This is a genomic window from uncultured Cocleimonas sp. (genome assembly GCF_947495625.1).
Lineage (GTDB): Bacteria > Pseudomonadota > Gammaproteobacteria > Thiotrichales > Thiotrichaceae > Cocleimonas.
The window spans coordinates 57,672-112,337 of the sequence record NZ_CANLZW010000014.1 but is presented as its reverse complement, the minus strand read 5'-3'; the positions used below and the strand labels follow the sequence as shown (position 1 = coordinate 112,337).

Here is a 54,666-nt window from a genome sequence, read left to right as displayed (position 1 = left end):
CTATGATCGTAGATAAAGGCTGGAAATACCATACAAGTGTAACGAGACAACGTTGGAGCATCGCGACGACGACCCTTTAGGGTGAGACGCAGTCGAATCTAGAAATACTTTATCCTTTAAACCATTGCCAAGTTTGATTCAAACTTGGGTCATAACGGGGATACAAGGGAACTCGCTCCTTCTTTTGCAAAGAATCCGCTCAAACAACCTTGATCCTGAACCGTTATTCCTTGAGATACGTATTTGAACTACTTTAAAAGCCACCCCTACTTTTAGGCATATTTACCGAATATCTTAACGCTTATCATATCGTAGGTCGTATAAACGCAGTGCCATACGACATAACCAAGATAGCTAGAATTCAAATGTCGGATGGCGTTCCTTATCCGACCTACCGCGATGTATAACTATATGCATGGATTAGGTTACGTACAGCCCATGCAATTCTGGTTTGATGAAAAAACTAATCAAGAAGTTGGTGGTACTCGGGTAAAGCCGGACTTTATTGCGCAGGCGTTGGCGTAGGGATTTAATAACGACTGCTGACTGTTTAGATGGCACCCCCTACCTTTTAGGCACTTTTTATCCAACTTGTATTACATGTATATTATGCGCATAATATACATGTAATACACATGCAACCATGGGAGTCTAATTTATGAATATCACTTTAGGTAAAGAGTTCGAACGAAGAATCACTGAAAAAGTATCAGAAGGCTTATACACCTCTTCAAGTGAAGTAATCCGCGATGGATTGAGATTATTATTTGAAAAAGATGATATCAAAGATCAACAATATAAGATTTTAAGAGAAGAAGTCAGTAAGGGCTTTGATCAATTAGCTTCTGGTAAATTATTAGATAGTAATGTAATGGATATTTTTGAAAAAGCCTCACTCTCGTTGGCTAACAATTCATTAGCTAAAGGCAAAGACCATCAAATATAAGTTATCCCCTTTAGCTGAAGAAGATTTATTCAAAATAATCACCACGACTATAGAATTATGGGGTAATGAACAGGCGAAAATATACGCTCAAAGTATCGAAGCAGCACTATTAAAGCTTGCTCAATATCCTGATGTCGGCCGTGAAAGAAATGAAATCTATAAAGATGCTAAGAGCTTTCCTGTAGAAAAACATATCGTATTTTATCAAGCCAGTGAAAACGGAATCGAAGTTGCTAGAATTCTCCATCAAAGAATGGACCCATCAAAACATTTATAATTTTTTTTATAACACACCCCCACCTTTTAGCCGGTTTTTCATTTTTCGATTGGAAAAAATGAGTGTGAAAATCGTAGGCATAAAAAAGCCCCAACACTAAAGCGTTAGGGCTTGTTGTAACTTTTTTTTAACTAAATAATCAATCTGGAATTAATCTTCCTGAGAACGATCACTTAGCAATAAGCGATAAGCTAACGCACCAAGGATTGCACCAACCATAGGCGCTACCCAGAATACCCAGAGCTGAGAAATTGCCGTCATATCCATAGAGATCAATGCAGGACCCGTACTACGTGCAGGGTTAACTGACGTGTTTGATACAGGGATAGAAATCAGGTGAATAAGCGTTAAACACAAACCAATCGCTATAGGCGCAAAACCTGCAGGAGCACGACCCTTGATCGTACCGCCGCTTCTTGTTGTATCACCAGTATCAGTAGCCCCCATAATAACCATCAACAATGCAGCCGTCATCACAACTTCAGTAGCAATAACAGCCATCAAGTTAAAGCCACCTGGGGAAGCCTCACCATAACCATTAGACGCCAAATTACCAATTGCTGCTGTACCATCTGGCCCGTTGGCTAGGATAAACGCTAAAAGCGCAGAAGCAGCACATGCTCCAGCAACTTGCACAACAATGTAAGGTATCAGATCTGCTTTTCCAAAACGCCCACCAATCCATAAACCGATAGAGATAGCAGGATTAAAATGTCCGCCAGAAATGTGGCCTACCGCATAAGCCATTGTTAGCACAGTTAAACCAAATGCTAATGAAACACCCATAAAGCCAATTCCAAGCTCAGGAAAGGCTGCTGCAAACTTAGCACTACCAACACCTCCTAGAACCAACCAAAACGTACCGAAGAACTCAGCAAAAAGCCTATTATGTAAATGCATAAAATAAATCCCCATTAATTGAATATCAAATAATATTAAGAAGTGACAATGATCATTTTAGATATTGACCACCATGGTCTTAAGTATATTTAGCACTCAAGTTAGTTCATTTAATCAAAATACATTTCAATATAATTCAATAACTTAAACTATATTTTCACCCTCATATTTAATCAGACATTCATTCAAAAAAGGTGATATGCCATTCTATAACTCAGTTCAAGCTATCTTTGTAACTTGTGAAAATACTAAGTGAGCTTAAGAAACAAAGTCACAGCTGCGCTGCGGCTGACTATTTGGATTTGAGACTTGGTGGACTTCCTAACTTCAGCCCAACCTACGAGCTGACCCCTTTAATTTTCTTAAAGGGTACTGGTAATTTTAATGACGCTTAAACCGCTATTTTTAGTACTCAGGTGCTAATATGGAATTTTAAAGGCTGTTTTATAAATATGAGGATCAAATATCCTACTGCTTCTTACTGCGTATTCCACAAATAGTTATATTAATCTTAAAATAAGTAATGCAGCCTCAATTTCTAATTTGCCCAACAAATAACCTAAAAACATCGATAAAGCCTTGCACATCCTTTTACCAATTATCGTATAGAGAACCGCTATGAGCATCAGTATTCGAATTGAAAACCATATAGCATACGTAGCGTTAGATCGTGCTGACAAACGTAATGCAATTAGCTTTGATATGTTAAAACAACTACTAAAAGCCGCTAAATCTATACGTGCAAACCGTGATGTGCGTGCCATTATTATTCACGGTAATGGCAGCTCATTTAGTTCAGGTATTGACCTTTCTGACCTAAACAATACAAGCAACCGCTTGTTTGCAGCTTGGCAACTTATTAAGCCAGGGCAAAGCTTATTTCAAAAAGCATTTTTAACGTGGCAAAAAATACCCGTACCGGTAATAGCAGTAATGCACGGTCACTGCTTAGGTGCTGGTATGCAGCTGGCATTAGCTGCCGACATACGCATCAGTAGCGCTGACTGCCAATGCGCTATTATGGAAGCACGTTGGGGGCTGGTGCCCGACATGGGTATTACCCAAACCCTTAAAGGTTTAGTACCTATAGACATAGCAAAAGAACTAACATTTAGCGCCCGAGTTATATCCGGCGAAACCGCACACACATTGGGGCTAGTAACCCATATAAGCGACACACCTTTAGAGGCCGCCACAACACTGGCAAATGAATTTATAAACCGTTCACCCGACAGCCTAGCTGCTAGTAAAAGAGTATTAAATGCAATGGTATTTAATAGCAAACGTAGCGCCATACGCCTAGAAAAAATAAGTCAGCTAAAGTTAGTAATGGGCAAGAATAGTACGCTGGCACGTAAGAAAGATAAAAATCCAGATGTAGAGTTTATTAACCGTCAGCGCTAAATTTATGTGATATTACGTTTTTGCTATTTAAATGAAGCATTCTGTCCTGTAGCAAAAACAGGAATATCATCGTAGCATCGCTCAAATTTAATACCGCTTTCAGTTTCGGCTTTCAATATCACTTTCCACTCAATACCATTAGAAGATAAAGGCGGAGACGAAATTGATTTGTCATCAGGAATTTCGAAATAAAATCTAAGTTGCCAGCCATATTCGCCCATCTCCCAATCAAAATTTTCCGCCTGATACCATATATTTCTTTCACTGGAGTCACCGTCATCATGGTGTATCTTGCGCACGCTTTGCACTTCAATTTGGGTATTTTTAGGCGGTGCTGTGAAACGTTTATCGACATAAATCACACCACCAAGCTGACCTCCAATCGAGCCCGGAAAAGGGTCCAAAGACAATGGCATTAACCCCGTTTGACGATAACTTCTTATCATCTCAATAGATTTATAAAGAAGATAAATACCAACAGCTATAAAGGGCAATAAAACGATTACGTAAAACCAACTCTCTTTAATGGCGGCAAAGAAACTGCCTATAATAAGAAAATTCCAGATAAGTGCTAAACCTAAACCAGCAAAGTTAGCCGTTCTTTGGTTGTCCTTTTTGATTGGATCTAACCACTCTGCGTATTCAGTCCAAGGCTTCTCAGGGTCATTGTTAACTAACTTATTGCCAGCATTACGATACTTCCAAACAAAATACATCCCACAAAAACCAATGCCGCCGAAAACCACCACGAAAAAGAGGTAAAAAAACAAAACACCATAACGAAAGCTGCGATCAATTATTGCTTGACTAGGTTCGTTGGGGTTGACCCACACAGTCATCGGTTTATTGCCAACACGTGATAACTTTTGTCGCATGTCTTTATGGTAAGAACCAATATTATCACTGCCGCGATTGATCCCAACGCGCTTACCAATATACTTATGATTATTATAATGGTACTCATAGCTGGCTTTAACCTTGTAATTAAAGCTGCCCTCGCCGTTGTGACTATAGGCAATACTGTGATCGATCAAACTTGCTTGCACTGGCTGCCAAGACTGTATCTTTACCCAATCAACAATCATCGGCATGGAATTAAAAGCAAACATACGCACACCAACTGCGGCAAAAATTCCAAAAAAGATTAATCCAAAATATTTTCCCATGTACGAATTTCCGTTAATTTATTTTTATGTTTGTATTCTAAATCCAATTAGAGATGAATACCGAGTGTCATTTTGAAAACGATAAATTCATGGGTATCCTAGTTACTGTTAGACTGACTGTTGCTAATTTTTGTTATGTACAAAAAAGCCTCATACGATGATGAGGCTTTACGAAGACGAAAGCTTGGGTGCCCTTTTTATTTTGATATTTTCTTTCTTTTAAGGGTATTGAATTTAAGAGGCACTGCCCACCTTTCACCTTAAAGCGTAAACCTTTAACTAATGGCGCGTTCCAGGAAATCTAATCTATCTTGACCCCAATACAACTCATCTTCTAATTGGTAAGTGGGTGAACCGACAACGCCAGCTTCTAAGGCTTCTTTTGTGGTGTTTGCATAGGCATTTGCCCATTGCTCATCTCTCGCACTCTCTAGCAAGTTCGAACCTTCTAGCCCGACACTATCTGCGATAGCAATTAAGGTCGCTTCATCCGCTATATTCTTCTCTTGTTCCCACACTGCTTTAAGTATCGCATCAGATAATTTACCCGCATCTGGGTTTGCAGAAGCACCACCTGCTGCCAATACCATTTGAGCCGCTAATGTTTGGTCAACAGGGAAATGTGCAGGTGTAAAATTCATCGGCAAATCTAATAAACCAGACCAGCGTTTTAACTCATCCATACGCATTTTTTGTAGTGAAGGATGGCGTTTACCCGGTGGCAACACATCTAACTCGGAAAATACATCCATAACAGATATAGGTAAGTAATTAACAGTAAGATCATGCTTGGCTGCAAGCGCATTAAAACGCTCAATCGCTAAATAGCTAAAGGGTGAAATTAAAAAGTGGTAATAATTAACAGTTTTACTCATGTAAAAATCTCGTTTGAATGGATCGATTCGATGTAAGGGAAAAATGATCGTTTAGTGTAGTTTATTCTTATAACTTTAGTATAAATAACTACATTCTTAAAAGGAAATACCCCCCCCCTACTAATGAATGATATTTATGCGGCTGCGCCTACCCTGCGGGTAAGCATTAAACAACTATGCTTTTGTCTCGATAAATATCGGCTCGTTTTTGTGTTTTAAACACGTAAATAGAATTTATGCTTTGCGAGGCACTTTTTTAAGAATAAACAGCTATTTCTTATTGATATAATTATGGGTGCCCCATTTATTATGAGTGAATAAATGCAGGTTATGAAAAGTTTCTTTTGAAATATCGATACGGGGTTTCTAATCAATTAAAAAAGACACCTTTAGATCGTCCATTACCTAGTTGTTAATCACTCATCAAGAAAAATTCGCCCCGAATTTAAAATGCCTTTTGGATCCATTGTTTTTTTCAAAACACGCATAAGTTCTAATTCCTCGGAACTTCGACATAGTGGTAGATACTCACGTTTACTCATCCCAATCCCATGTTCTGCCGTGACTGTTCCATCAAACTGGTGCACCACTTCATATACCGTGTCATAAATAGGCTTCACATCTGCGGGATCGCCCGTCCAGGTAATAAAGTGCAGATTACCATCAGCAATATGCCCCAACGGCAAGTTATTAATGTTAGAAAAACGCGCCTGTAATGCGTTATCGGTCGCAGCCACAAAGTCTTCCATACTACTGATAGGCAAGCCTACATCAAAAGTGGCAAAACCATTCAGGCCAGCCATCAGATCAGCAACCCCATCACGGATAGCCCAAAAGGCATCGCTGTCTTTAAGGCTTGAAGCAACTAGCGCATCGCTGACTAGCCCATCTTCCATTTTGTCAAATAATGCTTGATGGAATTGATCTTGAGTACAACCTTCGGCTTCTAATAACACATAAATGGCATGTTGTTCATCAAAAGGTTGCCGCACCTGTTCATTGACTTCACAGATAGCATTGACGTAGTTCTGCCACATCACTTCAAAAGAAGTCACACCGGGTATTTCGGCCATAATTTCCCGTAAAAAAGTGGTAGTAGATGCAAAATCAGGTAAAGCACAAAGCGCTGTTTGCTGTGTTTTTTTAGCGGGATAGAGACGTAATACTAATTCCGTAATCACCCCTAAGGTGCCTTCAGAACCAATGAATAAGTGCTTTAGGTCGTATCCAGCATTATTCTTAATCATTTTGTTCATCGAGCGCATCACTGTGCCATTGGCTAACACAACTTCCATTCCTAGTACCAGCGCCCTTGCTGAACCAAAACGAACCACTTGGTTGCCTCCCGCATTGGTCGCGACATTACCACCGATCTGACAAGAACCACGTGCACCTAGGTCGAGAGGAAAGCGTAAACCGACATCCTCTGCTGCTTGTTGAATTACCTGTAGTGGCGTGCCGGCCTTAACTGTCATAGTCATACCTTCACAATCTAATTCGGTAATGCCATTTATTCGTTCTAGCGACAAGGCTATTTCACCTACCAACGGTGTAGCACCACTACTCAAGCCAGTCATACCTCCCTGAGTAACGACAGCAAGGCCTTGCTCATTACAATAATTTAATGCTTTGCTCAGTGCTGTACTATCTTCCGGACGTAGTACTAGCGACGGTGCACAGGGATTTACACCGCCCCAATCAACATGATAGCGAACGTCGATAGCATCGGTGTTAATAACACTGCGAGAATCCAAGATTTCTGTTAGAGCGACATAATGGTTTTGCATGCTTTATCTCCACATCATTTTTATGTAAAAGTTTTAGTTAACTTGGGATGTGCCAGTTAACAATTCTACTCAGTTTGGGTGCGATCCTGATCAGCGTCTACACTATCCCCCGCCCATCTTGCAGCAAGGTGCAACAAAATAATGATCATCGCCAATGGCACTGAGATCGAAATCCAAACCATTGGAATACCTAGTGTGTCGGCAGTCAGGCCATACTGTCTTGCCAGATAGCCTTTTGCAAACCCACCTTTCAGACCTACGAAACAGAAATACACCACAGGCAAAATAAAGGTCAGAATGGCAGCACTTTGGATGGCTTCGGCACAAACACCCAAGAAATGTGGGCGTTTTGGAAAAACACTCTGGACAAGAATTGCGTCCTCTCGTACTTTGAACGATAGTGTTGCACCGAGCAATCCGGCCCAAACCATTGCGTAACGAGCAACATCTTCAGTCCATACAGGTGGCGATGAAAATATATAACGCGCAACTATTTGAATCATCATAGTAATAAACATCAGGCAAACAGCCAATACAGCCATCCTGCGCGCAAATAAATGCACATTATTGCTGATAGTGATTAACATCTGTCTCATGACAGGCCTCTTTTGCTAAGTTGACGAATGGTATTCATCATTACTGATAGTGCGTAAGTCAAAAGCTTCACTACATTCAGAATAAATATCTGTATGTAGTGAATAAAACCACCAGCACTGGAGAAAAATGACGGATAGGCCATACACTGCAAAGATAATAGAAACAACTATTAGCGATTCTCTTCAGACAATTTCAACCAAAGCGCCATGTTTTCCTTTGTCATCAAGTCTGATTCGTACACAGGCTTAGATGCTTTACGAAAAACATCACGTTGCTCTGCACTGAGTCGCTGCACTGTCACTCCATTTTCTTCTAACGCAGCCAAACCTTTAACAGAGGCTTCAGCCAACCATTCGCGGGTAGCCTTATCTGCAGTTTTCACCGCTGCATCTACCGCACCACGGTCGGCATCTGACAAGCCGTCATACCAGCCTTTTGAAGCAATAACTGCTCTCAGCGGCCAGATCACACCTGCATCGGAAAAGTTTTTTACAAAATCTGTCTGACCAAACATAACTGGGATAAAAGGTGAGTTAAGATAGCCATCAATCACGCCAGTTTGAAGACCTGCAGGTACCTCACCCCATGGAACAACGGTGCCGCTAGAACCCCAAGCTTTGTACATGGCAATTTGTGCATCATCCAGGGCACGCATACGAAGTTTTGACATGTCAGCTGGTGAGCGCACCACAGCTTTAGTAGTGATGATGCCTGATGATGGCCCAAGTGGTGCCAATGCCAATAAAATCGCATCTTGTTTAGCAAGGTTAGCATTCACTTTTTCAAACACTTTGCCCTCAGCCAGGGTTCTATCCATGTGTGAGATATCGTTGAATATATAAGGGAGTCTTACACCATAAATGAATGGATCGACCTGCGCTACAGCTCGGACATCAGACAGTGAAACTTCGAGCAAGCCAGTAGACACCTGGTCAAACTTCTCGGCCTCTTTGCCAACAGACCCTCGTGGCATTTCACGTACTTCCATGCCTGCCTCTTTCAATGCATTACCAAACGAATGAGCCCAGTTGTATGAGCCAGATGTTTCCAAATCAGGCTTACTATCCAGTGCGATCTTGACCTCAGCACTCGCTGATGTTGCAATTACCATCAAGGTAGCCATTGTTAGTGATATTAATTTCATAAATTCCTCCTTAGGATATTTAATTGACGGAAAAACCGAACAGACTCGGTAAAGTAAGACTAATTGCTGGGAAATAAATCAAAGCCAACAGTAATAGCACCTGAACGGAAATAAAAGGCAGCGTGGCACGGGCCAAGCGCCAATAATTAAGAGATGATAGAGCCGAAACTACCACTAGGCACTTGCCCAATGGTGGAGTTATCAGTCCTATACACAAATTAAAGCAGAGAACGATACCTAGATGAATCGGGCTTATCCCTTGCTCCAACGCTTGCGGAGCAAACAACGGAATGAGTAAAGTAAGTGCGACCGGTGTATCCATGAACATACCAGCAATGAGAAAGATCAGTGACAAGAAGAACAAGTATTCTGTACCGACCAAGCCAAATTTAGCAACCCATGCCGCCAATGCACTTGACCAACCCATTTGCCCTGCAAGGTAGCCCAACACTGATATAGCTGCCAGAATAATAAAGATGGTTCCTGTCATTCGTGCTGTTGCTTCCAACGCATCAAAGACCATTTTAAAGCTCAAACCCTTGTAAAACTGACCTGCAATAAGCGCGAATAGCACTGCAATAGCAGAGCCTTCTGTGGGCGTAGCTAGCCCGAACAATAACGACCCCAGAATCACTACAGGCAAACACAGAGCGGGTAGCGCACGGAGTAGACTAGGCCAGAAACGTGGTAAATCATCAGATTTTCCACCCGGATGCCCCTTCCACACAGCAATCACCGCATTCAGTAGCATCAAGGCCACAGCCAACATTAATCCAGGGATAATGCCAGCTGCAAAAAGCGCTGCTACAGAAGCACCGGTGAGTCCCCCATATATAATCATAATAATCGATGGAGGAATAATCGGCCCTATCATTGACGAGGCTGCGGTAATGGCACCAGCATAATAGGGATCATAGCCTCGTGCTTTCATTTCAGGCACAAATATCCGTGACAAGGCAGCACTGTCGGCAATTGCAGACCCTGAAATACCAGCAAAGAACACACTGGTTAAGATATTTACATGGCCCAAGCCACCACGAAAACGTCCAACAATCGACATTGCAAATTCAATCAAGCTTCGTGTTACACCGGCACGACTCATAATTTCTGCAGTCAGAATAAACAATGGCATCGCCATAAAGGCAAAAACATCCAGTTGGGCAAATATACGTTGCGGTAATATTGATAAAAATTCAGACTTACCTAGCGCCACAAAGCTTACAACCGACACCGCACCCATCAGGTATGCAAACGCCGTTCCGCTGATCAATAAAACAATAAAAACAACAGGGATGAGCCACATATTTTTTTCCTGTTACACAACAGTTTGCATTGGCGACGAGGTCGAATGCGAAACACCATTAATAATCGGAGGATGCGTTACAATAGAACGCAAGTCTGGGTTTGATACGGCAATATTATCTAAATCGGGCGTCGGTCTGGCTGTCTCTGGCATCTGATTAAAGAAAGCCTCGACAGCACAAGCAGCTGACAATAATTGCTCATCACCACGTAAGGCGCCAAGCATTTGCAAACCGAACGGCATTCCATGTGCATCACATCCACTGGGCACAGTAATAGATGGCCCACCCATTAGTGATCCTCGATAGGCTAACGCCAACCAACGGTAATAATTATCCATCGCTTGCCCATCTATTTCTGTAGGATGTGATTGCGTCCAAGGAAAAGGCGACACCGGTGAAGTGGGTAACAGAATCACATCGAAATCTTGCATCAGTAGATTAAATTTACGTAGAATTCGTGTTTGTTCGCTATGTGCCCAGGCTCTATCGCTCAACGTCATTTGCTTTCCCATCTCAACGTTACTAATAATATGCGTCCCGAAGTTATCTGGGTTTTTCTCAACGGCTTTGCCAAAACCTGCGACAAAACTCTCTGCACGTAAGATGTCAAAAGTACGATCCATTTGCCCCAGGTTTAGGTCAGCAGGTAAACATGATTTGACGTGAGGTTTTAACAAATCCACCCGTGAGTGGAAAGTTCTGCGTATCTCAGCGTCTACCGGTGCACCTCCAAAGCTCTCGCTTACACCAACCCGAAGATCACTTAGTTTGGTCAAAGGTAAATTGTTAAACCGCTCAGGATTAGCAGGGCTAGACAAGGGATCATTAAGGTCATGTCCCTGGCAGACCCTCAACATCAGCAACAGATCATCCATCGTTCTAGCCATAGGACCTAATACCGAAATGCCGGACCAGCCCAATGGTCGAGTCGGATGAGCAATAACATCAACAGAAGGTCGATAACCAACAACGCCACATAAAGCAGCAGGAAGACGCAATGATCCACCTGTGTCAGAGCCGGTACACAATGGCAATAGATTAGCAGCCAGCGCAGCCGCCGAACCACCTGACGATCCTCCCGCGATTAGATTGGGATTAAACGGATTACCAGTCGCACCCCAAACCGGATTGCGACTGTTGCCACCAGCACCCAGTTCGGGCACATTGGTTTTTGCCAATATAATTGCGCCAGCTGCACGCAACCGCGCAACGAGTGGCAAATCCTGATCTGGAACTCGGGCGCGAGCTATAACACTACCGTGAGTGGTCAGTAGATCATGGGTATCCTGAATATCTTTCACACCAATAGGCAATCCATCGAGCGCTCCAGCCGGAGTCCCAGCTTGCCAGCGGCGGCTTGCCTGTGCAGCAAGGGGAACGGCACGTTCAGCATCAATGACTGTCAGGGCGTTTATAGAGGGATTAGTCTGTGAGATATGCGCAAGACAACTAGCCAGATAGTCACTAGGGGTCAATGAACGCTCTTTAAATGCCTTAAGCACGTCAGTTGCAGATAGCGTAAGAAGCGGCGACTTAATCATTGACGAGCCTGGTTGACGTTATAAAACCTATGCATGAATGCAGTTGTGTTTTTAGTTACCCACACGATCTTATTCTTAATTAAAAATAACACTTATCGCCTCCCAAACAATACTTTTAGTTATATTAGATGAAAAATATGTGCATTGATAATGAATATACGTACTAAAACATTAACCAAATGGAATGGTTTTTATTTCCTCCGTTGCCTGTTCCAAACACTTTAAAAAAAACGACAAAGCGCTATTAGTTGTTGTTTGTCTCTCTCTCCAGAAACAACGGGTTTCCGACAAAAATCCATGCGTATCAAGCGGCAACGAAACAATCTCACCCCGACTAGCATAGACTTGTGCAAGACTTTGCGGCAACAGTCCCACAGCAGGCATGACATTCATCATTTCCAGATTCAAGGTCAGCGACAATGATGCTATGGTATTGCAGGGAGGAGTCAGACTGTTTTCGGCAAACAAGGAATCTACCGCACGACGCGCGACGGAATTCGCTGGTGGTAAAATCCATGGAAATTTCACAACATCTGACCAGGCTAACTCATTCCTACGGGCAAGTGGGTTTTTCCTTCCCACCACCACAACCAAAGGTTCAGAATAAAGTTTTTTTTGTACAATTCCGGGCATTTCCTGAGGTTGCCAGATGCGGGCAATCAGTAAATCAAGCGCACCACTTTCAAGCTCTGGGTAGAGTCCAACAAAATGCCCCTGAGTGACAGAGACCGCAGCATAGGGGGTGTTTTTCTTGAACAGGGCAATCGTGCTAGGCAACAAAATCGGAGCCACTGAACTAACCACACCAAGTGACACAGATCCCGAAACGCCACTGGCCATAGCATCCACATCAAAAGCAGCCCGGTCTAGTTGATTTAAAACCTTTTTCGCGTGTTCTGCCAAACGTGCGCCGATGTCAGTCAGATAAAGCCGGTTACGATCGCGCGTTATCACAGGAACCCCGACAATACGTTCAAGTTCGGCTATTTGCTTGGATACAGCAGGTTGCGATACATTTAGCATTTCTGAGACTCGCGCAACCAATTTCAAGTCAGCCAAAGCGGCAATAACACGCAAATGGCGTATGGTTATAGCTCTATTGAATTCTTCGCCTTTAATAAACTTTCTCCTACTTTTCAGAATAACACCGGTTTTGCAATATCACGAACCTCAGCGTCATCAGCTCACTCAAACTATAGCAGTAAGCTAACTCTCGTGTCGGTAGCGAATAACTAGGGCAGAGTAATATTTAAATGACACCCCCCTACTTTTAGGCATATTTACCAGATTTCTTAACGCTAATCATATCGTAGGTCGTATAAAAACACTTCCACACGACATAACCATTATGGCTCGAATTTAAATTAAGAATTTGCTATACGAAAATTCAATTACCTATATATCGCTATTGGCAGAAGTAATTTAATAAACTTACAACAATTGAATAAATCCATACTTAAAAATCAACTGCTATAATAAAAACAGAGAAACTTCTTTATACGCTAGTTTTACACGCTAGTTTTACACGCTAGTAATTACACAGCTTTATTCAGTGATTCCTTACCTATTCGAAAATGAACAATGAGGTAGCATTATTATGAACAGATGGTTACTAACACTCTCGATATTTCTACTCAGCTTCACAACTGCATTGGCACATCATGGTTGGCGCTGGACATCAGACACCAATGTTGAAGTCATAGGCGTAATCGAATCTGCTACACTCGGCAACCCGCATGGAGTCCTCATATTAGATGTCGAAGGTCAAAAATGGACAGCTGAAGTCGGTCAGCCTTGGCGAAATCAACGCGCAGGTCTTACAGACGAAATGATGTCAAAAGGCACCGAAATAACCATTGACGGACAACGCTCTGCCGACCCGAAAGAATTACGAGTAAAAGCAGAACGTATCATCATCGATGGCAAACGCTATGTTCTATATCCCGAACGCAACTAACGCAACAAGCATTGATACTAGAAACAGCCGAGTTGATCCAGCAAAGTGAACTCGCACAACTATTACGCAATTCGCTATGGCTCTATCCCCTAGTCAATACCGGACATATATTAGGGATCATATTATTAGTCGGTTCAACCCTGGCAATCGACTGCCGCATATTAGGCTTGTGGACTAGAGTCAAATTACAATCGGTCGCAACCGTATTTCAAACACTCGCCATAACAGGGCTAATCCTGACAGCACTATTTGGACTGTTACTTTTTATAGCCCGCCCAGTCGATTATTTAGGCTCTGAGGTATTCTTAATTAAACTGACACTAATTGTTGTCGCCTTAACAAACGCACTTATATTAAGAAATTCACACACATGGAAAACCGTATTAAGCGACAATAAATGGGGATTTCAAGTTAAAGCCCAAGCGTTAATATCGTTAATGCTATGGCTTACAATATTATTTTTAGGACGGTTGATTGCGTATCGATAGGGTTTTTAAATTGTCGTCTAAATGTCACCCCCCTACTTATGAGCACTTTTTTAAATTTGTAATTGTTTGTTTCGCTGCTTTATGAAATGCAAACCCTCCTCTGATATTTGTTCACAGCACCGAGTAACTTTCTTTTCAGAAAAGCAAAAAGAAAGTAACCAGCCGAGTGGAACGAGACAACAGCTTTAGCTGGCCCGAAGGGTGAGACGTAGTCGAATCAAAAATGCTTTATCCTTTAAACCATTGCCAAGTTTGATTCATCGAGGGTCATAACGGGGATACAAGAAAACTCGCTACTTCTTTTGCAAAGAATCCGCTCAAACAACCTTGATCCTGATCCGTTATTCCTTGAAAGAATCGTTTAAACTATTTTAAAAGACACCCCCCTACTTTAAGGCACTTTTTTAAGAATATATGTCAGTTAATTAACTAGATAATTTTGGGTGTCCTATTTAATAAATTTCCACGTATAATCCGCAACCTATTACTTCCACCAAAGAATTAAGGTTACTGCATGTCTAAATCCTATGAAGCTCAAGGTACTGTTCACTCTATTGGTCAAACGACTGAATATGGGAACAATGGCTTTACTAAACGCGAATTCGTTATCCAGCTAACTGGACCAGATGAAAACAGCCAATACCCAAACTATGTGGCGCTAGAGTTGATCAAAGATAAGTGTGAGCTTATGGACAAACACAACATTGGCGATGAGATACAGGTAACGTTTAATTTGTCAGGGCGATTATGGTCAAGCGGCGATAAACCAGAGAAGTGCTTTACCAGTTTACAGGCCTGGAAAGTTTCCGCTGTTTCAGGAGCTGATAACCAGGAAGCACCACCAGAAAGCTGGGCTGATAATGGCGCACCTCCGTTTGATGATGAGTGTCCGTTTTAGCATTTAATATAAATAAATAAGACACACCCCAACTTTTTAGCTGTTGTTCTTTTTTTGTTTAGCAAAAATGAGCATAAGAATCTCAGGTATAAAAAAGCCTCATTCTGGGATGAGGCTTTTTTACGAAAGATTGAATGTCCTATTTATTTAATAGGTTTGAGAGTTGTTAGGATTCCTAACTTCATCCAAAGATACCGAGTTTTTTATAATCTATGATCAAAGTCTTAATTTATTCGGTTAATATTTTATATCTTGCTAAGTCTTTTTTATAATCATAATTAATATCAATAATTTTTTTATCAGTATCCCCTATCGCCTCTATATATTGTTTTATAGTCTTGTTTATATTAAAAATTTTCTTAGAATTTTTCATATAGGGTGCCTCATCTGTAATACTTTTAGACTTACTTTCTAAGCTTAAAATTTTCGTTTTAAGTACTGTCACTTGTTTATTAAGTATTTTTTTATTGCCTTTAAGCTCCTTTATTTTACTTTCGAAAAAACTGACCAGCTCATCTTCGTTTTCATAAGTTGATAGCAAGGTATCGTCTCTTTCTGATGTTTCTAGTGTCTTTATATAATCTAATTTCTTCTGTTTCGATTCTAAATTTACTTGTGTGCTTATATTGTTAGTTTCACTTGAAAATTTTTCAGTAAAAAGAGTCATATAATATTTGTCTTTCTTTTCGAGTGGAAAATCTAGAACTGTGATTTCACCTTTAGGAGAAACATATTTCTTTTCTATAATGGTCAGTTCAGAATCATCAATAGCAGCATCTTTACGTGGTACTGGCTCACCAGTTTCAACATAACCTAGATCAATCAATGCTTTATTTATTTCTTCAAAACTGAACAGTTCGATGTCATTGGGTGTGTGAATCATTACATCAATAGTACAGCCATCATCTACAGGGGATACAGCATAACTTATTTCATGTTTCTTAAATTCATAAACCCCTTTAAAGTCTTTTGCTAGTGATAATTCGGGTGAATTTTTTAAGAATTCATTTAGCGCTTCTTTATTATCAAACTCTTTTCTACAGTAATTATTATGTATTGATAAAAAATTATTCAGATAATCATTTGTATCATTTCGCTGTCTCAATTCTCCTGATGTTTGACTACTACTCGAACTCCCTACAGCACCACCGTTATGTTGGTGTTGCACACCTTGAACAGGTAAAGGGTGTGAATGAGATCGTCCAGAATGAGAATGATGGGTATCACCTGTTTGTTTATTAAGTTGTTTATTAAGTTGTTTATTAAGTTGTTTATTAAGTCCTTTCTTTAATAAAATTGCTGATGCTGGTATTTTGTCCGAAAAATGTACCTTCCCATTATCATCGACCCAACGGTATAAGCCAGCTAGTGCTTGAAATGAAATTGTAATTAAAAACACGATAGATGATAAATACAGACACAATTTTCTTATACGCATTTTTTCTCTCCTTGATTGTTTACCTTATTTAAATAACGGATAAACTGAAACCAACCTTTAGCACGCAGCTATTATTTTTGATGTTCTATATAATTTGCTTTATTTTTTCTTTAACTCTATTGTTCTTTCAATATATCCTAATTACTCTTTGACTCGTTTTAAATATTCTTTCACTCTAGCATCATATCTTTACTATCTCTAAGTTCTTTTGATTTGTGTTCTTGCAGCTCAAACTGTTCTTCATGAACTATATCTCCCTCACTTATATAACCAAGTGTTTGAATAATCTTGGAGTATCTTTTCTGAATTTTTTTATCTGACTCGTTTTCATTAAGAAGGTAATACTTGTAATGTGAACTTGCTTTCAAAAGATATTTTCGATAGGTTCTTACCTTAGAGCCAGCCATAGACGACAACTTTATAGGGAAAAGGCCACGTAAAGGCATCTCACTTAGATAATAGTAGTAATCGCCGATTATTTGATTTGAAACATATCCAAGTGAACGCGCTTTATCTAGATAATTTTTAACCTTTTTGAACTCTTCACGACCACAAAATGAAAATTCTCCATTACAATCTTCGATTAAAATGCTGGCCATCCTCGCAAACGCTATTGCTACCTTGTACTCAGTAGCTTTTAAAATATACCTCCTTTCAGAAGTTTCACTCTTTCTAACTCCTTCACCATATAAATAGTGAAGCCCAAGTGCATGGTAAGCATAAGGATAGAATAAATCAGCGGCATCCTTCGTATAACGGTAAGATTTATCGTAATCTTTTAATTTATTGTAAGCGCGCCCAAGGTTCAATAGATAACGTGCATTGCTAGGTTCTTTCACAAGTGCGCTTTTACAAGCCATAACGGCCTTACTGCCATTAATTTTATCAAATAATATTCCTTCCCCCACTTTGTGTGGATCATTTGGGTTACCTGCTAGTTCATCGCATAAATTTGCTAAGTTTGAATTACTCAGTCTCAAATTACTTGAGTTAACTATTTCAGGTTCGCCAAAAAACATCTTACCTCTTTTTAAGGAAGTATTGCCGCCACCATTTGGCTTACCGTTTAAAAACCATTTTTGGTCTCCGTCTCCTTCGGCATATCCTTTGATACACTTACCTGTCCATGTAAGTGATTCATTTGGCATTGGGTTCTCATTAAAATGAAAGCACCCTTTTTTATCAGCAATGTAATTAGCTGGTGCACTAGTAGTAACTCTATTACTAGCTGATTCACCAATAGCACTATTACCGTGCCTATGGCCAATACCTTGAGTAGGTAAAGCATGCGTATGAGAACGGCCACCATGAGAATGTGGTTGAGCATAGCTTTGTGACATTGATATGAACAACAGTAAAACTATTGGTGAATAAAGACACAACTTACTTATACGCATTTTTCTCTCCTTGTTTGTTTACCTCAGTTGAAGAACGGATAAACTGTAACCTATATTTAGCTCGCAACTAAAATCATAATAACACTCTCTTTAATAGGCTATTAATAAGATAACTGAAGATAGTGAATGCCCAAAGATCAAATTGTGGGTGTCATAAATATTGCTGAAACATCAAAAAGAAAGACTAAATGCTGGTATCGAATCACTCTAATAGTCGCACCAAAGGTGAGAGCAATATTTAACAAGTCATTGAATAGGCAAAGGGATTATGCGTAAAGCTTAATCCCTTTGCCTTTTATTGATTCTCCTTAATAAGTTTAGAGTTACTTGGTATTTTAAAAGCCAGTGGTTTTGAAAGTTTTTGTTCAAACCACATAGAATCATCTTCACCATTTTCACTACTATATAAAATTTTATCCCCCTTTTTTTCTATAGCGTAATACTTGAATTCATCAGTATCAAATATAAAGCCTTTACTTATTGAGTATTCACTATCAGATAAAAACTGCGAATGTGTATTGTTAGAGTGATTTACAATAATTCTTTTAAATTTTACTTGATTTCCAGTGTATTGAACTTCAACTTGAGTATCGGAATCATCTTTTTTATATGGTACAGTTTCCCATATACCTTCCAATTTTGTTTGAGTCAGGTATGGTACTTTTCTGATAACAAATGATTCACTATCATTAACCAATTTAATGCTTTGCAGATCATTACTCAAAGTCCCAGTACTTCCATCTTCAGGAAACTCGGGAGCTATTATTTTAAAAGAATTTTCAGAAAGAATAGAATACTTTATCTTATCTCGTACTGTGTGATCAGAAATTCTATAAGAAATCATATGATTTTTATCAAACGTAATATATGACTCCATGTATGGACCTAACCAGTAGCTATCTTTTAAGTTGTTATACAAACCACTTTTATCAGCAATAGCAGTAACATTAAATAAGAGTAATACACAAAAAATAGTAGGTAATTTCATGTTTTCCTTTTTCGTTTAATTAGTAAATCCGTCTCCGTGTTCAGTGAGTCGTTGATAGATACAATTAAATTTTCGAACATTCTACTGGCCGAGTTATTAATAATAAGTCTCACAAATAGCAAGACATTGACACCATAATATATTAATAATGACTTTGTGAAAAAATATCTAAATACACAATATGCTGTTGTTGGCGAGAGTCATACGTCAATTATCGAGTATATCGAAGCTCTAATTGATAAGAAACTTGAAACAAGTGACGATCTAAATAAAGGATTAATTTGGCGTCTAAATCTAGAAAATCCAGAGTTGCACGTTGAACTTAGTTCAAATATAGACCCAAGTATTAACCTTAAGGATGCGCCAGAAGAATACTACTACGTTGATTATAAATATAGAGACTGTAAGCTTCTACTCAATATAAGTGGACACTTTAAAACAGTCGAAATGCTTAATACTAATTTAGATAAAAAACCTAATTTTAGAATCGTTTCTCAGGAAAATTATTCCAAGTAAAATATAACTAGGTGGTTAAATATACGTGTACTTACCCTGCAAAGGTGAATATAAATATTGGAGTTTGTAACATATGCAGCAGTTAATACTAATATTTATGGCGTTCTTCTTAAGTTTCTCTATTCAAGCTGAAAGCAATAAATCAGAAACTAGTAATGAATTCTCATTTCTAGAGATGCAGAGATCACAAAAAGCACTACACAAGCTAAGGGTATTGGTTTGTAATGCCGCTTATAATAATGATTTTAAAACATTCATTCGGCATATAAATAAAATAGGTATTGAACTATCTAATGCAAATATTTATAAAGTTGCAACATGTAGAAAAGGTAACTTAATTCTACATAATACACTTCAGAACAAATCAGCCCTATTCGTAAGAGACTTTGTCCTGACCTTCTATAAAAAATTTGGTAAAGAAGAATTAATTAAAATCATCAATATGCCTGGTGGAGCTAATGGCTTAAATGTTCTCGAAGAAGCAATCCAGCGTAACAGCTGCAGAAATATACCTGACTCCGATCTAAGTAGAATTATTAAATACCTTCAAATAGCTGGTGGCAAAACAAGATCTAATTTTACTATTGCAAAACTCGATTGTGAATCTTATGGCAGGACTGTTAACGAGATGGTTGATGAGATACCTTGTGAAAACCCTGTTGATATATTCAATTCTGAAAAAAGGGAGATTGCTAAGGGCTATCTCATTAGTTTTACAAAAAATACAGATGTTGATCTTCTGTCACAGGAGTATCTAAAGAAGTATCAAGACCTGAAAATTCATACAATAATAAACTCAGATTTAAAAATAATTCGTGCTGAGTCTGGTGATATCACACTTCAAAAAATACAGTGTGAATCAAAGGTTACTTCAATTGAAAATAACCTTCCACTTACGATTAATTAGTAGATAACAAGTAATTACTTAGACTAATGATATTGGGTTAAATAATAAATTAGGACATTTAACTTTTAATTCTACAAATACAGCCGATAACTCATTTCTGTATTATTGATCATTAAAGTATAATTTTTTAATTATTTTGACACCCCACTTTTTGATGGTCGTAAATTTCTTTTAGTTAAAAATGAGCATGAGGGTCTCAAACATAAAAAAGCCTCATTATATTACGAGGCTTTTTAGTACGAAAGATTGGATGTCCTATTTATTGTGGGTCTTAATAATAGTAATGAATCAAATTAGAAAGGTTTCCTTATTTTTGATACCCATTATACAAAAGTTAAACTCTGTGTTAATTTAGCCATGAACTAAAAAAAGACTCTATATCGTCTCACACTTACAACTGGAGGCTCTAATGAAATACATCTTCTTACTTACTTTCATCCTAATGAACGCTCCAGCTTTTGCTAATTACACTCCAGAGTTTAAAAAAGCTTGTGAAGGCGTTGACCATTCGTCCAAGAAAGAAGGCTTTGCTGATGCTATCAGAACTTCATTTCTTGAGATTTCATGGAATGACGATCTCTTAAACAAAATCACATGCATTGAGTTTGGTGTTGTCGAAAACATTTCTGATCAAGATTTGAAAACTTTAGAGATTCAAATTAAAGAATCTTACTTAAAAGATCTTCAAAAAGTTAAAAAGGAGGAAAGTGAGTGGCAATCATTCCTTGATTCGGCTACTTATAAGCTAGACACTCTAAAGCTTAAATCTAACGTCGACAAAACGTCTGAGGAGTATGAACTTGCTGAAATGGACGTTCAATACCATAAAGATAAAGTCAGCCGCATGGCTGACGAATATGAGCATATAGAAAATGTATATAGCATTCTTGATTATTTTTAATTCATACAGCAACTTTAAGTTAGACTTAATTTTGGATGTCCTATCTATTGTTTTATTGTTACAGGTAAAGAACAACAAACCCTCTTCATATCTGTTAGTAGGTTTTTAAACAAAGACCTAACCAGTAATAATTATTCGAAAGAATAGTTTAATAAAGCAGGATTAAACAATATTGATCTAAGTAATGCTCCAGTGATTGTTAATCCAAATGTTTGTATACAATCTGCGATTGACGGTCATGACCTGTTACTCGCAAATCCATTGTTACAAGATGAATGTGAACGTGGTGATTTAGTTGAATTATTTAGTGATATTCGATTAGATGATTTAGGGATCTATCTAATTTATAAAGAACTGAATTATCAAAGCTATATTTTACCTATATTTAATAAGCAAAACTGCCCAAAAGTGGGGGGGTGCCTTTTTAAACTCAATTAAACATATCTTTCCAGTTTTTACCCAACTAATCACACTCTCCCCCCTTTTTACCCCACCCCATTTCAAGCTATAATCCCGCCCCACGAACATAAACACACAATGCGGAAAGCTACACATAATGGATAAGACTTACTCACCTTCAGACATCGAACAAGATTGGTATCAACATTGGGAATCTAGCGGCTATTTTAAGCCTTCTGAAGACCCTGATGCTGAGTCGTATTGCATTATGATTCCGCCGCCGAATGTCACGGGCACCTTGCACATGGGACATGCTTTCCAGGATACGATTATGGATGCGCTGATTCGTTATCATCGTATGTTGGGTCATAACACCTTATGGCAACCGGGTACTGACCATGCGGGTATTGCGACGCAGATGGTGGTTGAGCGTCAGTTAAATGCAGAAGGCAAAGACCGTCATGATTTAGGTCGTGAAAAATTCCTTGAGCGCGTTTGGGAATGGAAGGAAGAGTCTGGCGGACAGATTACGCAGCAGTTACGTCGTTTAGGCGCTTCACCTGATTGGACCAAAGAACGCTTCACCATGGATGAAGGCATGTCGGATGCGGTTACAGAAGTATTCGAGCAGTTGTTTGATGAGGACTTAATTTACCGTGGTAAACGCCTTGTAAACTGGGACCCTGTTTTCCACACGGCGCTTTCTGATTTAGAAGTATTGAATGAGGAAGAACAAGGCCACATGTGGCACTTCCGTTATCCTGTGGCGGATGACAACGGTAATGCGACGGATGATTATCTGGTTGTTGCTACGACTCGACCTGAAACCATGTTGGGTGATTCAGGTGTTGCTGTTCACCCTACGGATGAGCGTTTCTCGCATTTAGTGGGCAAGAATATTCTATTGCCATTGGTTGATCGTTTGATTCCGATTGTGACTGATGAACATGCAGACCCAGAAAAAGGCACAGGTTGTGTAAAGATTACGCCAGCGCATGACTTTAATGACTATGAAGTTGGCCAACGTAATAACTTAGAGATGATCAATATCTTCACCATTGATGCGGCTATCAACAATAACGCCCCTGAAAAATATCGTGGTATGGATCGTTACGATGCGCGTAAAGCTATCGTGGCTGATCTTGATGCGTTGGGTTTACTGGATGAGGTTAAAGACCATACATTACAAGTTCCACGCGGTGATCGTTCGGGTGCGGTGGTTGAGCCTTACCTGACAGATCAGTGGTATGTGGCGATTGAAGAGTTGGCGAAACCTGCGATAGAAGCAGTCGATGACGGACGCATCAAGTTTGTGCCTGATAACTATAAGAATATGTATTACAGCTGGATGAACGACATCAATGATTGGTGTATTTCACGTCAGTTGTGGTGGGGTCACAGAATTCCTGCCTGGTATGACGAGAACGATAAGATTTACGTGGGTAAATCAGAAGCGGCAGTTCGCGAGAAATACAGCCTTGCTGATGATATCGCGCTGCGACAGGATGAAGACGTTTTAGATACGTGGTTCTCATCGGGCTTGTGGCCTTTCTCTACAATCGGCTGGCCTGAAAAAACGCAAGACCTTGAGACTTTCTACCCTGGAAATGTGTTGGTAACCGGTTTCGATATCATCTTCTTCTGGGTTGCCAGAATGATTATGTTCGGCATGAAGTTTATGGACGGCGAAGTGCCTTTCAAAGAAGTTTACATTCACGGTTTAGTGCGTGATGGCGACGGACAGAAAATGTCTAAATCTAAAGGTAATGTTATCGATCCTTTAGATGTTATTGATGGTATTTCTTTAGAAGACTTACTTGAAAAACGAACCGGCAATATGATGCAGCCGCATCTGGCTGAGAAGATTTCGAAAGCAACTAAGCGCCAATTCCCTGATGGTATTCCTGCTTATGGTACGGATGCGTTGAGATTCACATTTGCATCGCAAGCGTCAACCGGTCGTGATGTACGTTTTGATTTACAACGTATCGAAGGCAATCGTAACTTCTGTAATAAGATCTGGAATGCGGCACGTTATGTGTTGATGCAGACTGAAGATAAAGACGTTGGTTTGAATGAGAACGATCCAGTTGAATTGTCACTGGCTGATCGCTGGATTCTTTCTGAATTACAAAAAGTAGAGACTCAGGTAGCGGCTCATTTTGATTCTTACCGTTTCGACCTTGCGGCTAAAGCTTTGTATGAGTTCACATGGGGCGAGTATTGCGATTGGTATTTGGAGCTTTCTAAGCCTGTATTGTTTAACGACGATGGCAGTGAAGCCTCTAAGCGTGGAACGCGTCGTACTTTGGTTCGTGTATTCGATACTTTATTGAAGTTGCTACACCCAATCATGCCGTTTATTACCGAAGAGATCTGGCAGACGATTAAGCCGCTAGTAGGTAATAGCAACGATACGATTATGCTTGAGCCATTCCCTGTTGCGAATCCTGATTTAATTGATGATGCAGCATCTGCGGATTTAGAGTGGGTGAAAACATTCATTATCGGTATTCGTAAAATCCGTTCTGAAATGGATATTCCACCGAGCAAGCCTTTACCTATTTTGTTACAAAACTGGACTGAAACCGATAAGACTCGTTTCGAAACCAATTCAATATTCATTAATTCATTAGCAAAGATTGAGTCTGCTCAATGGTTAACAGACGGTGATGATGCACCTGAATCAGCCACGGCTTTATGTGGCGATATGCAGATTCTGATTCCATTGGCTGGTCTGATTGATAAGGATGCGGAAATCGCACGCTTAACAAAGGAAATCGAAAAGGTACAAAAGAATCTTGCGGGTGTTGAAGGTCGTTTAAGTAACCCAAGCTTTACCGATAAAGCACCAGAAGCAGTGGTTAATCAAGTAAGACAGCAAGCTGAAGAACAACGTGCTGCATTAACGCAATTAGAAGCACAGCTTGTAAAAATAGAGGCAATGTAGAACTTAAGCAATACAGAGCTTAAGCAATATAGGGCCTAAGTAATAAAGTGTTAATGTAATAATTGACTAAGGTAATTCCTTAAATAGAAAACAACTATGAAAAATGAACCAGAATTAATAGTTTCAAAAAAGTCCCAACCCATTTCTAGCGGTGGGGAAACTGTATATGTAGAAATTTATCGCCTGGAAAACGAAAAAAGATGGGCACTTGCTATAGATGATGAGTTCGGTAATACATCCATATGGGATAACACATTTAAATCTGAAAAAGCGGCAATATTAGAAGCAAAAAAAAGTATATTAGAAGAAGGAATAAATCATTTTATTGGGCCTGAAAGCGGAAAAGGTGAGTGGGTAAAAAACACATAAAAAGTTGTGGCAGTGGGACAACTACTCTCTGAGACTTTTGTTTTACCACTGTGCAAGGCGCTAGACAGGCATTATGGTTAAATAATTAATCATAATGTCACCCCCCTACTTTAAGGGGGTTTTTTAATTGAATAATGAAAACCTCACCCTATGGGTTGTCGTCATTGCATTCCAACGTTGTCTTGGCTGCGGCAGTGCTAGGTTCGGCACTTTTTTGAAGTTGTGACAGGCACTGGAGAAAACAAAGCATGAATGAATATCTATTTATCGTTCCCATCGCTATTGCTTTGGTATTTGGTGTAATGAGCCCGGGGCCAAGCTTTATCTATGTTGCTCAAACCACCTTGAGTAAATCTCGATCTCACGGTATTGCGACCTCTTTGGGTATGGGTACGGGAGCGGTAACGTTTACCCTACTTGCCTCTTTTGGTTTGTTTCTTGTGATTAAAACCGTGCCTTTTCTATACGGTTTTTTAAAAGTGATCGGTGGCTTATATTTGCTCTACCTCGCTTATAAAATGTGGACCGCTCCAACGGGGAAATCACAAGTTGCTGAAGCCAGTGCCGATTTAAGTGTAACTAAATCGGAAAATAATCATTTTCGATCTTACCTTATGGGTTTACTCATCCAGCTGAGCAACCCCAAAACAGCCATCGTTATCGGTGGAATAATCATGGCATTTTTACCCGCTGAAGTACCTCCCTATTCGTTCTGGATTATCGCTATTGTGGCATTTGTTATCGATGCTGGCTGGTATTGTATCGTTGCTGTTGCCTTGTCGACGGCAAAGGCCCAGCGATTTTACAATCGATTTAAACAACGCATCAATAGAATCGCTGGAGGCTTGATGGCGATTATGGGGACGAAGCTCGCTTTAAATTTGTAAAACGGATAACGTTATAATTCACCCGTTTTTTCAAATCGTCTTCTTTGCCAAAGCCAAATACGGTCATTATTTTTAACCATATCGTGTAGATTCTTACTGGTTTTCCATTTACCCGTGGCAACTACTCCTTTGAGTCTGCCATTGTGTAAAACCAATTTCCGATAAGTCATATTTTTAATATCGCGGAAGGTGACCGACACATTGCTGACAGAGTCGTCGCCATTATCACCAATACTTAGAATGGGATAATCAACAACCTTTAAATGCGAGGTTGAGGTTGATCCTTTATATTTGCCGGTATCTTTCAACAGAATTTCAGCTAGGCATTCGGCTTGTTCAAAGCCGGGATAAACAGAACCGAAGACCACTCCGTTGTATTCGCAACATTCACCCACCGCATAGATATTAGGCTTGTTGGTTTGCAATTTGTCATCAACGATAATGCCTTTTTTTATGTGGATGCCTGAGTTAATCGCTAAATCAACATTCGGTTTTATCCCAATGGAAATAATCACCGTATCACAAGGGATGATTTCACCATCATCGAGGACCACTTGTTCTACTTTATCGTCTTGCCCTTCAAATTGGCTTACGTGATTATTGATGCGAACATCCACACCCAGATCATCCATATAAAGCCGCAAATAGACAGATGCATGATCATCAAGCTGATGATACATAAGCCTTGAACTGTGCTCGATAACAGTTACATTGGTGTTATGGCGCTGCATCGCGTTGGCGGTATCCAGACCTACTTGCCCGCCGCCTATGATGACGATATTACGGCTACTGACCTGCCGATTTTTTAATTGCTCTGCATCCCGAATATTACGAAAGGTAAAAATATTTTGAAGGTCTACACCAGGTACTTGTAATTTATTGGGTGTTGCGCCGACTGCCATAACCAAAGCGCTATAAGGATGCTTTTCACCTTTCGTATCTATTACAAATTGTTTGTCGCTATCTATTGAGACAATGGGATTGTTTAAAAAAACCTGCAGGTGTTCATTTTCGGGTAATTTAGACGATTCATAGAGTGAATCTTTGGTGTTGATTCCTGCTAATAGCTCTAACAGATGTTCTCTGCTATAGGGTTTTTCTTCTTCACCGCCGAATATTTTTATCGGTTGTTTGGCGTTAAGAAATAGCAATTGATGCACAAGTCGCACACCTACTGACCCGGAACCTACGATAATAATGGGAAGAGAATTAGTATTAATAATTATTCCTTATAAGTCACTGCAACATAGTAGACTTGATATCACACCCCCCTACTTTTGGCGAGTTTTTATTTTTAATGAGCGTATCACTTCCGTTTCTTTTTAAAAGCCGCGTTCCCAGTAAATATTGACGAAAGCTTTTCACTTCGGCACAATGAATTTATGGGGTTGCGAACACCCCGTGAGGCGTCAGCCCAAGTTTCGCATCCAAAAATCTAACTAAAACCTACTAGAAAAAGGATGTGTAATGCCGTCACCCACAGAAATCACTGTAGCTCAACTTTCACGCATAATCGGTACACCCGATTCACCCACCATTATTGATGTTCGAATTGATGAAGATTTCGATGCCGATCCTCAATTATTGCCCACTGCCAAACGCTGGCCTTTCAACGACATATCATCACTTGCAGAAGCACTAAAAGATAAACGTGTCGTGGTTTACTGCCAGAAAGGCAAGAAGATTAGTCAGGGATCAATAGCCATATTGCGAGAAATGGGCATCAATGCCGAAAGCCTCGAAGGGGGGCACTTTGCCTGGCGAGATGCTGGAAAACCTTTAATCCCTTTCGATAAATTACCACTAGCAAATACGAATGGACGTACCGTTTGGGTAAGTAAACAACGACCCAAGATAGATCGTATCGCCTGCCCCTGGTTGATTCGCCGATTTATTGATCCCGATGCGCAGTTTTTATTTGTGGCACCATCCGAGGTATTAGATGTTGCCGATAAATTCAATGCGATTCCGTTTGATGTCGAAGACGTATTCTGGAGCCACAGAGGAGAACTCTGTACTTTCGATACCATGCTCGAAGAATTCGATTTAAAGACTAAAGCCTTAGCCCATTTAGCCACGATTGTGCGCGGTGCTGATACCAATCAACACCAGCTTGCTCCTGAATCAGCAGGGCTACTTGCTGCGTCTTTAGGGCTTTCAAGAATGTACCGGGATGATAATGAACAACTCGATGCTGGCATGATGATCTACGATGCCTTTTACCGCTGGGCGCGGGATGCGACTAATGAAAACCATGATTGGCCACAAGCATCTACTGGCCAAAGGCATTTAAAGGGGAATTGATCATGTCTGAAACAATACTTGATAAAAATGCTGTCGATAATTCTTCAGCTCCAGAATCTGTGAGCTTGATGGAGTCCTTCCTCTACTGGTTAAAACTTGGGTTTATCAGTTTTGGCGGACCTGCTGGTCAGATCAGCATGATGCATCAGGAGCTCGTAGAAAAACGCCGCTGGATTTCTAATCAACGTTTTCTACATGCACTTAACTACACCATGGTGTTACCCGGCCCAGAAGCGCAACAGCTTGCTACTTATATAGGCTGGTTAATGCATGGGGTTCGTGGCGGCATAATGGCGGGAGTGCTGTTTGTACTGCCTTCTTTATTTATACTTATTGGGCTTACCTGGATTTATTTAGCCTATGGTAATGTGCCAGCCATTGAAGGCATTTTGTATGGTATTAAACCTGCGGTGACCGCAATTGTATTGTTCGCGGCCTATCGTATTGGCTCTAAAGCGTTACCCAATAATGTACTAAAGGCCATTGCAGTACTCGCTTTCATCGCTATCTTCGCCTTGGATATACCTTTTCCCTATATCGTATTAACGGCGGGTCTTATTGGATACTTTGGCTCAAGGGTTTTACCCGAAGCGTTTAAAGCGGGCGGACATCATGCTGATGCGAATGTTAAATATGGTGCTGCACTGATTGATGACAACACCCCTGCCCCTGAACACGCACGCTTCAAATGGAGTCGTGTTATCACATTTATCGTTATTGGTTTGTTAATTTGGGCAGGAGCAATGCTGGCGTTATCCATGGCTTACGGCTGGGATGGCACCTTAACTAAGATGGGATGGTTTTTTACTAAAGCAGCTTTGGTTACTTTTGGTGGCGCTTACGCTGTTTTACCTTATGTTTACCAAGGTGGCGTAGAACAATTTTCATGGTTGACCGGTACTCAAATGATCGATGGTTTAGCGCTAGGTGAAACCACACCGGGACCACTCATTATGGTGGTGTCATTTGTTGGATTTGTTGGCGCATGGACCAAAGAAGTATTTGGACCAGAAATGTTACCGTGGGCAGGAGCTGTAGGTGCAGCCGTAGCCGCTTTATTCACTTTTTTACCTTCATTCCTGTTTATTCTCGTAGGTGGGCCAGCCGTTGAAGCAACCCGTGGTGACTTGAAATTTACCGCGCCATTAACTGCAATTACCGCTGCTGTGGTTGGGGTAATTTTAAATCTAGCGGTCTTCTTTGCGCTGCATGTATTGTGGCCAAAAAGCGAAGGACTTAATTTTTCAGGTAAGTTTGAATGGGTGGCTGCGCTAATCGGAGTTGCGGCATTTATCGCTTTGACGAGATTTAAACAAGGTGTGATGACGGTAATAATTGCTAGCGCTCTTTTAGGACTCGCCTATCAGTTTATACAGTAGCGAAAAAGTACTTAAAAGTACGGGGGTGTGTTTTTAGATACTAGAATACTGGAAAAAAACGAACACTCGTTCCCCATCAATAGAACGAGTGTTCTATCACTTCCCACAGTGACTTAAAGATCTGCAGACACAATTAAAACTGCAGCCCTCGGATACTGACTATACTCATAACATAAAATCAAAAATGGTAATATGTCACAGAAATTGAACTTGACAAAAGAATGGCACAAACTCACCCACTACAAAGAAATGACATAATAATAGCCTCAGTTGCCGATTCTTTAGGCGAACCTCTAATAACTGAGATTCAAGGTTATGAAGATTACACTGCGAGCATCAGACAAGCAGAAGTTCTTAGAGGAATGGATAGTGCGGAATTACGTGTACTGGAAGTCGATGAAGAGAATAAGAAGATAAAAGTCTGTTTTCATGCGATGGATAAATTTAATCCAAAGGTTTCAACCGGACGAATTATTAATGTTACCTATCAGTCAATGCAAAACACGGTGTCTCAAATCTTCAGAAAATTATTTTGACACTGCATTTGAAAGTACATTTAGCTGCTTTGAAAAACGGACGACTTACAAGTAACAATGAAGCGTTGAATACTTAAAGCCGTTACGGTTTATATAAGGTGAGCTTTTGTAACTCTTCAAAACTATCTGCTTTTACATCAATCATATCAAGCTCATAAAGCGCTTTACCCGCATCACCCGGGGCTAAATGCTGCACAAACCAGGGATATTTTTGATCGGTTAGTTGATTCACCAAGCTCACGATTTCAGTGGTACAGTTCTTGAAAAACAAATGGTATAGCTCAGGATTTTTATCGAGTTGATTAGTTCGAGCTGCCGCTACTTTAAATAAAGCCTGCACCTCTGCTGGCTTTGCCTTAATCGGATAAATATACACATCTTCGTAGCGCTTTTGGCGTAAACCAACCAAATCATTATGACTACCCAATAAATAAATAACTTCAAATTTGGCAGTTAAACCACCGATTAAAGAATAGTCTTCACCCTGCTCTTTACGGGCTTCAACAGAAAGACCGATTACCTGCTTATCTTTTAATTCAAAAAGTATGAATAAATGCGCAATTTCACTGACTGCAGAGAAGTGTGATACTGCTACTTTGAGGGTTTGAATATCAGATAAAGGGAAATTAAGTGTGCGATAGCCCTGTTGCTCTATCAGTTTTCTCGCCTGAATAGAATCAGCCGGTGTTTTATAAAATTTAACCCAATCTATATCACGATAGTTTTGTATCTCAACCTGATCGTCACTAATGGTTACCGATGGGCTATGAGCATTACCTAAAGACCAGCTATTGCTTAATGAAGGGCTCTTAACAAAATAAATCATCATGCTAACAGTGATTAAAATCATCATTAGCACAATGATATATTTTATGAATTTAAGGCTAACTGCTAAAGTTTGTTTCAATTGAAATAGTTACTTAGCATGGTTAGTTTACTTGGCACTTTCTGGCAAAGTAATATTTAATTCCAATACATCGTAATCATCACCATTTTCCACATTCACATTCACATCACTGTCTGCAACATGCACGTATTTACGGATCACCTGCACTATCTCATCTCGTAGCTTTGGTAAATAATCGGGTGATTTTTTAGATTTATCAGCATGCTCATGCGCGATTAAAATCTGCAAACGTTCTTTAGCTAGATTCGCAGTGTTTTTCTTTTTCTCTTTCTTGAAGAAATTAAATAATCCCATTGTTCTATCTCCTTAATTCAGCGCTTAACCAAACAGCTTCTGGAAGAAGCCTTTCTTTGGTTCAACATCAATAAAACGCAAAGGAACCTCTTCTCCGAGGAAGCGTGCAACGACATCTTGATAAGCTTGACCAGCTTCACTGTCCTTATCCATGATTACCGGATTACCACTATTTGACGCTTGTAATACCGAACCAGACTCAGGTATCACGCCAATTAAAGGAACCGATAAGATTTCTACGATATCGTCCATACCCAACATATCACCGCCTTCAACACGGTCTGGAGAGTAACGAGTGATTAACAGATGTTCTTTAACTGTTTTTCCATCTTCGGCCGCTTTAGAACGACTTTGTAAGATACCCAAAATACGATCAGAGTCACGTACAGATGATACTTCCGGGTTGGTTACAATAATTGCTTCATCGGCAAAGTAAAGCGCCATAAATGCGCCTTTTTCGATACCGGCTGGCGAATCACAAACGATGAATTCAAATTCTTTTTTCAATTCATTGATAACGCTTTCAACGCCTTCTTTACTTAAGGCATCTTTATCACGTGTTTGTGATGCAGGCAGGATATAGAGATTATCTACACGCTTATCTTTGATTAGCGCTTGCTTCAATGTTGCTTCACCGTTAATTACATTAACGAAATCGTAAACAACACGGCGTTCAACACCCATGATTAAATCAAGGTTACGTAAACCCACATCAAAATCGATAACGGCCGTTTTATGACCTTTTGCTGCCAAGCCAGCGGCAAACGCTGCGCTTGAAGTGGTTTTTCCAACACCACCTTTACCAGATGTAACAACAATTACTTTACTCAATTTCTAATCTCCCTTTTATCGATTAAGATTTTTTTATTTCAGATTCTATTTTGTTTGGCGAGTTAGTGCGCCAAAGGTTCAATAATTAATTTTTCACCATCCAATCTAATCATGGCTGGTTTTCCTTTTAATTCTGTATCACTTTCATCCAGTAGTTGATAACGACCAGCAATCGCAATCAGTTCTGCCTGAAGCGATGAACAGAAAATGCGTGCTTGTTCGTTTCCTCTGGCGCCTGCAAGCACCCTACCGCGTAATGGACCATAAACATGGATACTGCCATCAGCCATAATCTCTGAACCCGCACTGGTTTGAGCGAGTACGGTCATATCAGCATCTGCTGCGTAAACCTGTTGCCCAGAACGCACTGGACGATCTATGGTTAATGATTTTATTCCCACAGGTGCCGCAGCTTGTGGTGCAACTTGCTCTTCAGATACTGTGTCTTGTGGTTGTTGATTTGTTTCAGCAGCAACGCCTGACTCCGAGGTTTCAGTCGAGGCTGCTGTCGAAGTTGCTGTAGAGGCTCTGCTCTCTCGCATAATTGCCCAGCCTGCATCCACTAGACGTGCATTCATTTCTACGGGATTATTACGAATTCCAACGGGTATAAAACCAAGCTCTAGTAGTTTTTGTCGAAGTAGTGAAAAATCTAATTGCTCAGCGGCATCACCCAGATCTGAACAATCTACAATGATTGGACTTTTCATAAAAAACTGGGGTGCTTCGTCTCTTTTTTGCTCTAGTTCAGCACAAAGTTTTTCTAAATCAAGCTCTTGCACATGCAAGACATTGAGCATTGACATCTCACCCTTAAGCTTCATATTTCCTACTCTTTATGACTGGATAAAAATATACCCGTAAAGACGTGCATGATATACGAGCCAGAATTATTTATCATCGCTAATATTACTTTTTAACGTTACAATCACGCGTTTTTTACACCTTCTCTAGCGTATAAAATGCCCTCAAGTACATTACACCCTCACTACCCTGATAAAGCATCCAACAAAACCAGCTGGAGTCAACTTCATGGTTGTGCTCAAGATTTATTAATAGCGAATGCAGCCAGGGAATATAAGGGATTAATTGTTGTTATCACGCCAGATAGCCACAGTGGGTACAGCCTGGAAGCGAATATCAATTTCTTTTTGGGAAATAAAGTTGGTGATAAAAATAAAAAAGATTCAAATCAGTCGATCCCTGTTCACATATTCCCGGATTGGGAAACACTTCCTTACGATGTGTTCTCGCCACATGAAGATTTAATATCTGACCGTTTAAAAACATTAAGCCAACTCAGTAGTATTGAACACGGTGTGCTGATAGTACCTGTATCGACAATGATGCAGCGACTTGCCCCCGTCGATTACATTCGAGCCAATTCTTTATCCTTTAAAGTCGGTGATAAACTAAATATTGAAGTGTTTCGCAAACAACTGGAAGAGTCAGGTTATCGGAATGTGACACAGGTGATGGAGCACGGTGAATACAGTACCCGCGGCTCTTTGATTGACCTGTTTCCAATGGGTAATGACAAGCCCTACAGAATTGATTTATTTGGCGATGATATTGAAACAATACGCAGTTTCAATCCAGAAGATCAGCGCACTATCGAACAAATCCAAAAGATCGAATTATTACCTGCGCATGAGTTCCCATTAAATCCTGAAGGCACGTCTAAGTTTCGTGAAAATTATAGCTTAAAGTTGGGGGGTGACCTCTCTCGAAGTCAGATATATGACAATATCAGTAATGGTAATGCACCTTCTGGTATTGAGTATTACCTGCCGCTATTCTTTGATGAGACTGCGACTCTTTTCGATTATCTTCCTGAAAAAACGCTATTAATAAATACCGACAGCACAGTAGCTGCTGCCGAAGTATTCAATAAATCGGTTAAAGATCGTTACGAACAACGCCGTCACGATATCGAAAGACCTTTATTGCCACCGCAAGATTTATTCCTCGATACCGAAACACTGTTTGATAAAATCTCAGAATATCGACGAATTGATACTCATCATTTCGAACAACCCAAGACAGAAAATAGTAAAGAAAGTAACTACAATTATCCTGTAAGTACCCTGCCGTCTTTATTGATTCAAGGACGCTCTGAAACACCTCTTATTCTACTCAATCAATTCCTGGTCCAGTTCAATAGCGAAACAAAAGGACGGGTATTATTTACTGCGGATTCAGCAGGTCGACGAGAAAACCTACTCGGTTTACTGCGTGATAATCGCTTTACAGTCAGTGTGTTTGATAGCTGGCAAGCATTTATCGCGTCCGATGCAGAAATGGGCCTGGTAGTTGCGCCTTTGGAAAATGGTGTCTGGATCAAAAGCCATGAGAGTTCTGATTCATTAGCAATCATTCCTGAAGCCATGTTGTTCGGTCAACAGGTTCAACAGAGACGTCGCCGCCAAAAACCTACCCGTGATGCCGATACGATTATTCGTAATCTGACCGACTTAACAGAAGGTGATCCGGTAGTCCACGAAGAGCATGGTGTGGGTCGTTATCAAGGGATGCAAACACTAACCACTAGCGGTATCGAACAAGAATTCATCCTGCTGACTTACTCAAAAGGAGACAAACTTTACGTTCCTGTCTCTTCTTTGCACTTGATCAGTCGTTATACCGGTGTCAGTGCCGAACATGCACCATTACACACTCTCGGTACCGAACACTGGGATAAAGTACGTAAAAAAGCCGCACAAAAAGCACACGATATTGCAGCTGAATTATTAGAAATTCACGCGCGCCGTGCAGCACAGAAAGGCCATGCATTTCCGTTTAATGAACTTGAGTACCTAGCGTTCGCAGACACCTTCCCGTTTGAAGAAACGCCAGACCAGGCACTTGCGATTGGCACCGTGATTAAAGACATGACATCGGCACAACCAATGGACCGCGTTACCTGTGGCGATGTAGGTTTTGGTAAAACCGAAGTCGCCATGCGAGCTACCTTTGTTGCTGCCAATGCAGGCAAACAAGTGGCGCTGATTGCACCGACAACACTATTGGTGCAACAACACACAAAAAACTTCCGCGACCGTTTTGCAGATTGGCCTTTTAAAATAGGTTCTTTATCTAGATTCAAAACAGCCAAAGAAACCAAAGAAACCGTCGAAAAAATGAAATCCGGTAACATTGATATCGTTATCGGGACACACAAATTACTGCAAAAAGACATCGACTTTAAAGACCTGGGGTTAGTTATCGTCGATGAAGAACACCGCTTTGGTGTGCGCCACAAAGAGCAACTAAAAAAGCTACGTGCCAATGTCGATATGCTGACTTTAACAGCAACACCAATTCCTAGAACACTGAATATGTCGCTGTCTGGTTTACGTGATTTATCAATCATCGCGACACCACCAACACAGCGTCATTCAATCAAAACATTCGTCCATGAATGGGATAAAGCACTGATACAAGAAGCCTGTGCGCGTGAACTCGCTCGTGGTGGTCAGATTTATTTCTTACATAATGAAGTCAAAACCATCCAGAAAATGACAGATGATTTAGCTGCCATTTTACCTGATACCAAAATACGTTTTGCCCATGGCCAAATGCCAGAACGCGAACTCGAAGGCATCATGAGTGATTTTTATCACCAACGTTTTCAGGTACTCGTCGCAACGACCATTATCGAAAGCGGTATCGACGTACCGACCGCGAACACCATTATCATTAATCGCGCAGATAAACTCGGTTTAGCACAGCTACATCAAATACGTGGTCGTGTTGGTCGTTCACATCACAAAGCCTACGCTTACATGATAATCCCAGGTAAAAAGCTTATTTCAGCCGATGCTAAAAAACGTCTGGAAGCAATCGAATCACTGGAAGACTTAGGCGTTGGTTTTACGCTTGCCTCACATGATTTAGAGATTCGTGGCGCTGGTGAATTACTCGGTGATGATCAAAGTGGTCAGATCCAGGAAATCGGCTTTAATATGTACAATGATCTATTAGAGCGTGCTGTTAAAGCACTCAAATCTGGTAAATTACCTGATCTGGATGGACGCGAAACACGCACCACTGTAGATCTTGGCATGCCCGCACTAATCCCTAGCGATTACCTGCCAGACGTCCACAATCGACTCATCATGTACAAACGAATCGCCAGCGCTAAAGATGCAGATTCATTGCGTGAATTACGCGTCGAAATGATCGACCGATTTGGACTAGTCCCAGATGAGGTTAAGAACCTGTTTGAAGCAACCAGACTAAAACAAATCGCACAAGAGCTCGGTATTGTAAAACTCGATATGGGAGAAGAAGGCGGCCGCATACTATTTAATGAAAAACCCAATATCGACCCTGTAAAAATCATGCAACTGGTCCAGAAACGCCCATGGGAATTCACCATTAAAGGACAGGATAAACTGTACTTTGAATACGAACCAATGATGGAGTTAGACCAGCGCGTACAATGGGTTAAAAGATTGTTTAATGATATTAAGAATGGGGAATAATTAACATAAAGTCCCTCTCTACTAATGTATGCCAAAGCTCGGGATTAATTCGTCTGCAAGACGACTGTGTATAAGAGACCTAGGCGTGTATAAGGCTGTTTTTTAGACAAACATATCTTCAAGCTGTTGTTTGTCGATATAAAACCCCTGATAGTAAATCACCTTTTTCAGATTATACTTTGAATAAAAGCACTGATTATCAACCCTAGCAAAAACCTGTTTATCGCGCTTGTCTTGTTTAATCTTGTCTAACAAAGCGCCCTCACTGTGTAGAACCCTGGTTAAAGAAAACTGATCAACAATATACTGTTGCCCCTTTGCTAAAAATAAATCACCCGCTTTAAGCAGCCAGACATTTGGCTTGGGTAAGTGATAGGTTTTTCTCAAGAAACAACATACCCCATCTTTAATGATGAGCAAGGCATAACCATAGTTGGGAGCGTACAGCTGATATTCCACCCAATCTTCTTCCTTACCTTGTAGGGTTTCATAAAAGACCAGGGCACTAATCGTAAAAGTAATTCCTTCGATATTGGCCTGCATGCCAATACGCAAATGACTAGCTGGCTTCTGAACCTCTGTATATGCGTAGAGCGCACGCAGCTCATTTTTGTAATCCATGACTGTACCGCAATAGCCACACACCAATAACTGACAACGCTTTGGGTTACCGATAATTTCAACAGGTGCATGACAATTTGTACATTGAACCGATTGGGCTTTTTTGTATGTATTCATTAGTTGTTTCATGGTTGCACAAGATCCATTGGGTCTAACCACCAGCCTTGATAAAATGTATATGGATAGTGGGTGCTTCCATTTTTTGGCTGGCCAGTAGAAACCAATACCAAACATTCCCCTTCGGTATTACTCAAATAACTGCATTGGATTTGACTATTTTGTAACGGTAAATTTTGTAATTCGCCATAAAAAGCGACGAAACTGACTTCCCTTTTTTCAACGACCAACCATTCTACAGTTTCAATTATCAACTGGGTATTAGGCTGCATTGAACTCCATGCGGGTAATGCGGCTTCTATCTTGGGAATCTGCTTCACAAAGAAAAGATTCTCTTCTTCCTGATTTAAAATGTACGTGTTCTGATCATTATCTACTAACTCCCATTCGACTCTAAACCCATCTTCATACTCATAGAGGCTATAACCTTTGGGTATGTAGGACGCATTTTTTATCTGGACTGAATGGCCAATATCGAACAAGTAATTCTCTGTGTTTTTCACCACATTGATATCGGAAAGACTCGTCGTATTGTTCTGAATATAGATGCTCGAATTACAAGAGGGGCAACTCAATAGTTTTGTTGCAACAGTATCGAGTAAATAGCCACATTGAGGGCATGAAGGCGTCATTGGCTTACTCCCATCTTTCTATCATTTGAAGCGGAGTTTCTCCATTGCGTCTTTTCAATACCCTTTCTGCACTGGCTTTTAACAACAGTTTTTCACCCATTACACTGTTAGCCGTGATTAGATTGGCTTTTTTGAATTCGGGAAAGACTCGTCTCCATTCTGCGAGAAAATCATTCGCATCGCTTTTATTATTACCGATCAATTTAGGGATACTAAATAAATCCTGTATGGCGGGTTTTGCATATAATGCCAATAAATAACGACTGCTTCCCAATGGTTGTAAAAACTCATTCAATACTTCGAGGAAGTTCTCATTTTCCTGACGCGTATAGTCATTCAATGAAAACCTTAAAATACCATTATCTACAAAGCAGATATTAATCGCGTCGTTAATCTTATCTTTTTGTAACGCCGTTTTCATGACCCCTTTATTATGTAAACTTAGCAAAATTACTTTAGCTATTTTTTGCCCAATATCGATTGAATTACGTTTATCATTCAATCCTTTGGCTTTGATTAAAGCAAACGATACTGCGCCACCTGCTGACCCACCAAATGCATAAGCATAACCACTGAAACCACTATTGAATAATGTATAAGTGACTGCGGAACCCAAGCCCATCAGACCCAATGCGGTTAATTTGTATTTATTACCATGATTTCGTCTACGTTCATTCACTACTGTTAGCAAACGTTCCAGACTATATAGCTTACCGTGATCATCAACCTGATGATGTAACCCCACCTGAAATACCTGATGCTTTGCTTTGGCTAATGCGTTCTGCCAACGTGCTTGTAGATTAAAGAGATCGTCCGTTAGACGTGTTTGCATTATTTGATTGTTCGTCTGGATAACATCTTGTTTGGGTTCGGGTAATTTCTCTTTCTTTAGCTCATTTTCTACAACGCTTGTCCCTTCCATCTCATCAATGGTTCGCAGAGATAATCTTTCAGTGCCCGACTCGATCTTCAAATCATAAGCATGCAAGCCTGCAAAGGTTCGAAAACGTTTTTGCAGGTTTTCAAAAATCAGTCCATTCAAACGTTTTTCTGGCGCGGTGGCTACAATGTGCCAGATGCTGGCTGTTTTAAAGTCATCCTGTGGATCAACACGCATCACTCTGCCACGTAATTGATTAGTCGCCACATAAGCCCTTGTCTGGGTTGCCATCACCAAAGCATTTAAAAATGGTGCATCCCAACCCTCTCCCAATAATGCTCGGGTTCCTACAATTATCTGCAAATCACCTGCTTCAAGTAAACGTGTATAAGCCGCAGAAAGAAAACTCGTTGCACCGCCGCACACCACAAAATCTTTATGCTCGCTAAAAGCTTTTATCGTGGGTTGAGCATGAGATGGTATGTGACTAAATAATGTATCAACCAAGTGAGATGGAAGAATACAAAGTCGCCCCGTTAACAAAGCAATTTTTGATATTACCTTGCCATTGATGCCACCGCGGTTATCGCTGTCATTGAGGCCATCAAACTTGTGAATAAAGTGATGAAAGATCGGATAGGCGCCCGTTGTCACTCCTGTTGAACCGGCACTGGTATCGATCGACAAAGCCAGTTCTTCGTCTCTAATATAATCAGCCAGAACCACCATTCTCAATAATGACTTTCGGTTAGCTATTTCTATTTTGGCAATTTCGAAACAGGCTGAAATACGTTCTTCTGTTTTATTGAAGGCATCTAGTTTGCGTTGGGTATTATCGAACTGAACCTGATTGTATTTGAGAAAACGTTTTCTTTTTAATAAGGCGGTCAGCGTGTCTCTAAATGACTCTACCGGCTCTGCCTTAGGGTAATAATCACCCTGCAGATATGATTCAATCAGAGTTTGCCAATTATTCACCGTGAGAGGCGGAACATCATCGACACTAATATCCAATGCTTGTAATAAATGCGGAGGCAATGGTTTTTGCCAATGTTTCAGTAACTGCAATAAAGCGATGACCGTTTCAATATTGAGTAACAACTCCCGTTCGCTGATGGTAGTTGATCCCTCCGTTTCAACTAAGAACTCATGTAACAGAAGTTGATAATTCAATTCATCATTTGTCGTTAGCTCTGCTAAAAACGTTTTAAGATTATCTTCGTAACGTTCTAATGACTGGATGTTTTTCTCATCGGTTTTCACCAACCAGATATAGTCTTGATGCGGACAAAGAGAACGTGATTTAACCAGTTCTGGAATGCTGATTTCTTCATCTACTGGACCACATAACTTTTTATAACGTGACCATTCCGTGGTGTTCGAGTCATAAGGGGGTGTTGCTGTAAGGCTTACGACGATTAAATCATCAATATTTTTAACCAGATCGTAAAGCACTGCCCACCAACTTGCTTTTAAGTGATGCGCCTCATCTAAAATGATCAGACCAAATTTTTGGGAGCGAAACCATTGTTTTAAATCGTGCAGTTGATTAGCTGGAGATTCTATTTGTTTTTTCTTTAACTGCTTATCGAAACTGTACAAGGCCTGATAAGTCGTTGAAGTGAAATATTCTGGTTCATCTAAAACCGAGCTTACCCAGTCAAGCAATACACTATTATTTTGATCAAGGACACTTTCATCACTATCGATAAATAAAGATAGTCGTTCGATCCATTGATCTTTGACTAGAACAGTAGGCGACAGGGTTAGGGTTTTAACGTTTAGCCGATTGAATATCTCTAAACCTAAAACCGTTTTGCCCGCTCCAGGCGCGGCAACGATATGGACACGCTTGTCTACCATATAATCATTTAAACGACTCAACACTTTTAATTGCTCAGGTCGCCATGGATGAATAAAACTTAAATCAGCAGTGCTAGCGTTCAAATTATTAGAATTTCCTGAGATATTTATTCATCATTAACTTTATTGTAGATACGGTAATGGATCGTAAAACGACACCATCATAGCGAAAATAAACGAAAGTCACCCCCCTACTTTGAGGCTGTTTTTCTAGAACTGTTTTTATAGTGCTGTTTTTTTATAAAGACTGTTTATATAAATAATGTATTTAAAACGAACAGCTTTAAGCGTTATGTAGCTTTTATATTATAATTAAGCAATATTAATTAATTCACTGAGTATTACCATGAAACTTTTCATATTCCTGTTTTTAATATGCGGATTATTTTTAGCGCAAGGGTGTGATAGTCAATCACCACCAAAAAGCAAAATTGAAAATCCACTAGAAGGACATTCAAAAGCATTAGAAAAAGCAAAAGATCTACAGCGACAATTAGATGAAGCTGCGGAGAATCAACGCAAAGCGATTGAAAGCATGTCTCAATAATCTCTCAATAAAAATGTCACTTACTTAAAAAACAATTGTCAACCCCCCTACTTAGGAGGCTTTTTTTAAGCGCCTTGTTATAAAGCTTTAAACAACAAGTGATATTAACGATAAACACAAAAAAGGCCAGAGCAAGCTCCGGCCTTAAAAATGTAACTATTACGATAGTTATTTAACTACCTAAAGACTTAACGTCTAATAGTTACCTTGCGCTGACCTGACACCGAGATATCTACTCGACGGTTTTCAGCACGCCCCGATTTAGTTTTATTACTGGCAACTGGATTCATTTCACCTTGTCCAGATACCTTCATCACGCCACGATTAATTCCCTGTGATGATAGGAAATCAGCAACTGAATTTGCGCGTCTTTCTGATAATTTTTGGTTATAAGCTTCTTTACCAATACTATCTGTATGACCGACTACAGTAACGCTGCTTGGCGTAACATTCGATGATTTAACCGTTTGAGCAAAACTTGTAAGCTCGCCACGTGCCTTATCACTTAATTTATCGCTATCAAATGCAAAGTTAGAACCACCTGCTTCATTTAATCGTAGTATTTTTACAATAGGCTTTGGTGGTGGTACATAAACTGGTTTTGGTTTAGGAGGTGCAATATAAACAGGTTTCGGTGGAATAACCGCAACAGGAACCGGATCAGCTTTAATTGGTGCAGCTACTGGCAGCTCCCCACAACCTGATACCATGCTACCTAAAGCAGATCTAACACAATCGCCAGAACCATCTGTTACTCCTTTATTTGATGCATCGGTAACATATCCTCCGATATTTGCTGATGCTGTAGAAGCCATAGTTAGAGTAAACATAACCGTACTACTCGCAATCACTAAATTCTTACAAGCTAACTTCTTAATATTCATTTTGGAACTCCATACTTCATAATTAATTTATTTTTAAAGTGATTCCTCACTAGCATTTTCATGTAATCTGTATCAAAAATAACACAATGTATCTTTTTTGCCACATAATAGATAAGAACACGGTATACCGTTAAAAGTTCCACAAGAAAGTTTCAGAAAATGTAATCTTTTATCAATTTCCATAGATAAAGCACACATTAAAATCACTATGAAAACGATTGAGTAATGTTAATAAGTGATTGAAACTATTATTCTTAAAATAAATAAAGATGGTTGATTTTCTAGTTTTAGAAATACGATGAATTGATTAAAAATCAATCAATATATTTTCGTTTATTTTTAATAAAAGTCTAATAATCTCTAGAAAATCGGGCTAAAACTGAATAAACGCGAATAAAATCTGATTAAGCCTTTTAAAAAAGTGCCAGCAAACTTATCATACACCCTTACCTCCTTTCTTACTTTTTAGAAGATAATTTATTCGCTATGTTAATACTCCCCGGTAGTCGTGCGTTTTCTGATTTCAACAAAACTAAACTCCTAAAATCATTACAAAATTCCATTCCAGAATTAACGGATATTCATGCCCGTTATTGGCACTTTGTTAAAGTTGCAGAGACTTTAACGGATGAAGAAAATGACACCCTCACCGAATTATTGCACTACGGCGAGCAGGATGATGATGAAAAACCATTAGGAGAATTATTCCTGGTCACTCCACGCCCCGGAACTATCTCACCGTGGTCGAGTAAAGCGACAGACATTCTGCATAACTGTGGCATGAGCAAAGTCGTTAGAGCAGAACGTGGCATCGCTTACTTTGTCGAGTATAAAGACGATTTTACGAACCTATCTGAAGACCAGCGCGTATTTATTACCAATCGTATCCATGATCGTATGATCGAAGTGGTCATGGAAGACGAACAAGATGCCGTTATCCTGTTCAATGACGCTGAACCAGCACCACTTAAAACCATTCCTTTGGGTGAAAATGCGCAAGCCGCATTAAGCCGTGCGAATATCGATTTAGGTCTAGCATTGTCGGAAGACGAGATTCAATATCTTGCAGACAACTACGCCGATTTAAACCGTGATCCTACCGATGTAGAGTTAATGATGTTTGCACAGGCAAACTCAGAGCACTGTCGACATAAAATATTCAATGCTGACTGGGTTATCGACGGTAAAAAACAAGATCAAACCCTATTCGGCATGATCAAAAATACCTACAAACAATCTCCTGAAGGCGTGTTGTCTGCGTATCACGATAATGCTTCTGTGGTTGAAGGTTCACAAGCGACCAAATTCTTCCCGAATAGTGCCAATCAGGAATACGGCTATTCAGAAGAAGCTGTGCACATGCTAATGAAGGTAGAAACACATAACCACCCTACGGCAATCTCTCCTTTCCCGGGTGCTGCTACTGGTTCTGGTGGCGAAATACGTGACGAAGGTGCAACGGGTAACGGTTCTAAACCTAAAGCAGGTTTGTGTGGATTCTCAGTATCTAATTTGAAGATTCCAGAATACCCAATGCCTTGGGAAATCGATCATGGCAAACCATCTCGTATCGATAGCGCACTGGACATCATGCTTGAAGGTCCTATAGGTGCAGCTGCATTTAATAATGAATTTGGACGCCCAAACATCACCGGTTATTTCCGCACCTATGAAGCGGAAGTACCTGGCGCAAGTTCTGAAAAAGAATTACGCGGTTATCACAAACCAATCATGCTGGCGGGTGGTTTAGGTAATATCCGTCCGAATAACATCGAGATGAAAGACATCCCGGTAGAAACACCGATTATTGTATTGGGTGGCCCTTCAATGCTTATTGGTTTAGGTGGTGGCGCGGCTTCGTCCATGGCGAGTGGAACCAGTACTGAAAGCCTCGATTTTGCTTCGGTACAACGTGGCAACCCAGAAATGGAACGCCGTGCGCAAGAAGTTATCGACCGCTGTGTTGCAATGGGTGATGACAACCCTATTCTGTGGATTCACGATGTGGGCGCCGGTGGCGTTTCAAATGCAATCCCTGAAATTGTAAATGATGCAGGACGCGGCGGAAAATTCGAAATTCGCATGCTTCCTAATGACGAGCCAAGCATGTCACCGATGGAAATCTGGTGCAACGAAGCTCAGGAACGTTATGTATTGGCAATCGATGCTGATCGTTTAGATGCTTTTAAAGCTTTATGTGAACGTGAACGCGCTATATATGCTGTAGTTGGCACCGCGACTGAAGAAAGACATTTACTTGTTGGTGATGCACTTTTTGAAAATAACCCCGTAGATATGTCGATGGACATGCTACTCGGTAAACCACCCAAAATGTTACGTGATGTACACCACAAAACTTTTCACAAGCCAGAATTAGAATTAGATGGAATCAAACTGGACGATGCCATCGAACGTGTTTTACGTTTACCAACGGTAGCTTCAAAATCATTTTTGATTACCATTGGTGATCGTACGATTACGGGCATGGTTAATCGTGACCAGATGGTTGGTCCATGGCAAGTTCCGGTGGCTGATGTTGCGGTGACCTGTGCCGATTACATTGGTTATAACGGTGAGGCAATGGCATTGGGTGAAAGAACTCCTATTGCATTGGTTAATCCACCTGCATCGGGTCGTATGGCAATTGGTGAATCGATCACTAATATTGCTGCGGCGAAAATTGGCAGTATTTCTGATATCTTCCTTTCTGCAAACTGGATGGCAGCTGCGGGTTACGAAGGTGAAGACGCGGCTTTATTTGACACGGTTAAAGCCGTGGGTGAAGAGCTTTGTCCGCAACTCGGTATTGCGATACCTGTCGGTAAAGATTCATTATCGATGAAAACCGTTTGGGATCAGCAAAGTGATGAAGGCGTCATCGAACGCGAAATGGCAGCTCCTTTGTCATTAATCACCACTGCATTTGCGATTGTTGATGATGTGCGCAAAACACTCACTCCTCAAATTAGAACGGACAAAGGTGATTCTGATCTTATCCTGATCGACCTGGGTAAAGGCAAAAATCGCCTTGCTGCTTCTGCTTTGTCACAGGTTTATTCACAAATGGGCGCGCATACTCCTGATGTGAATGACCCAAAGGCATTGATTAATTTCTTCAAAGTGATTCAGGAGCTCAATCAGGAAGGCAAATTAATGGCCTACCATGACCGCTCTGACGGTGGCTTACTGGCTACATTATGTGAAATGGCGTTTGCTGGTAAAACAGGTATTACTATTCGTCTGGATGATATTGGTGAAACGCCACTCGAAGCATTGTTCACAGAAGAATTGGGCGCGGTGATTCAAGTTCATCATACCGATACCGAAGAAGTACTGTCTGCATTACGCGAAGCTGACTTAGGCAATTGCTCTCACGTCATTGGTAAACCTGATGCTAAGGAAGCGGATTCACATCAAGCTGATCAAATCACGTTCACCTGGGCACATGAAACGATATACGAAGAATCTCGTGCAACCTTGCACAAGGTTTGGGCTGAAACCAGTTATCGCATGCAAGCCTTACGTGATAACGATCAATGCGCTAAGGAAGAATTCGAGAAACTAGACGAAGACTACAATGACACCGGTTTAATCGCAGAACCCAGTTTTGATATAGCTGAGAATATTGCTGCTCCTTATATCAAAACAGGGGTAAGACCTTCGGTTGCGATTCTTCGCGAACAAGGCGTCAATGGTCAACAAGAAATGGGCATGGCATTTGACCGCGCTGGTTTCCGTGCGGTTGATGTGCACATGACCGATATAATCTCTGGTCGCACTTCATTAGATGATTTCAACGGCATGGTTGCTTGTGGTGGTTTCTCTTACGGTGATGTACTTGGCGCTGGCGGCGGATGGGCGAAGACTATCCTCAACAATGCTCGTGCTAAAGACGAATTCAATGCTTTCTTTGAACGCAAAGACGTCTTTGGCTTAGGAGTCTGTAATGGCTGTCAAATGTTGTCACAGTTACGCGATTTAATCCCCGGTGCAAGTCACTGGCCAGAATTCTATCGCAATCAGTCAGAGCAATTTGAAGGGCGTTTTGCGATGGTGGAAGTCATGGACTCACCGTCTATCTTACTCAAAGATATGCAAGGTTCAAAAATGCCAATCGCTGTGGCACACGGTGAAGGACGAGCCGTTTTCACTGGTGTGAATACTGCAGAAAATGCACTAAGCAATAGCTTTGTCAGCATGCGTTATATCGACCATAACAGTCAACCAACGCAACACTATCCAGAAAATCCAAATGGATCTGAGCAAGCTATTACCGGTCTAAGTAGCACTGATGGTCGTTACACGATTATGATGCCACATCCAGAACGTGTGGTGAGAACAGTGAGTAATTCATGGCACCCGGATAACTGGGGAGAAGATAGTCCATGGATGAGAATGTTCAGAAATGCGCGTGTATGGGTTGATTAATTTAAGATAAATAGCCTAACAGCGATTTATTTCAATTCCTCATGCCTTGAACGAGATACGTTTCAAGGCGTGATTTCTGACTGCTAGAGAAATAATTAAAACTAGTTATTTTATATAGATATAGAAATGACTTAAGCTTTTTATTAATAACTGTGTATCCACGATTCCTTTCAAAAATGCGGATTTTCTTGCCGTATAACAAACTATAGAAAGTCACCCCCCTACTTACAGCCGTTTTTTCAGCTAATTTCAACTACCTTTAGAAAGCGGGGATTATTTAAGCAAACTCACTCAACGATGAGAATGTTCTCTTGCTCCATTCGGATGAACATGACGCGTTTCAGGGTACCCATCTTTCGCAGGATGGATATGCGCATTGGTATTTACCTTCGTGCTTTCACATGAAATTGAATGCTCATGTTGTTTATCACCACCAACATGTGAATGCGTCCTAGCGCCAAGACAGGCGTTTTCAGGATGAATATGTGGCTTCAAATTTTTGTTAGACTTGGTTACTGCTGAAGAACTAGGCTTTCCTGATTTATCTTCTGAGCCTGAGCAGGCAGTTAAGGTTAAACTTAAAACACAGCTTAAAACGAAATAATGTAAAACGACAAATTTTCGTTTTTGTTGTTGAGTAAAGTGATTTTTAAATAAACGCATGACATTCATCAGTTCAGTAAAGTAATAACCCGAGTATATGACAAGTTAATCAAATCTTCACTACACCATAAAAAAAGCCTCAACCGATGACAGTTGAGGCTTTAATAAATCTACCCTAATAAATACTATCAGAAAGCTTTATTTTCCATAGTTATGCGTGTGTGGAATTCTACCCGATCTATGGGTATGTGTAACTGAATTGGTCATGCTATTCGCTGGATGTGTATGGGTATAACCTACACCCTTACCTTTACCCATCATACCCGTTCCATTGCCCATCCCTCTTCCCTGACAGCTATAACGATGAGCGTGCTTGCCTTTGCCATTTGGGTGCGCATGCGAAACTGAGCGTGTGCATTTGTTTGCTGGGTGCTTATGCTGATTCGCGCCCATGCGCTTTTGATTACCTTGACAGCTATAGCGATGCGCATGAGCACGTTTACCATTTGGGTGTGCATGAGAAATTGAACGTGTGCATTTATTCACAGGATGCTTATGTTGATTCGCACTCATTTTAGCATTGCCCTGACAGCTATAACGATGCGCGTGCTCACGTTTGCCATTTGGATGTGCATGCGAGATTGTGCGTGTACATTTGTTCGCAGGATGCGTGTGCATATTTGCACTCTTTCTCATATTGCCTTTACAGTTATAACTGTGAGAATGGGTACTTCCACCATTTGGGTGTGAATGAGAAACCGAACGCGTACACTTTTGTGCAGGATGGGTATGTGCTATTGAAGGCTTTTTAGTAATTACTCTACTTTTAGGGCTACAATCGTAACGGTGCTTATGCACACTGCCACCATTGGGATGAGTATGAGTTATTGAGTTAGTACATTTATTCGCAGGGTGAGTATGTGCAACTCCTGTAGGAACTACTGATGCTACTTCATCTTTTTGTGATTGTTGACCAGAGAGAGTACCTGAGGTTTGGGAACATGCGCTGAGCATTAATCCCGAGGCCAAGATAGTACATGCCGTGGATAATAATTTTACGTTCATATCTTCTTCCTTGAATTTTTAATTTGTATGTAACTTGTTTTATATTGATAATATTTTCTTATTATATATGCATTGCTTTTTTATACGCACTTATCCTTAGAACAATAAACCATATAACCTTACAAATAAAGTCATAATATGATTCACTTTTTACTCACGCTTTTACTTAATTTATGAAGCGTTTGTTAGCCTTTTTTACACTACTACTTTGGCACCTCAAAAGTCATTGAAGCCCATAAACTCTCCCATACTGCATTATATCTGTCGCTTGTATCCGAGTCTGGTTCAATCATTTTTACCGCATTCACTAAATACACACTGTTCTTTTTAACCGATAAGCTAAGGATACCTTTCTCATCAGTAACATGTTCTGTGTGAACGACCTTTGCTTTTGCCACAGTCAGACTTTTACTACTATCAGGCTTTATTTTAGTAAAAACATTCACTTTAACGTCCGCATAGGGTTTACCTTGCGATAGTAATTGCAATTTAATCTTATCTTTAACGTCCTGATTAGCCGCATAGGGATTCGTTAAAGCAACCCATTCAAGATCCAGTCCTAACGCCTTATCTTTACCTAGTCCATTGCCTACTTTTATCAGAGATTTCGGAAAACGGCGGTATACTTCAGTAAACCCTATTTCAGGCAAACCTCTATCTTTATGGGCTTTTGATACCCACTCCAGACCTTCTGCTTTGAGAAATTTATTGAAAATCTTTCTATCTTTATAGGTTAATTTTGATCTTGTGGTCTTTGCAGATAAGACCAACAACCCTTCTTCTTCGATTACCCCTTGTACAGCAGGAAGTGATCCTAAACGCGGAGACAAAGGATGCGTTATGTCATTGATTGTGTAGTTTAATTTCTCATAGCTCGAATCTAGATAGGCATATTTATTGCCTTTAAAATTCTGCCCAACCTTCTCATGAGCTGAAAATTTATCGCCTTTTGTAATTTCAAAAAGCACCGGCTCTAACCACATTTCATGTGCAAAAACATTCTGAGAGAACCCTACTATTAATAACGATATCAAATATTTATTGATTATATTTTTGATATTAAAATCACTCTTTCTTTTAATGAAAAACACAGTATGATTCGACCTTTTAGTTTTGAATGAATATCTAAGATAGGCATTATGCATTTACTCCATCGCCCACAGCAAGAATCCATATTGAATAACATCATTAAATACTCGCTACTGTTTTTATTGTTCTTTTCTTCGATTGCAAGCGCACATGAAATTCGCCCTGCGATTGTAGATTTTACATTCAATAAGGCGGGCTACTATCAGCTTAATATTCAACAGAATCTTGAGGCACTATTAGCGCAAGTAGGTGATCAGCACGACGATACCGAACAATCTGAAAATGCAACTAAATACGATGAACTAAGGTCACTTCCACCGGAAAAACTCAATCAGGAATTTGAGAATTTTAGCGAAATCTTCTTAAATAAAATGACGCTTAAATTTGATGGTAAAGAAGAGCCTGTGCGCATTCTGGATGTAGAAATACCCGAAGTAGGCGATCTCGATCTAGCCCGAGATTCGATCATCAATATAGCTGGATTAATCCCTGAAGGGACAAAAAATCTGAGTTGGCAATGGGATAAGAGTTTTGGCAATGCCGTTTTCAGAGTCAGCTCAGAAGAAAATCCAGAGCTTTATTCTGCTTATCTTACCGAAGGCAAAGTTAGTGAACCCGTTGTTATAGGAATAGATACTGGTATAGATTGCTCCAATCCAGAAAACCAGACAAAAGCGGGTTGTGCCTCACAAACTGGTTGGTGGCAAACACTCATCAATTATATCGCTGTTGGATTCGATCATATCGTTCCAAAGGGTTTAGATCATATTCTTTTTGTTGTTGGTTTATTCCTGTTAAGTACTCGATTAAAACCACTCTTAATCCAAGTAACAAGTTTCACACTGGCTCACAGTGTCACGCTTGCATTAGGTATTTTTGGTGTAATCTCGATCTCTCCTGCCATCGTAGAACCACTGATAGCCGCATCCATTGTGTATGTCTGTGTCGAAAATATATTTCATGAAAAACTCAGTCGCCTACGCCCTGTTCTGGTATTCCTATTTGGCTTACTGCATGGCTTAGGTTTTGCCAGTGTACTGACCGAATTTGGATTAACTCAAGGTAATTTCGTCAGCGGTCTAATTGGTTTTAATATAGGTGTAGAACTGGGACAACTTAGCGTGATTGCCGCTTGTTTCCTTCTGTTCGGCTACTGGTTCGGTAAAAAGAGCTGGTACCACGCCAGAATTACTACCCCGGCATCTATTGTGATTGCACTTATTGCCGCTTACTGGTTTATTGAGCGCGTTGGGTGGATTTAACCTGAACTGAATAAACAGTAAGGTCCCCCCCCTACTTTGAATGATATTACGTTTTTATTTTTAAAAAAACGTAAATAGAATTTATGCAGAGCTAGAGCACTTTTTTAGATTGGTATTCTAACTAAACCAGTTTAATACTGTCTTTTTCAATAAGAATCAAACGTCGTTTATACAACGCTCCCAGCGCTTTTTTGTAGGCTTTTTTACTGACTTTAAACTGTGCATAAATATCATCAGGTGAGCTTTTGTCGGTAAGCGATGAAGCGCCACCTTGATCTTTTATGTGAGTGAGTATTTGATTAGCCAAATCTGTTCGTGTTTTTTCTGAGGGTAAATTCAAACTCAAGTCGAGTTTATTATCAGTGCGTACAGTCTTTATATAACCTTTGAACTTATCGCCAATTTTTAATGGTTGAGGTAGCTCACTCTTGTATAATAAACCAACGTAAGTTGTACCTACGACGGCTTTATAACCTAACTCTGTTTCTGCATAAATCATAAGATCTACAGCTTGTTCTGCCTGATGAGAATGTGATTCTTCGAGCAGAAACTTATCTAGCTTTGAGGACGCCATAATACGTCCGCTATGCTCATCGAGGTACACTCGTACTACATAGGACTTGCCCTTCTCCATTTTTACATCTTGCTCGGCGTAAGGGACAAACAGATCCTTCATCAAGCCGATATCCAGGAACGCGCCTACTTTGTTCACATCAACTACTTTCAGGAATGCGCACTCATCCACTTGGGCTAAGGGTATTTCTGTCGTTGCTATGATTCGATCTTCTGAATCGTAGTAGATGAAAACTTTAACCAAGTCATCAACTTTGCAGTCTTCTGGCTCATATCTTTTTGGTAACAAGATTTCATCAGTTTGCGAACTAGCAGAGAGATAAGCACCAAATGGTAAGCGTTTTACCACGCGTAATACATTGGTTCTGCCAATTCTAACGCGTTTAAACAGATGCAGATTATCATCTTCTAGAAGCGATTCTTCATCAGAGTTGTTTTTATCTAAGTTTTTCTTATCTATAACTTTTTCATCATAATCCTGATTATCTACAGAACTATTTGCAGAAATATCAGCGTTAGATTTTCCGCCTTTGATACCACCGTAATGACTTTTACTCATCTGAACCACCTTTCTTTGGTAAAACACGAGTATAGAGTGAGCTACCATCTACTTTTTCTGGTGCTGCTGGTTTATCAGAAGATGGTTTGGCAGAAGCAACTTTACTCGAATCTACTTTATCTGAAGTTTGCTCTTTATTCGGCTTATTATTAGGCTTAGCTTCTTTAGCTACCGGCTTTTCAGAATTAGCAGGTTTAGCTTTAGTTTCGTAAGGCTCATAAGGCTTCTTCGCTTCCTTCACTTCGGATTTAGCGTCCTTCACTTCGGAACTTTTAACTTTTCCGTAAAGCGAAGGCTTTTCATTCTGGGGTGCTTCTGGCTTGCTAGCATCTGAATTTTTATTAAGTGTTTTTAGTTTAGCTTTTTTAGATAGCTTATTTTTCTTATGCTTAGGTTTTTTCTTTTTCTTGATGCTCACAGGTATTTGAGGAGCTGTTGCATCCGCTTCAAATCCTTTGATTTGTTCACGTTCCAGTATCATTCCAGTGCGTTTTTCGATGACACTGAAATGCTGATACTCTTCATGAGAAATCAAAGAAATCGCCATTCCATCTTCACCCGCACGACCGGTTCTACCAATTCGATGCGTATAGTCATTGGGTGATCGTGGTAATTCATAGTTGATCACGCAAGGTAATTGCTCAATGTCGATACCACGTCCAGCCACATCAGTAGCGACTAATACTCTTACTGTACCAGCCTTGAAGTCACGCAAAGCACCTGCGCGCGCATATTGATGTTGATTACCGTGCATCGCACTTGCTTCCACGCCGAGTTTTTCCAACTTCATTACCAGGTTGTCACAACTACGTTTGGCGCTACAAAATACCAAAACCTGTTTCCAGTCATTGGTTTTTAACAAATGCGCTAATAATTCAGGCTTTCGTGAATGATTAACGGTGATAACTCTTTGCTCGGTTTTCACATCATCATATAAATCATCGACATTGATGATCTCAGGTTCGTTCATTATCTTACGAACCAGCTTACGAATACTTGGCGGGAAGGTTGCCGTAAACATCAGGTTTTGTCTGCCTGCTGGAAGCTTAGCAATGATTTCATCAATCTCTTCGGCAAAATCACCTTTCATCAAACGATCCACTTCATCGATGACGAGTGTTTTCGTCTGATGTAATAAAATCGCATTATTTCTTTCTAAATCTAATAAACGACCTGGTGTTGAAACTAATACATCAGCTCCTCCGCGCAAGGCGATCATTTGTGGGTTAATTTTAATCCCACCAAACACACTCAAGCACTTCACTTTCGGTTCGATATTTACAGCAAAACGCTCAAACTCTTCACGGATTTGAATCGCTAACTCGCGCGTTGGCACGAGTATTAAAACTCCTACCACATTGGATTTATCCAGCGGTTTTTTCTTAGCTAACTTGGCTGCTTTTTGTCTTAGAATTTTTTCTAATAACGGTAAAACAAAAGCTGCTGTTTTACCTGAACCCGTCTCAGCGCGCGCCAATACATCTCTGTCATTCAGGATTGCTGGAATTGAGTCTTGCTGCACATCAGTTGGCTCTTTATAACCAGCCTCTTCAATCGCAGAGTAAATTGATGGAGATAGGGTAAATGACTTAAAGTCGGCTTTAGCGGGTGTCTTTTTCATGGATGCTCGTGAGTATCAGGGGAGATTTAGGAGAAGGTAGAATTGTAACTTCTGCCTAAAACAAAATAAGATCGCTATTCTAACGTAAAACCAAGATAACTATCACTAAAACCTCGTTAAACATCTATAAATACTAATATTGTTTAATACACAGTAAATTAGGTCACCCCCCTACTTTTAGGCCATATTTATCAAATACTTAGAATTAGTTCTTTATCACAGAAACAATCAAATAACTGAAAATATCCCTAATTTCTACTAAGCTTTCTACAATAATTTAACAATAAGTAGACTCTAAAAAGGCAAGACTATGAACTCTGAAGCATTTGTAGAAAGTACCGGAAAACCTTATACACAGACGATAACCACAGGTAATCACACCCTGATTGCAGACGAGCCCACTAATCTTGGTGGGGCTGACAAAGGACCTGCGCCTTTCGATTATTTATTATCTGCACTGGGCAGTTGTACTTCTATCACGTTAAGCATGTATGCCGAACGCAAGAATATTCAACTGGATGTAATCACCGTTCGCTTGACCTATATCCCGCCCAATGAAATAGATGGCAGTAGCTCACGCATTATCCGTAAAATTCATTTGGAAGGTGACTTTACCGATGAGCAAGAACACCGCATGCTGGAAATTGCGGACCGTTGCCCGATTCATAAAACATTGCGATCGAATGTCGATATCATGAGTAGTTTTGAGTGATTCATGATCTAATACGATTATACATATATTAGAGAATTTTCAATGAAAGCAGGCTATTTAGCGATAGAATCTCCACCAATAGGTACGGACGATCCGGGTTTGATAAAGATATTAAGTTGGGATGAGTTACCTCATGAGGCTACTCAAAACCAGGACGAAGCAAATCATGCAAACTACCCGAAAAATGTCCATTATGTGGCACAATTCAACGATATTCTGGCGGCTGGCATGCACTTCCATAACGGCTTGCGTCGCCAACTGGTAGATATCAATGAAAAGACTTATCGAGCTGAATTAACTCACGCCATAGCGGTGATAGAGGCTGAAAGTGATTTACGCCATGAGCGTATCTGGATGGATCCGGCAATTGATCAGAATGATTTAGAAGCGATCAATCAGGACGCTGACAAGATTCGCTCAAAGAAAGAGAAAATCA

Annotated in this window: 48 protein-coding genes (1 of these 48 cut by a window edge); 22 read left to right on the top strand and 26 right to left on the bottom strand. The window is 40.3% G+C overall.

What is annotated here, in order from left to right:
• Positions 1 to 372: 372 nt before the first annotated feature.
• The 3 genes from Q1A31_RS09890 to Q1A31_RS20980 all read left to right on the top strand — a co-directional run bounded on the left by Q1A31_RS09890 (position 373) and on the right by Q1A31_RS20980 (position 1,223).
• Positions 373 to 525, top strand: coding sequence for a hypothetical protein (locus tag Q1A31_RS09890; RefSeq protein ID WP_299875875.1), 153 nt, complete (start codon positions 373 to 375; stop codon positions 523 to 525).
• A gap of 133 nt (positions 526 to 658) precedes the next feature.
• Positions 659 to 946: a type II toxin-antitoxin system ParD family antitoxin gene (locus Q1A31_RS09885; RefSeq protein WP_299875873.1), complete on the top strand. Its 288-nt coding sequence runs from the start codon at positions 659 to 661 to the stop codon at positions 944 to 946.
• The gene (locus Q1A31_RS20980) at positions 936 to 1,223 is read left to right on the top strand and encodes a type II toxin-antitoxin system RelE/ParE family toxin (RefSeq protein ID WP_366943001.1); all 288 of its coding nucleotides are present in this window, start codon (positions 936 to 938) and stop codon (positions 1,221 to 1,223) included. Before Q1A31_RS09885 ends, Q1A31_RS20980 begins: the two co-directional genes overlap by 11 nt.
• A 150-nt stretch (positions 1,224 to 1,373) precedes the next feature.
• Here the strand turns inward: Q1A31_RS20980 and aqpZ are convergent, their stop codons facing one another.
• Positions 1,374 to 2,123 (bottom strand): aquaporin Z, encoded by a 750-nt coding sequence (gene aqpZ / locus Q1A31_RS09880; RefSeq protein WP_299875871.1) that lies wholly within the window; start codon positions 2,121 to 2,123, stop codon positions 1,374 to 1,376.
• A 618-nt stretch (positions 2,124 to 2,741) separates the two neighbouring features.
• Between aqpZ and Q1A31_RS09875 the strand changes: the two genes are divergently transcribed.
• Complete coding sequence (locus Q1A31_RS09875; RefSeq protein WP_299875869.1) at positions 2,742 to 3,527, top strand: crotonase/enoyl-CoA hydratase family protein; 786 nt, start codon at positions 2,742 to 2,744, stop codon at positions 3,525 to 3,527.
• Positions 3,528 to 3,550: 23 nt separating this feature from the next.
• Here the strand turns inward: Q1A31_RS09875 and Q1A31_RS09870 are convergent, their stop codons facing one another.
• The 8 genes from Q1A31_RS09870 to Q1A31_RS09835 form a co-directional block, all read right to left on the bottom strand.
• Positions 3,551 to 4,693: a DUF3592 domain-containing protein gene (locus Q1A31_RS09870; RefSeq protein WP_299875867.1), complete on the bottom strand. Its 1,143-nt coding sequence runs from the start codon at positions 4,691 to 4,693 to the stop codon at positions 3,551 to 3,553.
• A 275-nt stretch (positions 4,694 to 4,968) separates the two neighbouring features.
• Positions 4,969 to 5,568 carry a 2-hydroxychromene-2-carboxylate isomerase gene (locus Q1A31_RS09865; protein ID WP_299875865.1) on the bottom strand — a complete coding sequence of 200 codons (600 nt, stop codon included), beginning with the start codon at positions 5,566 to 5,568 and terminating at the stop codon, positions 4,969 to 4,971.
• 416 nt (positions 5,569 to 5,984) lie between these two features.
• Complete coding sequence (locus Q1A31_RS09860; RefSeq protein ID WP_299875863.1) at positions 5,985 to 7,355, bottom strand: FAD-binding oxidoreductase; 1,371 nt, start codon at positions 7,353 to 7,355, stop codon at positions 5,985 to 5,987.
• Between the two features lie 65 nt (positions 7,356 to 7,420).
• Positions 7,421 to 7,951: a TRAP transporter small permease gene (locus tag Q1A31_RS09855; RefSeq protein ID WP_299875861.1), complete on the bottom strand. Its 531-nt coding sequence runs from the start codon at positions 7,949 to 7,951 to the stop codon at positions 7,421 to 7,423.
• A 170-nt stretch (positions 7,952 to 8,121) separates the two neighbouring features.
• Positions 8,122 to 9,096, bottom strand: a complete 975-nt coding sequence (locus Q1A31_RS09850) for a TRAP transporter substrate-binding protein (protein ID WP_299875859.1) — start codon at positions 9,094 to 9,096, stop codon at positions 8,122 to 8,124.
• 19 nt (positions 9,097 to 9,115) lie between these two features.
• Positions 9,116 to 10,399, bottom strand: coding sequence for a TRAP transporter large permease (locus tag Q1A31_RS09845; RefSeq protein WP_299875857.1), 1,284 nt, complete (start codon positions 10,397 to 10,399; stop codon positions 9,116 to 9,118).
• A gap of 12 nt (positions 10,400 to 10,411) precedes the next feature.
• Complete coding sequence (locus Q1A31_RS09840) at positions 10,412 to 11,941, bottom strand: amidase (RefSeq protein WP_299875855.1); 1,530 nt, start codon at positions 11,939 to 11,941, stop codon at positions 10,412 to 10,414.
• Positions 11,942 to 12,112: 171 nt separating this feature from the next.
• Positions 12,113 to 13,018 (bottom strand): LysR substrate-binding domain-containing protein, encoded by a 906-nt coding sequence (locus Q1A31_RS09835; RefSeq protein WP_299875853.1) that lies wholly within the window; start codon positions 13,016 to 13,018, stop codon positions 12,113 to 12,115.
• Between the two features lie 520 nt (positions 13,019 to 13,538).
• Here Q1A31_RS09835 and Q1A31_RS09830 point away from each other — a divergent pair.
• Together Q1A31_RS09830 and Q1A31_RS09825 are read left to right on the top strand one after the other, a co-directional pair.
• Complete coding sequence (locus Q1A31_RS09830; RefSeq protein ID WP_299875851.1) at positions 13,539 to 13,898, top strand: DUF6152 family protein; 360 nt, start codon at positions 13,539 to 13,541, stop codon at positions 13,896 to 13,898.
• Between the two features lie 1,002 nt (positions 13,899 to 14,900).
• On the top strand, positions 14,901 to 15,284 hold the full coding sequence (locus Q1A31_RS09825) for a DUF3127 domain-containing protein (protein WP_131906292.1): 384 nt from the start codon (positions 14,901 to 14,903) through the stop codon (positions 15,282 to 15,284).
• Between the two features lie 229 nt (positions 15,285 to 15,513).
• On the opposite strand, the gene Q1A31_RS09820 is transcribed toward Q1A31_RS09825, so the two are convergent.
• The 3 genes from Q1A31_RS09820 to Q1A31_RS09810 form a co-directional block, all read right to left on the bottom strand.
• Complete coding sequence (locus tag Q1A31_RS09820; RefSeq protein ID WP_299875848.1) at positions 15,514 to 16,722, bottom strand: DUF4124 domain-containing protein; 1,209 nt, start codon at positions 16,720 to 16,722, stop codon at positions 15,514 to 15,516.
• A gap of 170 nt (positions 16,723 to 16,892) precedes the next feature.
• Positions 16,893 to 18,119, bottom strand: a complete 1,227-nt coding sequence (locus Q1A31_RS09815; RefSeq protein WP_131906294.1) for a sel1 repeat family protein — start codon at positions 18,117 to 18,119, stop codon at positions 16,893 to 16,895.
• Between the two features lie 295 nt (positions 18,120 to 18,414).
• Positions 18,415 to 19,107: a hypothetical protein gene (locus Q1A31_RS09810; RefSeq protein ID WP_299875846.1), complete on the bottom strand. Its 693-nt coding sequence runs from the start codon at positions 19,105 to 19,107 to the stop codon at positions 18,415 to 18,417.
• Between the two features lie 156 nt (positions 19,108 to 19,263).
• Between Q1A31_RS09810 and Q1A31_RS09805 the strand changes: the two genes are divergently transcribed.
• From Q1A31_RS09805 to Q1A31_RS09775, 7 genes are all read left to right on the top strand, one after another.
• Positions 19,264 to 19,623 carry a hypothetical protein gene (locus Q1A31_RS09805; protein ID WP_131906296.1) on the top strand — a complete coding sequence of 120 codons (360 nt, stop codon included), beginning with the start codon at positions 19,264 to 19,266 and terminating at the stop codon, positions 19,621 to 19,623.
• Positions 19,624 to 19,696: 73 nt separating this feature from the next.
• Positions 19,697 to 20,530, top strand: a complete 834-nt coding sequence (locus Q1A31_RS09800) for a hypothetical protein (RefSeq protein WP_131906297.1) — start codon at positions 19,697 to 19,699, stop codon at positions 20,528 to 20,530.
• Between the two features lie 409 nt (positions 20,531 to 20,939).
• Positions 20,940 to 21,431: a hypothetical protein gene (locus Q1A31_RS09795; RefSeq protein ID WP_131906298.1), complete on the top strand. Its 492-nt coding sequence runs from the start codon at positions 20,940 to 20,942 to the stop codon at positions 21,429 to 21,431.
• Between the two features lie 192 nt (positions 21,432 to 21,623).
• Complete coding sequence (locus tag Q1A31_RS09790; protein WP_299875839.1) at positions 21,624 to 21,869, top strand: hypothetical protein; 246 nt, start codon at positions 21,624 to 21,626, stop codon at positions 21,867 to 21,869.
• A gap of 118 nt (positions 21,870 to 21,987) precedes the next feature.
• Complete coding sequence (locus Q1A31_RS09785) at positions 21,988 to 24,780, top strand: valine--tRNA ligase (protein ID WP_299875837.1); 2,793 nt, start codon at positions 21,988 to 21,990, stop codon at positions 24,778 to 24,780.
• A gap of 96 nt (positions 24,781 to 24,876) precedes the next feature.
• Positions 24,877 to 25,149 (top strand): hypothetical protein, encoded by a 273-nt coding sequence (locus Q1A31_RS09780; RefSeq protein WP_299875835.1) that lies wholly within the window; start codon positions 24,877 to 24,879, stop codon positions 25,147 to 25,149.
• Between the two features lie 248 nt (positions 25,150 to 25,397).
• Positions 25,398 to 26,036: a LysE family translocator gene (locus Q1A31_RS09775; protein ID WP_299875833.1), complete on the top strand. Its 639-nt coding sequence runs from the start codon at positions 25,398 to 25,400 to the stop codon at positions 26,034 to 26,036.
• Between the two features lie 11 nt (positions 26,037 to 26,047).
• Here the strand turns inward: Q1A31_RS09775 and Q1A31_RS09770 are convergent, their stop codons facing one another.
• Positions 26,048 to 27,229, bottom strand: a complete 1,182-nt coding sequence (locus Q1A31_RS09770) for an NAD(P)/FAD-dependent oxidoreductase (RefSeq protein WP_299875881.1) — start codon at positions 27,227 to 27,229, stop codon at positions 26,048 to 26,050.
• Between the two features lie 274 nt (positions 27,230 to 27,503).
• On the opposite strand from Q1A31_RS09770, the gene Q1A31_RS09765 reads away from it, so the two are divergent.
• From Q1A31_RS09765 to Q1A31_RS09755, 3 genes are all read left to right on the top strand, one after another.
• Positions 27,504 to 28,340 (top strand): sulfurtransferase/chromate resistance protein, encoded by an 837-nt coding sequence (locus Q1A31_RS09765; protein WP_299875831.1) that lies wholly within the window; start codon positions 27,504 to 27,506, stop codon positions 28,338 to 28,340.
• Between the two features lie 68 nt (positions 28,341 to 28,408).
• Complete coding sequence (gene chrA, locus Q1A31_RS09760; protein ID WP_299875879.1) at positions 28,409 to 29,719, top strand: chromate efflux transporter; 1,311 nt, start codon at positions 28,409 to 28,411, stop codon at positions 29,717 to 29,719.
• A gap of 221 nt (positions 29,720 to 29,940) precedes the next feature.
• Entirely contained in the window at positions 29,941 to 30,255 is a 315-nt protein-coding gene (locus tag Q1A31_RS09755; protein ID WP_299875829.1) for a hypothetical protein, read from the top strand.
• A gap of 82 nt (positions 30,256 to 30,337) precedes the next feature.
• Here Q1A31_RS09755 and Q1A31_RS09750 read toward each other — a convergent pair whose 3' ends face one another.
• The 4 genes from Q1A31_RS09750 to minC form a co-directional block, all read right to left on the bottom strand.
• Positions 30,338 to 31,108, bottom strand: coding sequence for a DUF4105 domain-containing protein (locus tag Q1A31_RS09750; RefSeq protein WP_299875827.1), 771 nt, complete (start codon positions 31,106 to 31,108; stop codon positions 30,338 to 30,340).
• A gap of 81 nt (positions 31,109 to 31,189) precedes the next feature.
• Positions 31,190 to 31,456 (bottom strand): cell division topological specificity factor MinE, encoded by a 267-nt coding sequence (minE, locus tag Q1A31_RS09745; RefSeq protein ID WP_299875825.1) that lies wholly within the window; start codon positions 31,454 to 31,456, stop codon positions 31,190 to 31,192.
• A gap of 24 nt (positions 31,457 to 31,480) precedes the next feature.
• Positions 31,481 to 32,287: a septum site-determining protein MinD gene (gene minD / locus Q1A31_RS09740; RefSeq protein WP_299875823.1), complete on the bottom strand. Its 807-nt coding sequence runs from the start codon at positions 32,285 to 32,287 to the stop codon at positions 31,481 to 31,483.
• Between the two features lie 62 nt (positions 32,288 to 32,349).
• The gene (minC, locus tag Q1A31_RS09735) at positions 32,350 to 33,111 is read right to left on the bottom strand and encodes a septum site-determining protein MinC (protein WP_299875821.1); all 762 of its coding nucleotides are present in this window, start codon (positions 33,109 to 33,111) and stop codon (positions 32,350 to 32,352) included.
• A 138-nt stretch (positions 33,112 to 33,249) separates the two neighbouring features.
• On the opposite strand from minC, the gene mfd reads away from it, so the two are divergent.
• Positions 33,250 to 36,774 (top strand): transcription-repair coupling factor, encoded by a 3,525-nt coding sequence (gene mfd, locus Q1A31_RS09730; RefSeq protein ID WP_299875819.1) that lies wholly within the window; start codon positions 33,250 to 33,252, stop codon positions 36,772 to 36,774.
• 102 nt (positions 36,775 to 36,876) lie between these two features.
• Here the strand turns inward: mfd and Q1A31_RS09725 are convergent, their stop codons facing one another.
• From Q1A31_RS09725 to Q1A31_RS09715, 3 genes are read right to left on the bottom strand one after another with little or no spacing between them, the layout of a single operon-like run.
• A complete protein-coding gene (locus Q1A31_RS09725) occupies positions 36,877 to 37,524 on the bottom strand; it encodes a hypothetical protein (protein WP_299875817.1) in 648 nt (215 codons plus the stop codon).
• Positions 37,521 to 38,144 (bottom strand): DUF4178 domain-containing protein, encoded by a 624-nt coding sequence (locus Q1A31_RS09720; RefSeq protein ID WP_299875815.1) that lies wholly within the window; start codon positions 38,142 to 38,144, stop codon positions 37,521 to 37,523. The genes Q1A31_RS09725 and Q1A31_RS09720 overlap by 4 nt, the downstream gene beginning before the upstream one ends.
• Positions 38,145 to 38,148: 4 nt before the next feature.
• Positions 38,149 to 40,971, bottom strand: a complete 2,823-nt coding sequence (locus Q1A31_RS09715) for a DEAD/DEAH box helicase family protein (RefSeq protein WP_299875813.1) — start codon at positions 40,969 to 40,971, stop codon at positions 38,149 to 38,151.
• Positions 40,972 to 41,233: 262 nt separating this feature from the next.
• Here Q1A31_RS09715 and Q1A31_RS09710 point away from each other — a divergent pair, with 262 nt between their 5' ends.
• Complete coding sequence (locus tag Q1A31_RS09710; protein ID WP_299875811.1) at positions 41,234 to 41,434, top strand: hypothetical protein; 201 nt, start codon at positions 41,234 to 41,236, stop codon at positions 41,432 to 41,434.
• A 188-nt stretch (positions 41,435 to 41,622) separates the two neighbouring features.
• Here the strand turns inward: Q1A31_RS09710 and Q1A31_RS09705 are convergent, their stop codons facing one another.
• Positions 41,623 to 42,318: an OmpA family protein gene (locus tag Q1A31_RS09705; protein ID WP_299875809.1), complete on the bottom strand. Its 696-nt coding sequence runs from the start codon at positions 42,316 to 42,318 to the stop codon at positions 41,623 to 41,625.
• Between the two features lie 486 nt (positions 42,319 to 42,804).
• On the opposite strand from Q1A31_RS09705, the gene purL reads away from it, so the two are divergent.
• Positions 42,805 to 46,746: a phosphoribosylformylglycinamidine synthase gene (purL, locus tag Q1A31_RS09700; protein WP_299875807.1), complete on the top strand. Its 3,942-nt coding sequence runs from the start codon at positions 42,805 to 42,807 to the stop codon at positions 46,744 to 46,746.
• Between the two features lie 291 nt (positions 46,747 to 47,037).
• Here purL and Q1A31_RS09695 read toward each other — a convergent pair whose 3' ends face one another.
• The 3 genes from Q1A31_RS09695 to Q1A31_RS09685 all read right to left on the bottom strand — a co-directional run bounded on the left by Q1A31_RS09695 (position 47,038) and on the right by Q1A31_RS09685 (position 49,559).
• On the bottom strand, positions 47,038 to 47,409 hold the full coding sequence (locus tag Q1A31_RS09695) for a hypothetical protein (protein ID WP_299875805.1): 372 nt from the start codon (positions 47,407 to 47,409) through the stop codon (positions 47,038 to 47,040).
• A 138-nt stretch (positions 47,410 to 47,547) separates the two neighbouring features.
• Positions 47,548 to 48,414 carry a hypothetical protein gene (locus Q1A31_RS09690; protein WP_299875803.1) on the bottom strand — a complete coding sequence of 289 codons (867 nt, stop codon included), beginning with the start codon at positions 48,412 to 48,414 and terminating at the stop codon, positions 47,548 to 47,550.
• A 203-nt stretch (positions 48,415 to 48,617) separates the two neighbouring features.
• The gene (locus Q1A31_RS09685; protein ID WP_299875801.1) at positions 48,618 to 49,559 is read right to left on the bottom strand and encodes a DUF4198 domain-containing protein; all 942 of its coding nucleotides are present in this window, start codon (positions 49,557 to 49,559) and stop codon (positions 48,618 to 48,620) included.
• Here Q1A31_RS09685 and Q1A31_RS09680 point away from each other — a divergent pair.
• Positions 49,554 to 50,765, top strand: coding sequence for a HupE/UreJ family protein (locus Q1A31_RS09680; RefSeq protein ID WP_299875799.1), 1,212 nt, complete (start codon positions 49,554 to 49,556; stop codon positions 50,763 to 50,765). The genes Q1A31_RS09685 and Q1A31_RS09680 overlap by 6 nt on opposite strands.
• Before the next feature lie 121 nt (positions 50,766 to 50,886).
• Here the strand turns inward: Q1A31_RS09680 and Q1A31_RS09675 are convergent, their stop codons facing one another.
• Positions 50,887 to 51,897: a S1 RNA-binding domain-containing protein gene (locus tag Q1A31_RS09675; RefSeq protein ID WP_299875797.1), complete on the bottom strand. Its 1,011-nt coding sequence runs from the start codon at positions 51,895 to 51,897 to the stop codon at positions 50,887 to 50,889.
• Positions 51,890 to 53,518 carry a DEAD/DEAH box helicase gene (locus Q1A31_RS09670; RefSeq protein ID WP_299875795.1) on the bottom strand — a complete coding sequence of 543 codons (1,629 nt, stop codon included), beginning with the start codon at positions 53,516 to 53,518 and terminating at the stop codon, positions 51,890 to 51,892. The genes Q1A31_RS09675 and Q1A31_RS09670 overlap by 8 nt, the downstream gene beginning before the upstream one ends.
• 310 nt (positions 53,519 to 53,828) lie before the next feature.
• Here Q1A31_RS09670 and Q1A31_RS09665 point away from each other — a divergent pair, with 310 nt between their 5' ends.
• Both Q1A31_RS09665 and Q1A31_RS09660 read left to right on the top strand, forming a co-directional pair.
• A complete protein-coding gene (locus tag Q1A31_RS09665; RefSeq protein ID WP_299875793.1) occupies positions 53,829 to 54,230 on the top strand; it encodes an OsmC family protein in 402 nt (133 codons plus the stop codon).
• A gap of 42 nt (positions 54,231 to 54,272) precedes the next feature.
• A protein-coding gene (locus Q1A31_RS09660; RefSeq protein WP_299875791.1) for a hypothetical protein crosses the window boundary here: on the top strand, positions 54,273 to 54,666 show its 5' portion. Its footprint extends 74 nt past the window's final position; only the first 394 of its 468 coding nucleotides appear in the window; the start codon lies at positions 54,273 to 54,275; the stop codon falls past the right edge of the window.

Coding starts and splice junctions, on each gene's coding strand:
- Q1A31_RS09825 (WP_131906292.1), top strand. CDS start 14,901: ATGTCTAAATCCTATGAAGCTCAAGGTACTGTTCACTCTATTGGTCAA.
- Q1A31_RS09780 (WP_299875835.1), top strand. CDS start 24,877: ATGAAAAATGAACCAGAATTAATAGTTTCAAAAAAGTCCCAACCCATT.
- Q1A31_RS09765 (WP_299875831.1), top strand. CDS start 27,504: ATGCCGTCACCCACAGAAATCACTGTAGCTCAACTTTCACGCATAATC.
- Q1A31_RS09705 (WP_299875809.1), bottom strand. CDS start 42,318: ATGAATATTAAGAAGTTAGCTTGTAAGAATTTAGTGATTGCGAGTAGT.
- purL (WP_299875807.1), top strand. CDS start 42,805: ATGTTAATACTCCCCGGTAGTCGTGCGTTTTCTGATTTCAACAAAACT.
- Q1A31_RS09725 (WP_299875817.1), bottom strand. CDS start 37,524: ATGAAACAACTAATGAATACATACAAAAAAGCCCAATCGGTTCAATGT.
- Q1A31_RS09685 (WP_299875801.1), bottom strand. CDS start 49,559: ATGCATAATGCCTATCTTAGATATTCATTCAAAACTAAAAGGTCGAAT.
- Q1A31_RS09845 (WP_299875857.1), bottom strand. CDS start 10,399: ATGTGGCTCATCCCTGTTGTTTTTATTGTTTTATTGATCAGCGGAACG.
- Q1A31_RS09680 (WP_299875799.1), top strand. CDS start 49,554: ATGCATTTACTCCATCGCCCACAGCAAGAATCCATATTGAATAACATC.
- Q1A31_RS09850 (WP_299875859.1), bottom strand. CDS start 9,096: ATGAAATTAATATCACTAACAATGGCTACCTTGATGGTAATTGCAACA.
- Q1A31_RS09670 (WP_299875795.1), bottom strand. CDS start 53,518: ATGAAAAAGACACCCGCTAAAGCCGACTTTAAGTCATTTACCCTATCT.
- Q1A31_RS09870 (WP_299875867.1), bottom strand. CDS start 4,693: ATGGGAAAATATTTTGGATTAATCTTTTTTGGAATTTTTGCCGCAGTT.
- chrA (WP_299875879.1), top strand. CDS start 28,409: ATGGAGTCCTTCCTCTACTGGTTAAAACTTGGGTTTATCAGTTTTGGC.
- Q1A31_RS09665 (WP_299875793.1), top strand. CDS start 53,829: ATGAACTCTGAAGCATTTGTAGAAAGTACCGGAAAACCTTATACACAG.
- Q1A31_RS09810 (WP_299875846.1), bottom strand. CDS start 19,107: ATGAAATTACCTACTATTTTTTGTGTATTACTCTTATTTAATGTTACT.
- Q1A31_RS09675 (WP_299875797.1), bottom strand. CDS start 51,897: ATGAGTAAAAGTCATTACGGTGGTATCAAAGGCGGAAAATCTAACGCT.
- Q1A31_RS09695 (WP_299875805.1), bottom strand. CDS start 47,409: ATGCGTTTATTTAAAAATCACTTTACTCAACAACAAAAACGAAAATTT.
- Q1A31_RS09710 (WP_299875811.1), top strand. CDS start 41,234: ATGAAACTTTTCATATTCCTGTTTTTAATATGCGGATTATTTTTAGCG.
- Q1A31_RS09800 (WP_131906297.1), top strand. CDS start 19,697: ATGCAGCAGTTAATACTAATATTTATGGCGTTCTTCTTAAGTTTCTCT.
- Q1A31_RS09785 (WP_299875837.1), top strand. CDS start 21,988: ATGGATAAGACTTACTCACCTTCAGACATCGAACAAGATTGGTATCAA.
- Q1A31_RS09820 (WP_299875848.1), bottom strand. CDS start 16,722: ATGCGTATAAGAAAATTGTGTCTGTATTTATCATCTATCGTGTTTTTA.
- Q1A31_RS09860 (WP_299875863.1), bottom strand. CDS start 7,355: ATGCAAAACCATTATGTCGCTCTAACAGAAATCTTGGATTCTCGCAGT.
- Q1A31_RS09755 (WP_299875829.1), top strand. CDS start 29,941: ATGGCACAAACTCACCCACTACAAAGAAATGACATAATAATAGCCTCA.
- minC (WP_299875821.1), bottom strand. CDS start 33,111: ATGAAGCTTAAGGGTGAGATGTCAATGCTCAATGTCTTGCATGTGCAA.
- Q1A31_RS09875 (WP_299875869.1), top strand. CDS start 2,742: ATGAGCATCAGTATTCGAATTGAAAACCATATAGCATACGTAGCGTTA.
- Q1A31_RS09720 (WP_299875815.1), bottom strand. CDS start 38,144: ATGACGCCTTCATGCCCTCAATGTGGCTATTTACTCGATACTGTTGCA.
- Q1A31_RS09690 (WP_299875803.1), bottom strand. CDS start 48,414: ATGAACGTAAAATTATTATCCACGGCATGTACTATCTTGGCCTCGGGA.
- Q1A31_RS09795 (WP_131906298.1), top strand. CDS start 20,940: ATGAAATACATCTTCTTACTTACTTTCATCCTAATGAACGCTCCAGCT.
- Q1A31_RS09885 (WP_299875873.1), top strand. CDS start 659: ATGAATATCACTTTAGGTAAAGAGTTCGAACGAAGAATCACTGAAAAA.
- minE (WP_299875825.1), bottom strand. CDS start 31,456: ATGGGATTATTTAATTTCTTCAAGAAAGAGAAAAAGAAAAACACTGCG.
- Q1A31_RS09775 (WP_299875833.1), top strand. CDS start 25,398: ATGAATGAATATCTATTTATCGTTCCCATCGCTATTGCTTTGGTATTT.
- Q1A31_RS09750 (WP_299875827.1), bottom strand. CDS start 31,108: ATGATGATTTTAATCACTGTTAGCATGATGATTTATTTTGTTAAGAGC.
- Q1A31_RS09865 (WP_299875865.1), bottom strand. CDS start 5,568: ATGAGTAAAACTGTTAATTATTACCACTTTTTAATTTCACCCTTTAGC.
- Q1A31_RS09830 (WP_299875851.1), top strand. CDS start 13,539: ATGAACAGATGGTTACTAACACTCTCGATATTTCTACTCAGCTTCACA.
- aqpZ (WP_299875871.1), bottom strand. CDS start 2,123: ATGCATTTACATAATAGGCTTTTTGCTGAGTTCTTCGGTACGTTTTGG.
- mfd (WP_299875819.1), top strand. CDS start 33,250: ATGCCCTCAAGTACATTACACCCTCACTACCCTGATAAAGCATCCAAC.
- Q1A31_RS09815 (WP_131906294.1), bottom strand. CDS start 18,119: ATGCGTATAAGTAAGTTGTGTCTTTATTCACCAATAGTTTTACTGTTG.
- Q1A31_RS09890 (WP_299875875.1), top strand. CDS start 373: ATGGCGTTCCTTATCCGACCTACCGCGATGTATAACTATATGCATGGA.
- Q1A31_RS09855 (WP_299875861.1), bottom strand. CDS start 7,951: ATGAGACAGATGTTAATCACTATCAGCAATAATGTGCATTTATTTGCG.
- Q1A31_RS09840 (WP_299875855.1), bottom strand. CDS start 11,941: ATGATTAAGTCGCCGCTTCTTACGCTATCTGCAACTGACGTGCTTAAG.